This window comes from Limosilactobacillus sp., assembly GCF_051873035.1.
In the GTDB taxonomy this organism is placed as follows: Bacteria; Bacillota; Bacilli; order Lactobacillales; family Lactobacillaceae; genus Limosilactobacillus.
This window is the reverse complement of sequence record NZ_JBJEEL010000023.1, coordinates 1-56,447: the sequence shown is the minus strand read 5'-3', so window position 1 is coordinate 56,447 and position 56,447 is coordinate 1. Positions and strand designations below refer to the sequence as shown.

General features: G+C 49.4%; 47 protein-coding genes, 1 riboswitch and 1 other annotated feature. Of the genes, 23 read left to right on the top strand and 24 right to left on the bottom strand.

What is annotated here, in order from left to right; translation table 11 throughout:
* The first annotated feature begins 141 nt into the window (after positions 1–141).
* Positions 142–993: a YitT family protein gene (locus ACI31H_RS02610; RefSeq protein ID WP_439770442.1), complete on the top strand. Its 852-nt coding sequence runs from the start codon at positions 142–144 to the stop codon at positions 991–993.
* A gap of 146 nt (positions 994–1,139) precedes the next feature.
* Here ACI31H_RS02610 and ACI31H_RS02605 read toward each other — a convergent pair whose 3' ends face one another.
* From ACI31H_RS02605 to ACI31H_RS02590, 4 genes are all read right to left on the bottom strand, one after another.
* Complete coding sequence (locus tag ACI31H_RS02605; RefSeq protein ID WP_439770441.1) at positions 1,140–2,570, bottom strand: C69 family dipeptidase; 1,431 nt, start codon at positions 2,568–2,570, stop codon at positions 1,140–1,142.
* Positions 2,571–2,836: 266 nt separating this feature from the next.
* Positions 2,837–4,234, bottom strand: coding sequence for a C69 family dipeptidase (locus tag ACI31H_RS02600; RefSeq protein WP_439770440.1), 1,398 nt, complete (start codon positions 4,232–4,234; stop codon positions 2,837–2,839).
* A 330-nt stretch (positions 4,235–4,564) separates the two neighbouring features.
* Positions 4,565–6,697: an LTA synthase family protein gene (locus ACI31H_RS02595; protein WP_439770439.1), complete on the bottom strand. Its 2,133-nt coding sequence runs from the start codon at positions 6,695–6,697 to the stop codon at positions 4,565–4,567.
* A gap of 109 nt (positions 6,698–6,806) precedes the next feature.
* On the bottom strand, positions 6,807–7,076 hold the full coding sequence (locus ACI31H_RS02590; protein WP_439770438.1) for a hypothetical protein: 270 nt from the start codon (positions 7,074–7,076) through the stop codon (positions 6,807–6,809).
* A gap of 146 nt (positions 7,077–7,222) precedes the next feature.
* On the opposite strand from ACI31H_RS02590, the gene ACI31H_RS02585 reads away from it, so the two are divergent.
* Together ACI31H_RS02585 and ACI31H_RS02580 are read left to right on the top strand one after the other, a co-directional pair.
* On the top strand, positions 7,223–7,876 hold the full coding sequence (locus ACI31H_RS02585; RefSeq protein WP_439770437.1) for a histidine phosphatase family protein: 654 nt from the start codon (positions 7,223–7,225) through the stop codon (positions 7,874–7,876).
* Positions 7,877–7,964: 88 nt separating this feature from the next.
* Positions 7,965–8,990 (top strand): cation diffusion facilitator family transporter, encoded by a 1,026-nt coding sequence (locus ACI31H_RS02580; RefSeq protein WP_439770436.1) that lies wholly within the window; start codon positions 7,965–7,967, stop codon positions 8,988–8,990.
* Between the two features lie 56 nt (positions 8,991–9,046).
* Here ACI31H_RS02580 and nhaC read toward each other — a convergent pair whose 3' ends face one another.
* From nhaC to ACI31H_RS02565, 3 genes are all read right to left on the bottom strand, one after another.
* On the bottom strand, positions 9,047–10,414 hold the full coding sequence (nhaC, locus tag ACI31H_RS02575) for a Na+/H+ antiporter NhaC (RefSeq protein WP_439770435.1): 1,368 nt from the start codon (positions 10,412–10,414) through the stop codon (positions 9,047–9,049).
* 281 nt (positions 10,415–10,695) lie between these two features.
* Positions 10,696–12,021, bottom strand: coding sequence for a nucleobase:cation symporter-2 family protein (locus ACI31H_RS02570; protein ID WP_439770434.1), 1,326 nt, complete (start codon positions 12,019–12,021; stop codon positions 10,696–10,698).
* Between the two features lie 83 nt (positions 12,022–12,104).
* A riboswitch (purine riboswitch) is annotated at positions 12,105–12,202 on the bottom strand.
* Between the two features lie 39 nt (positions 12,203–12,241).
* Positions 12,242–13,159, bottom strand: coding sequence for a magnesium transporter CorA family protein (locus tag ACI31H_RS02565; RefSeq protein ID WP_439770433.1), 918 nt, complete (start codon positions 13,157–13,159; stop codon positions 12,242–12,244).
* Between the two features lie 114 nt (positions 13,160–13,273).
* Here ACI31H_RS02565 and ACI31H_RS02560 point away from each other — a divergent pair, with 114 nt between their 5' ends.
* From ACI31H_RS02560 to trxA, 3 genes are read left to right on the top strand one after another with little or no spacing between them, the layout of a single operon-like run.
* Positions 13,274–14,191 (top strand): RluA family pseudouridine synthase, encoded by a 918-nt coding sequence (locus ACI31H_RS02560; RefSeq protein WP_439770432.1) that lies wholly within the window; start codon positions 13,274–13,276, stop codon positions 14,189–14,191.
* Between the two features lie 31 nt (positions 14,192–14,222).
* Positions 14,223–15,002, top strand: a complete 780-nt coding sequence (locus ACI31H_RS02555) for a TerC family protein (protein WP_439770431.1) — start codon at positions 14,223–14,225, stop codon at positions 15,000–15,002.
* Positions 14,992–15,312, top strand: coding sequence for a thioredoxin (trxA, locus tag ACI31H_RS02550; protein ID WP_439770430.1), 321 nt, complete (start codon positions 14,992–14,994; stop codon positions 15,310–15,312). Before ACI31H_RS02555 ends, trxA begins: the two co-directional genes overlap by 11 nt.
* A gap of 60 nt (positions 15,313–15,372) precedes the next feature.
* Here trxA and ACI31H_RS02545 read toward each other — a convergent pair whose 3' ends face one another.
* The 4 genes from ACI31H_RS02545 to trpX form a co-directional block, all read right to left on the bottom strand.
* Positions 15,373–16,701, bottom strand: a complete 1,329-nt coding sequence (locus ACI31H_RS02545; RefSeq protein WP_439770429.1) for an MATE family efflux transporter — start codon at positions 16,699–16,701, stop codon at positions 15,373–15,375.
* A gap of 218 nt (positions 16,702–16,919) precedes the next feature.
* Positions 16,920–17,684: an ABC transporter ATP-binding protein gene (locus ACI31H_RS02540; RefSeq protein ID WP_439770428.1), complete on the bottom strand. Its 765-nt coding sequence runs from the start codon at positions 17,682–17,684 to the stop codon at positions 16,920–16,922.
* Positions 17,677–18,576 (bottom strand): ABC transporter permease, encoded by a 900-nt coding sequence (locus ACI31H_RS02535; RefSeq protein WP_439770427.1) that lies wholly within the window; start codon positions 18,574–18,576, stop codon positions 17,677–17,679. The genes ACI31H_RS02540 and ACI31H_RS02535 overlap by 8 nt, the downstream gene beginning before the upstream one ends.
* Positions 18,573–19,565: a tryptophan ABC transporter substrate-binding protein gene (gene trpX / locus ACI31H_RS02530; RefSeq protein WP_439770426.1), complete on the bottom strand. Its 993-nt coding sequence runs from the start codon at positions 19,563–19,565 to the stop codon at positions 18,573–18,575. Before trpX ends, ACI31H_RS02535 begins: the two co-directional genes overlap by 4 nt.
* A 364-nt stretch (positions 19,566–19,929) precedes the next feature.
* On the opposite strand from trpX, the gene ACI31H_RS02525 reads away from it, so the two are divergent.
* The 3 genes from ACI31H_RS02525 (at position 19,930) to ACI31H_RS02515 (ending at position 22,963) form a co-directional block, all read left to right on the top strand.
* Entirely contained in the window at positions 19,930–21,474 is a 1,545-nt protein-coding gene (locus tag ACI31H_RS02525) for an ABC-F family ATP-binding cassette domain-containing protein (RefSeq protein ID WP_439770425.1), read from the top strand.
* A 12-nt stretch (positions 21,475–21,486) separates the two neighbouring features.
* Positions 21,487–22,266: a putative ABC transporter permease gene (locus ACI31H_RS02520; protein WP_439770424.1), complete on the top strand. Its 780-nt coding sequence runs from the start codon at positions 21,487–21,489 to the stop codon at positions 22,264–22,266.
* 103 nt (positions 22,267–22,369) lie between these two features.
* Positions 22,370–22,963 (top strand): glycoside hydrolase family 73 protein, encoded by a 594-nt coding sequence (locus ACI31H_RS02515; protein WP_439770423.1) that lies wholly within the window; start codon positions 22,370–22,372, stop codon positions 22,961–22,963.
* A gap of 65 nt (positions 22,964–23,028) precedes the next feature.
* Here ACI31H_RS02515 and brnQ read toward each other — a convergent pair whose 3' ends face one another.
* Both brnQ and ACI31H_RS02505 read right to left on the bottom strand, forming a co-directional pair.
* Positions 23,029–24,408, bottom strand: coding sequence for a branched-chain amino acid transport system II carrier protein (gene brnQ / locus ACI31H_RS02510; protein WP_439770422.1), 1,380 nt, complete (start codon positions 24,406–24,408; stop codon positions 23,029–23,031).
* Between the two features lie 72 nt (positions 24,409–24,480).
* Positions 24,481–24,719 (bottom strand) — a binding site (T-box leader).
* A 72-nt stretch (positions 24,720–24,791) separates the two neighbouring features.
* Positions 24,792–26,030: a DUF2325 domain-containing protein gene (locus ACI31H_RS02505; RefSeq protein WP_439770421.1), complete on the bottom strand. Its 1,239-nt coding sequence runs from the start codon at positions 26,028–26,030 to the stop codon at positions 24,792–24,794.
* Positions 26,031–26,174: 144 nt separating this feature from the next.
* Between ACI31H_RS02505 and ACI31H_RS02500 the strand changes: the two genes are divergently transcribed.
* Positions 26,175–27,254, top strand: coding sequence for a DHHA1 domain-containing protein (locus tag ACI31H_RS02500; protein WP_439770420.1), 1,080 nt, complete (start codon positions 26,175–26,177; stop codon positions 27,252–27,254).
* A 149-nt stretch (positions 27,255–27,403) separates the two neighbouring features.
* Here ACI31H_RS02500 and ACI31H_RS02495 read toward each other — a convergent pair whose 3' ends face one another.
* From ACI31H_RS02495 to ACI31H_RS02480, 4 genes are all read right to left on the bottom strand, one after another.
* A complete protein-coding gene (locus ACI31H_RS02495; RefSeq protein ID WP_439770419.1) occupies positions 27,404–28,045 on the bottom strand; it encodes an HAD family hydrolase in 642 nt (213 codons plus the stop codon).
* Positions 28,032–30,707 (bottom strand): HAD-IC family P-type ATPase, encoded by a 2,676-nt coding sequence (locus ACI31H_RS02490; RefSeq protein ID WP_439770418.1) that lies wholly within the window; start codon positions 30,705–30,707, stop codon positions 28,032–28,034. The genes ACI31H_RS02495 and ACI31H_RS02490 overlap by 14 nt, the downstream gene beginning before the upstream one ends.
* Positions 30,708–31,012: 305 nt before the next feature.
* Entirely contained in the window at positions 31,013–31,924 is a 912-nt protein-coding gene (locus ACI31H_RS02485) for a proline-specific peptidase family protein (RefSeq protein ID WP_439770417.1), read from the bottom strand.
* Positions 31,925–32,015: 91 nt separating this feature from the next.
* The gene (locus ACI31H_RS02480; RefSeq protein ID WP_439770416.1) at positions 32,016–34,418 is read right to left on the bottom strand and encodes a Xaa-Pro dipeptidyl-peptidase; all 2,403 of its coding nucleotides are present in this window, start codon (positions 34,416–34,418) and stop codon (positions 32,016–32,018) included.
* 152 nt (positions 34,419–34,570) lie between these two features.
* Here ACI31H_RS02480 and ACI31H_RS02475 point away from each other — a divergent pair, with 152 nt between their 5' ends.
* From ACI31H_RS02475 to ACI31H_RS02460, 4 genes are read left to right on the top strand one after another with little or no spacing between them, the layout of a single operon-like run.
* Positions 34,571–35,662 carry an ABC transporter ATP-binding protein gene (locus tag ACI31H_RS02475; protein ID WP_439770415.1) on the top strand — a complete coding sequence of 364 codons (1,092 nt, stop codon included), beginning with the start codon at positions 34,571–34,573 and terminating at the stop codon, positions 35,660–35,662.
* Positions 35,662–36,471 carry an ABC transporter permease gene (locus ACI31H_RS02470; protein ID WP_439770414.1) on the top strand — a complete coding sequence of 270 codons (810 nt, stop codon included), beginning with the start codon at positions 35,662–35,664 and terminating at the stop codon, positions 36,469–36,471. The genes ACI31H_RS02475 and ACI31H_RS02470 overlap by 1 nt, the downstream gene beginning before the upstream one ends.
* On the top strand, positions 36,468–37,286 hold the full coding sequence (locus tag ACI31H_RS02465; protein WP_439770413.1) for an ABC transporter permease: 819 nt from the start codon (positions 36,468–36,470) through the stop codon (positions 37,284–37,286). Before ACI31H_RS02470 ends, ACI31H_RS02465 begins: the two co-directional genes overlap by 4 nt.
* The gene (locus tag ACI31H_RS02460; RefSeq protein WP_439770412.1) at positions 37,283–38,356 is read left to right on the top strand and encodes an ABC transporter substrate-binding protein; all 1,074 of its coding nucleotides are present in this window, start codon (positions 37,283–37,285) and stop codon (positions 38,354–38,356) included. Before ACI31H_RS02465 ends, ACI31H_RS02460 begins: the two co-directional genes overlap by 4 nt.
* 48 nt (positions 38,357–38,404) lie before the next feature.
* Here ACI31H_RS02460 and ACI31H_RS02455 read toward each other — a convergent pair whose 3' ends face one another.
* Positions 38,405–39,796 carry an APC family permease gene (locus ACI31H_RS02455; RefSeq protein WP_439770411.1) on the bottom strand — a complete coding sequence of 464 codons (1,392 nt, stop codon included), beginning with the start codon at positions 39,794–39,796 and terminating at the stop codon, positions 38,405–38,407.
* Positions 39,797–39,910: 114 nt separating this feature from the next.
* Between ACI31H_RS02455 and ACI31H_RS02450 the strand changes: the two genes are divergently transcribed.
* The 5 genes from ACI31H_RS02450 (at position 39,911) to ACI31H_RS02430 (ending at position 42,741) form a co-directional block, all read left to right on the top strand.
* A complete protein-coding gene (locus tag ACI31H_RS02450) occupies positions 39,911–40,327 on the top strand; it encodes a bis(5'-nucleosyl)-tetraphosphatase (RefSeq protein WP_439770410.1) in 417 nt (138 codons plus the stop codon).
* Complete coding sequence (locus ACI31H_RS02445) at positions 40,327–40,884, top strand: guanylate kinase (protein WP_439770409.1); 558 nt, start codon at positions 40,327–40,329, stop codon at positions 40,882–40,884. The genes ACI31H_RS02450 and ACI31H_RS02445 overlap by 1 nt, the downstream gene beginning before the upstream one ends.
* A gap of 43 nt (positions 40,885–40,927) precedes the next feature.
* Positions 40,928–41,365 carry a Fur family transcriptional regulator gene (locus ACI31H_RS02440; protein WP_439770408.1) on the top strand — a complete coding sequence of 146 codons (438 nt, stop codon included), beginning with the start codon at positions 40,928–40,930 and terminating at the stop codon, positions 41,363–41,365.
* A gap of 72 nt (positions 41,366–41,437) precedes the next feature.
* Positions 41,438–41,884: a hypothetical protein gene (locus ACI31H_RS02435; RefSeq protein WP_439770407.1), complete on the top strand. Its 447-nt coding sequence runs from the start codon at positions 41,438–41,440 to the stop codon at positions 41,882–41,884.
* Between the two features lie 17 nt (positions 41,885–41,901).
* Positions 41,902–42,741: a DUF6681 family protein gene (locus ACI31H_RS02430; protein ID WP_439770406.1), complete on the top strand. Its 840-nt coding sequence runs from the start codon at positions 41,902–41,904 to the stop codon at positions 42,739–42,741.
* Positions 42,742–42,899: 158 nt separating this feature from the next.
* On the opposite strand, the gene ACI31H_RS02425 is transcribed toward ACI31H_RS02430, so the two are convergent.
* Positions 42,900–43,145: a PspC domain-containing protein gene (locus tag ACI31H_RS02425; protein ID WP_439770405.1), complete on the bottom strand. Its 246-nt coding sequence runs from the start codon at positions 43,143–43,145 to the stop codon at positions 42,900–42,902.
* A gap of 24 nt (positions 43,146–43,169) precedes the next feature.
* On the bottom strand, positions 43,170–44,222 hold the full coding sequence (locus ACI31H_RS02420; protein WP_439770404.1) for an aldose epimerase family protein: 1,053 nt from the start codon (positions 44,220–44,222) through the stop codon (positions 43,170–43,172).
* 229 nt (positions 44,223–44,451) lie between these two features.
* On the opposite strand from ACI31H_RS02420, the gene ACI31H_RS02415 reads away from it, so the two are divergent.
* Together ACI31H_RS02415 and ACI31H_RS02410 are read left to right on the top strand one after the other, a co-directional pair.
* Positions 44,452–44,991 carry a TetR/AcrR family transcriptional regulator gene (locus ACI31H_RS02415; RefSeq protein WP_439770403.1) on the top strand — a complete coding sequence of 180 codons (540 nt, stop codon included), beginning with the start codon at positions 44,452–44,454 and terminating at the stop codon, positions 44,989–44,991.
* Between the two features lie 32 nt (positions 44,992–45,023).
* On the top strand, positions 45,024–47,675 hold the full coding sequence (locus ACI31H_RS02410) for a YhgE/Pip family protein (protein ID WP_439770402.1): 2,652 nt from the start codon (positions 45,024–45,026) through the stop codon (positions 47,673–47,675).
* Between the two features lie 69 nt (positions 47,676–47,744).
* On the opposite strand, the gene hflX is transcribed toward ACI31H_RS02410, so the two are convergent.
* The 3 genes from hflX to ACI31H_RS02395 all read right to left on the bottom strand — a co-directional run bounded on the left by hflX (position 47,745) and on the right by ACI31H_RS02395 (position 50,433).
* Positions 47,745–49,019: a GTPase HflX gene (gene hflX, locus ACI31H_RS02405; RefSeq protein ID WP_439770401.1), complete on the bottom strand. Its 1,275-nt coding sequence runs from the start codon at positions 49,017–49,019 to the stop codon at positions 47,745–47,747.
* 32 nt (positions 49,020–49,051) lie between these two features.
* Positions 49,052–49,705, bottom strand: a complete 654-nt coding sequence (locus ACI31H_RS02400; protein ID WP_439770400.1) for a histidine phosphatase family protein — start codon at positions 49,703–49,705, stop codon at positions 49,052–49,054.
* Positions 49,706–49,782: 77 nt separating this feature from the next.
* Positions 49,783–50,433 carry a DedA family protein gene (locus ACI31H_RS02395; RefSeq protein WP_439770399.1) on the bottom strand — a complete coding sequence of 217 codons (651 nt, stop codon included), beginning with the start codon at positions 50,431–50,433 and terminating at the stop codon, positions 49,783–49,785.
* A 186-nt stretch (positions 50,434–50,619) separates the two neighbouring features.
* Here ACI31H_RS02395 and helD point away from each other — a divergent pair, with 186 nt between their 5' ends.
* Positions 50,620–52,923, top strand: coding sequence for an RNA polymerase recycling motor HelD (gene helD / locus ACI31H_RS02390; protein WP_439770398.1), 2,304 nt, complete (start codon positions 50,620–50,622; stop codon positions 52,921–52,923).
* Between the two features lie 59 nt (positions 52,924–52,982).
* On the opposite strand, the gene ACI31H_RS02385 is transcribed toward helD, so the two are convergent.
* Complete coding sequence (locus tag ACI31H_RS02385) at positions 52,983–53,855, bottom strand: DMT family transporter (protein WP_439770443.1); 873 nt, start codon at positions 53,853–53,855, stop codon at positions 52,983–52,985.
* A 226-nt stretch (positions 53,856–54,081) separates the two neighbouring features.
* Here ACI31H_RS02385 and ACI31H_RS02380 point away from each other — a divergent pair, with 226 nt between their 5' ends.
* A complete protein-coding gene (locus tag ACI31H_RS02380; protein ID WP_439770397.1) occupies positions 54,082–56,178 on the top strand; it encodes an LTA synthase family protein in 2,097 nt (698 codons plus the stop codon).
* Positions 56,179–56,447 lie beyond the last annotated feature (269 nt).

Sequence of the window (56,447 nt, the reverse complement as noted above, 5' to 3'; positions counted from 1 at the left end):
TTATGGGTTTTTCTGTCCACTTAAATGTTCAACTTAAATTTTACAATCTACCAAAAATAAAAACCCTTCCAAAAATGGTAGTATCTCCCCACAAAGGAATGCTAGAATGAGGGTGATAATCATTATAAGGGAGGGATATCAATGGCAAAGGCAAACGTTGTGTCTTTTCGGCGAACCGGCAAAAGTATCTTTTTTGCCCTGCTATACGGATTGCTTTCGGCAATCGCCATTAATGATTTCTTAAACGTTACTAATTCATATTCAGTCGGGGTACTTGGTGCTGCCCAGCTGATTCATGCCTTAAACGGTCATTTGAGTATGAGCTTACTTATGACCCTATTTAACGTACCGCTATTTATTTTTGCCTGGCGGGTGTTTGGGTTTCGTTACATTCTATTTTCGGGATTAGCGGCCCTAGCGAATATCGTCTTCTTAGGAATTATTCCGCCCATGGTCCTCGTTAAAGACCCCCTGACCAACACCATTATTGGGTCGGCAATGATCGGGTTAAGTGTTGGTTGGTGTTTTAACAACGGTTTTACAACCGGTGGTACGGATATTATCGTAACGTATTGTCAGCGTCGTTTTCACAAGAACGTCGGTTTCTTTGCCAATACGGTTAACGGCTTAATTGCCCTCCTGACGTTAATCTTCTTCGGTCCGGGCCGGATTATTTACACCATTATCGGGATGTTAACGGTCAACGGCTTGATGGACTATGCCTTTGCTTCCCAGACTGATGTGATGGTAGTCATCTTTACTAAACGGGCGGATAAGCTGATTAAGCAGCTCCGTAAGTTTACCCATGGTGCTACTGTTCTTCGTGGTGAGGGAGCTTACACGGGAAAGCCAACGGACGTCATCATGGTGGTTACTCCCCGGGGGCAGTTCACCTTTTTACGTGATTTAGTCAAGGCGGTGGATGCCAACGCCTTCATGAGTATTCAAAAGTCAGATGTCGAGCAAGGAGAATATACGCATTATTCGCTTTAGCTTTCAGTACTTTCAATAGCAAAAGGGGAGCGGGAGCGAAGTCGTTTACGACTTCGCTCCCGCTCCCCTTTATTTATATGGATTGTGAAAGACTGATAGCCAGCCCCGTGACGTGATTGTTTACTAACGGCCCGTCTCAGTACTAATTAGAGGTTGTCACCCTTTTCGTATTGGAAGAGTGAGTTTTGTAGTGAGTCATTAATCATTTCATGGATGATTTGCTTGGACATCTCGGTAATGTGGTCAGCCGTCTTAATGTTGGAGTTGGTGAGGAATTCAGTTAATTCTTCACCGTCATAAGCATCGGCCTTGGCATCGGTAGCGGCGATACGACCGAGTCCATAGGAGAGAACCTGTCCACGGTAGGTATTAATCTTATTGATGAATTGGTGGTAACGTGGTTCCGTAATTACTTGCATTAACTTGTACATCCAGTAAGCACTGTCTGGTGAGTAGTTCTTACCGGCAACCTTGTAGTTAGCAGGAGTGTCGTTAGCGTTAGCAAAGAATGGAACGTACGGACTGAAGGCGTGGAAACCAAGGTTAACCCATTGAATGGCCGCGTACTTGGCTGGTACGTCATTTCTGATCTGAAGAACGCTGGAGTTTTGGTTCCGGTCTAATGCCAGTGGCCGGAAGAGCTTCCGTTCCCGCTCGTCACCACTAGCGTACGTACCCATTGGGTCGTACTTCGTCTCTTGATAGTGACTGCTCAAGAAGTTTTGGACATCTTGGACGCTCATCAGGTGGTCAGGACGCTGGCAGAATGGAATGTGTGCGCTCGTTGGGTCCTGCTTAACGGATGGTGTGAACATCTTTTGCCCGTACCAAGCCCGTGGGAAGTTGTAGTAGGCGTCTCCTTCGTCGTGGGTCCCGAAGATTTCCCGGTAGTTAAAGTGACCCGGGTCCGGGTTGAGGTGGTACTTGTCGACAAAGTCCCGAATGCCTGGTGCGTACATGAAGTTGTCCGGGTCATCAAAGTCAACTTCTTGGATGCAGGCAATATTTGGTGCGATGGCGTAGCAGTCATCAGGAATCCGCATGGCAACCCATTGGTGACCACCTTCCATTTCCATGTACCAGACCTCGTCCTTGTCGGCGAAGGCCATCCCGTTGGATTCACCGGTCCCGTACTTTTCAATCATCTTTCCGAGCATTTGAACCCCTTCCCGGGCATTCTTGATGAATGGCAGTACAAGGTAAACCATACATTCTTCATCGAGACCATTTGGAACGAGGGGATCGTAGGCGAGTACCCGTTCATTTGTCGTTTCGGTTTGGCAACCAGTCATTGAAACGTTGTATTCGTTAATCCCCTGTTGGTCCCAGCGACCGTAGCCTTTTACACCAACGGCACATGAGGTAAAGCGACAACCCTGGCCGTGTAAGTCACATTCAAAGCCGTTGTAGTCGGAAACATAGTGTTCGCCATCATAGTTTTTGGCAGGGAAAACGCGGTAAGTAATCGGGTTAATACCGTTGTACCAGTCTTCGTCCCGGGCTACCATTGTCGAGCCATCGACACTGGCCTTCTTACCGACTAAAATTCCTGTACATGCATTAATAAATGGCTTCATAACTAACAACCTCCTTAGCGAGTAAGTGAAAAATAATACAAACCACCACATCTCCACTGTAATAGTTATTAGCAAATTTGTAAAGCGCTTTCTTTATTGTAATTACGGCTTTTTTATAAAAATTTTATTAGGAGTGCGGGGAAACGAGGAAGGTCCTCACGAAACTTACTTTTCGGTATAAAAAGGCCGCAAGCAGTCGGGCTTACCGAATGCTTGCGGCCTTTTGGATACTGTGCTGTTAACTTTTAACCTACCTAACGATTAACTTAGTAGTTTAACCGAATTTGCAGTGAACCGGTCTCGACCATGTCACCAAGGGTCTTCATCGCTTGGTCATAAGCGGCGTTTGCCGTTTGCTCGTTAGCCTTTTGAAGTTGATCGGTTAATTCCTTACCGGATAGTTTAGCTGCTTGTTGGTCAGTCTCAATGAGGACGTGGCGGCCAGCAGCCGTGGTCTTTTGCTTGAGCGCTTCGATTAAGTAGTTGTAACGCTTGGGGTGGTCATCGGCGATCGTCGTGATCGTGTGTGTTAACCAGTACATGTTACGAATATCAAACTTAGGCTTAGTATCCCGGTATTGGGCTGGGGTATCGAGTACGTTGGTGTAGAATGGTGCGATCCCGTTAAAGGCGTTTGGCCCAAATGCTAGCCAGCAAATGCCGGCGATTTCAGCCGGAACATCATTCCGGATTTGCAAGATATGGACTTCCTGGTTCCGCTGGAAGCCAATTGGCCGGAAGGCGTGTTGTTCGGCGTCGGTGCCTCGGTCGCTGTATGGGTCATAAGGGGTGTGCTGGTAACGGGAACTTAAGGCGTACTTGACGTCTTCAATCGTTAGCCGGTGTTCAGGCTTCTTAGCAAATGGTAGTTCAGGGTTATCTGGTTGTTCCTCGTCGCTTGGGTTAAAGAGCTTTTGAACGTACCACTGCCGTGGAATATTGTAGTCGTAGTCGGAGTCGGCATGACTACCGAAAATGTGCCGCAGGTTGTAGTGGCTATCGCCGTCGATATTAAGGTGGTAAGTGTCAATCATGTCTTGAAGATCGGCAGAGGCCAGGGTATCGGCAGAAGCAAAATCAAAGTCGGTGATACTGAACCAGTTTGGCGCTACTACATAGGAATCGTCGGGAACCCGTTGAGCAGCCCAGTGGTGGCCCCCAATGGTTTCCATGTACCAGATTTCATCCTTATCGGAGAAGATTACCCCGTTGGATTCATATGTTCCGTACTTTTCAAGGTACTTACCCAGTAGTTCGACCCCTTCCTTGGCGGAGTGAATGTAAGGGAGGACGATGGTAATGAAGTCTTCTTCACCAATCCCGGCCTTTACCATTGGGTCAACCCCCAGTACCCGCGAGTTAGTCGTACTGGTTTCGGTTGCGGACACGGCAACGTTGGCCGCGTTAATTCCGGCCTCACCCCAAATGCCCATTTCCTTTTCCTTGGCTGGTAATTCGGGAACTGCGGTATAGCGCTGCGGGTCGCTTGGTAATTCGACCTGGCACTTGGAAGTAACGGAGCGGTATTCCTTTGGTTGCTTATCAGGAGTAACAACGATAAACCGCTTGGGATTGAAGGCGTGGAAGTAGTCTTCGTTCCGGGCGATCATGGTGGAACCGTCAGCAGTAGCACCTTTTCCCACTAAAATAGTTGTACATGGCATAACACAAAAACCTCCTTAAAAAAGTTACACCTTCATTCTAGTTCAAAGAAAGGGCTTTCTCAAATCGTACTTAAGCGGTGGAACATAAAAAGGCGGGGACGTGACATAAATCCCTCTATATAGATCAAAAGCGAATAACGCGGTACACAAATGGGGCCCAGAGCCCGGCAAAGCCGAACTCTGGACCCCTATTTGTGCTCGCGGGGGTGGCAGATAGCCTAGCTACGTGTCGTGAAGACGAAGTCGTAACCGACTTCTGTCACACTCCCACCAATGGTACTCGTGAAAGTTTAGTTGTAAACGGTCCACGCTTCGCTCTTATTAAAAATGTTATTTGTTATTAGCATCCGGGTTGGTGATCTTAATCCGGTTAGAATCAGTCGATGAGTGGTTTTGTTCAGGAGCATCGGTACTATAGTCATCGACGGTTGACCGGTTATTATTCTCACTGAAGATACTAGTCGACTTATTCCCCTTCTTCTTTTCGATCCGTTCGGCCCGCTTGAGCCCATTCGAATAGTTGTAGTCCGCTGGGTTAACCGGCTTAAAGCCCTTAGGATGATAGAAGCGCAAGAGGTTCTTCTCGTTTAAGGAGTCCGAAAGGCTTAGTTCTTTTTGTACAAATTCCTGTTCCTTCTTTAACCGTTTCTTTTGCTGCCGCGTTAACTTGGCCACCTTACCGGTCCGGTTGTCATAAGTTGTCCCGCTAAGGGTGGTGAAGTGTGGTGTAACAAAGTCCTGGTTACGAAAGGCGACCACCTGGTTGTGCTGCTTGGAGAAGAGGTCGGTCCCGAATTGGATGTACCGTTTCGTGCTAATCCCTAGCAAGTGGAGTAGGGTTGGCAAGACGTCGACCTCACCGCCATAGGTATGCAGAATCTTACCGTGGCCACCGGCATTCGGGATCACGAACATTAACGGCACCCGCTGTAGTTGGGCGTTATCGAAGTCCGTCCAGTTATCGGCATTTCTACCGAGGACGCTTGCCAGTGAGGTGTTTTCACTATTTGAAATACCATAGTGGTCACCGTAAATCATGATAATGGAGTGGTCATACACCCCACTCTTCTTGAGGTAGTTGAAGAATTCTTGCAACGACTGGTCAAGGTAGTGGGCGGTAACGAAGTAGTTATCGACGGTGGTATCACCAGTATTAGTAGTTTGGAAGTTTGGATCCTTATCCTCGTCGTCGAGGTCAAACGGGAAGTGGTTGGTTACCGTTATGAACTTCGCGTAGAAGGGTTGCTGAAGAGTCTGCAGGTACTTAACCGAATCCTTGAATAGTAACTTATCTTTTAGACCATAGCCCGTTGACTTATCACCGGACGTATCGTAGTAACTGGCATCAAAGAAGTACTGGTAACCGAGGTTCTTGTAAACATTGTTTCGGTTCCAGAAACTAGCGACGTTACCGTGGAAGACAGCACTGGTGTAACCAGCCCGCTGGTTAAGGATTGCCGGCGCCCCCTGGAAGGTGTTATCGCTCCCCAGGGTAGCAAATAGTGACCCTTGGGGAAGACCAAAGGTGCTAGTTTCGAGCATGTTTTCGGCGTCACTAGTTTTTCCTTGGCCAACCTGGTGGAAGAAGTTGTCAAAGGCGTAAGTATCATTGCTGTGGTACAACGAGTTAAGGAAGGGTGTTACTTCCTGGTCGTTGATCTTCTTATCGATCAGGAACTGTTGGAAACTCTCCAGGTGAATAATAATAACGTTACGGCCTTTAGCAATCCCAAACATCTGGGGATCAGGCTTGGCGTAGTGCTTGTCAGTAAACTTCTTGACCCGCGTTAATTCAGACTTAGTCGCACTTTGCCGCATTTCATGGATATGCTGGGACTTGACCAGGTCATAGCCGGTGAAGGTGTCGATTCCCAGGTACTTGACGATGTAGTTCCGGTCAAAGGTCCGCCCGAGTAGTTGGGGACGGTCCATTTCGGCAAAGGAAAGGTTGACCCCAAACAAGACGAGTGACATGGAAGTGAAGGCAAAGGCCAATCGGCTGCCGACAGCCCGTTTGTCAAAGTGGATCACCCGGCAGAGCATCAGGATGACGATGATGACGATGTCTAACCAGTAGAAGACATCGTGAACGTTTGTCAAGGCGAGCGAGCTCCCGCTGAGTCCTTGGTTAACCTTAGAGTAACCGGTCATTGTTGCAATCGTCATGAAGTCCGTAAACTCACGGAAGTAAATGACGTTTAGGTAGAGCAGGAGCGTATTGGCAATGTCTAACCCCATGATGACCGGGTAGAAGAAGCGGGCCCGCTTGAAATAAAATGCAATACTATAGATTAAAGCGGTGGTGGCTAGCGGGTTGAATACTAGGATTAAGTATTGAAAAAGGCCACTGGCACCGAGCTTAAAATCCGTGAAGTAAGCAAATAAGGTTTTAAACCAAAAAAGGACCACTAGTAGGGTAAAGAAACCGATCCTAGTGTCCACAAATTTGCTTAATTTTTTCATTAGGAATGTTCCTCGCAATCGATCATTAAGTGATTAATTTTAGTAAATCAGAATTATTTTATCACAGATTACGTTCGAACATTATTTTCGCCATAATCATTGCGAAAATTTAATTGTTTGCCTGAACCGGGATCGGCGTTGGAGCAGTCAACCAGTCATAGCGAAAGAGCCGCTTTAACTGCCGGTTAACCGGAATCCAAATGCCGGCCTTTAAAATATCCTTTAATGAGGCCAGCATTGTTTGATCCTGCTGGTAGGTCTTGGAGAGGGGAATTCGTAATGTTTGGCCGTCTTCTGTAACGACCTTCACGGTGCGACCAGAGACCGCCACGATCTTGGCCGCCACAATTTCGGGATGACTTGTATCTTTAAGTGTCATATTCATTCCTTCTATGCTTCTTAGTCTACGGTGAAAATATGAACAAAGTGTGTTTAAAAGACTAAGTCCCCCCTAAGTTAGGGAACTGGGTTTCTGGTCTTGTAAGCGGTACAATATAGGTATAGTTGAGCAGTGGAGGCTAAAACATGACAAAATTAAACTTATATTTGGTCCGGCACGGCCAGACCTACTTCAACATTTATAATAAGCTCCAGGGGTGGAGTAACTCACCGTTGACGGATAAGGGCAAGGCAAATGCCGTGGCAGCAGGTGAACGATTGAAAAATGTTCACTTTGCAGCGGCCTTTTGCTCGGATACGACCCGGGCGATGGAGACCATCCAAAAGATTCTCGACCTCAATACGGCCGACTCGGTCAAGACGCCGGTGACGTCACCGTATTTCCGGGAGGAATTCTATGGCTCTTATGAAGGAACCAATATGGATATTGCCTGGTATAATGCCGGGGCGCCCCATGGCTTTAAGAACTTCCACGACATTGTTACCGCCCATTCGATCGGTACGGCCAAGGACTGGCTCAAGGAGGCTGATCCTTTCCATGATGCTGAAAATAATCAGGAATACTGGAAACGGGTCGACCAGGGAATCGCGTTAATTCGGCAGGCAGGGTTACCGGATGATAGTAACGTTTTGTGGGTTAGCCATGGTAACACTCTCTTGAGCCTAGTCGAACGCTTTGGACATGGTAAATATGACGTGACGGTTCGCCCGGCCAACGGGAGCCTGACCCAGATGCTACTGACGGATGATGACATTAAGATTGTTTCTTATAATAAATAGTAAAAGGGGAACGAGTAGTGATGAGACCGCTACTCGTCCCCTTTTGCGTTATAATAGGAACAGTTTGCTTTAAGGAAGTAGTTTATTAATGTCAAAATTTAAGCGGCACACGAAGCACGAAATGGCTGTTTGGGAACAGACCCAGGCCAAGGAACTAGCGAAGATTCGGGCTTCACAACGGCATTTGATTTATAATGTGGCCGCCTACCTACTTATTTCCGTGTTGGAGTACTGGTTGGCGGCAATTAGTAAGTCACAAACATTACGGGCGGATGCCTTTAATAATCTTTCGGGAATTATCTCAACGGTGCTCTTGATGTTGGGACTCCATATTGCCCAGGATGTTGATGACGATGATATTATCGGTGCCCGGCTCCCCCAGGGAAACTACCAGGCACACATGGGATCTGACCAACGGGTTCAATTTGTCCGCTGGCGGTACGAAACCATCTTTTCGTTAGTTACCGCGGTGGTGATGATCGCCATTGCCCTCAGCGTTATTATCGATGGGATCAAGGCCCTATTGAATCCGGCTAGCCGGGTAGTTCCCCAACCGGTTGCCATCGTTGGTGCCGGAATTGCCTCAGTAATTATGCTGGTTGTCTGGTACATGAACCGGCGAACTGGTCGGAAGCTGCAAAATGCGGCATTGCTGGCCTCAGCCCAGGATAGTCTCAGCGATGCCTTTACCAGTATTGGAACAATGGTTGCCATTGCCGGGGCCCTCTTGTTTGACCTCGCATGGCTTGATGGGGTTACCAGTATCATCGTGGGCTTTTTCATCCTCTACTCGGGACTAAAGATCTTCTTTGAGAGTAGTTTGAACTTAACCGACTACTTTGACCCGCAGGCGGAAAAGGAATATGGGGATGCCATCCGGGAGGTGCCCAAGGTCCGGCGAGTGGTGGAACTAAAGGCCCACTATAACGGTAACGTGGTAACGCTGGATGCTACCGTAATGGTAAACAGTAAGATGACGATCCTGGAGAGCTTCCAGTTATCAGAACGGATTGAGCAAATGCTCCGGGAGCAGTTCAGTATTATTGATGCTGACATTTCCTTCATTCCCGACCCGAAGACCTTTAAAGATAAGGATGTTAAGGGCCGAATTTAGAAGATATAAAAGATGCTCTGTACATTGAGTCCTCAATGTACAGAGCATCTTTTATATTACTTGTTTACCCGCTTTAACCCGATCCCGGTAAAACCACTGAGGATGGAGAAAACAGGTGAGAAGAGGCTAAAGAAGACAAATGGTAGGAAGTGCAAGACGGGGCCCCCTAACGTAGAGGCCGCAAAGGATCCGGCCACACCCCAGGGGATCAGGTAGTTAATCACGCTTCCCCCATCTTCCAGGACCCGGCTTAGTGCCAATGGTGCTAACCCAATCCGTGTGAAGGCTGGCTTAAATGCCTTTCCGGGGAGAATTACGGAGAGGTATTGTTCACCGACAAAGAGGTTGATCCCGATTCCGGCCAGGATCGTGGTGGTGACCAGTGCACCAGGCCGACGAAGGTGTTTAACCAGTGGTGCCATGGCTGACTGAACGATGTTGAACTTCATCAGGATACCACCTAATGAAAGGGTGACGATGATTAAGGAAACCGTTGCCATCATACTGGTGATCCCCCCACGTGATAATAGGGCATTGACGGTGGTATCACTGGTGTGAGCGACAAAGCCCTCACTAATCAGGTCCGTTAATGACTTGAGTGATTCGTGTGGCTCGTTGAAAAAGATCATTACGACCGAGACAAGGATGTTAATGAAGAGGGTGGGAATGGCTGGAATGTGGCGCCAGGCACAGATGAACATCAGGGCAATTGGTAAGGCGGCCCACCAGCTAATGGCAAAGTGCTGGGTCAAAACACTAGTGGTGTGGGCGATTCGCTGTGAACTGTTAGCCGACCCGGCAGTACCGAGTAGCCAAAAGAGAATTAGGGAGACAACGAAGGACGGAATCGTGGACCACATCATGTTTTTAATGTGGGCGAAAAGGTCACTACCGGCAATCGCCGAGGCTAGGTTAGTCGAATCAGAGAGTGGCGACATCTTATCACCAAAGACGGCCCCGGAAATGATCGCCCCCGCAACCAGGGCTGGATTAATGTTCATCGCCATCCCCATTCCAAAGAGGGCAATCCCGATTGTCGAGATCGTGGTAAAACCACTACCGATGGCCACCCCCACAATTGAGCAGACAATAAAGGTCGAGGGGACAAAAAAGTGACTGGAGATTAACCGGAAACCGACGACCATGATGGTGGGAATAATTCCGGCCTGGATCCAGACCGCAATCAGGGCTCCGATCAGGATAAAGATAAAGATCGGGATGATGGCCGTCGAAATTCCTTCCGTGATCCCTTGGTGGACGTCCTCCCAGGAGGCCCCCCGTATCCGGGCCCAGAAGATTAACAGGGCAATGGTAAAGAGAACCGGTATCTGGGGAGAGAGGCCGAAATGAATCACGGCCGTCCCTAAGATTACCAGCATGACCACTAGAATCGTGACTGCTTCAGTGAAACTAACTTTTTTCATTACTAATTCCTCCCTAAACAAAAAACGTCCCGTTGAATTTAATCAACGGGACGATTATTTAAACCGCGGTACCACCCAGGTTGTGGAAGCCTCCACACTCTTATCAGGTGGTAACGGCACTGATCATGGCCGAACAACTGTGGACTCGTGATAATTCAGTCCCACCGCCTGACCGGTTCGCACATAACCACCGGCTCTCTGACGCCCAGCGAAGGGATCTACTGAAACGATAATTGTTGAAACTATGATAGCTAATTCATTTTTCTTTGTCAAACCGTCTTTTAATCCTTGCTAGCCCAGCGGTGGGTAAAGAGCAGGTTTAACAAGACGGCCGAAATACTGGTAACCACGATTCCGTTACCGAGAATGATTTGGGCTTCGGTTGGCAGGTGTTGGAAGAGTTGGGGATACATTGTGATTCCTAGGCCCAGGCCAATTGAGACCGACGCGGTCAACAGGTTGGCATTTTTCGAAAAGTCAACCTTGTGGAGGATTTGCACCCCTTGGACACCGACCATACCGAACATTACGATCATGGCACCACCCAGGACTGGTTCGGGGATGATTGTTGCGAGTGCCCCCACCTTGGGGAGCAGGCCCAGTCCGAGGAGAAGGAAGGCGGCGTAGTAAACGGGACGCCGGGTCTTAACACCCGACATTTTAAGGACCCCGACGTTTTCGGAGAAGGTTGAGTAGGGGAAGGTGTTGAAGAGACCACCAAGAATAGCGGCAATTCCTTCTGCCCGGTAACCCCGTTTTAAGTCGTTAGTCGTTAGTTGCCGGCCGGTCAGATCACTGAGGGCAAAGAAGACCCCGGTTGATTCGATCATGGTGGTGAGGGAGACCAACATCATGGTAACCATTGCGGAAAGGTTAAAGTGGGGAACCCCAAAGAAGAATAGCTGGGGCGTGTGGAACCAGGCGGCCTGGTGAACCGGGCTTAGTGAGACTTGACCGAGTCCGCCCGCGATCAAGGAGGCGACGAGGATACCGATCAGGATGGCGATGGATTTCATAAAGCCGCGGGCAAAGGCGGAAATCACCAGGATAATGGCGATAGTTAAAAAGCCGACGATAAGGTTAATGGGGGCACCGAACGAAGCGGCGGTAGCGGTCCCGCCGCCCAGGTCTTGGAAGCCCACCGGAACCAGTGTAAAACCGATAATCGTGATTAAGGAGCCGGTGACAACTGGTGGGAAGAAACGCTTGAGACGGGCAAAGAAGCCGGCAATCAGGAAGACAAAGATCCCGGCCGCGATAATGGCCCCGTACATGTAGGTAATTCCTAACTTACCACCGATAGATTCGAGTGGGGTAACGGCTTGGACAGCGCATCCTAAGACAACTGGTAACCCGATCCCGGTTAGTGGAGTTTGCTTTAACTGTAAGAGGGTTGCCACCCCGCACATGAAAATGTCAATTGAAACCAAGTAGGTCATCTGGAGACTGGAAAAGTGCAGGTAGTGGCCAATCAACAGGGGGACCAGGATATCCCCCGAGTACATGGCCAGTAGGTGTTGGAAACCTAAGATGAGGTTTTGCCATTCACCAGCAAAGCGGTGGAGGGCTAAAGAACGACGAGCAGTGGTTGAAGTTACTTGCTTCACAAATAATTCCTCCTTGAGTAACTAATGAAGTCAAATAACAGCCTAAAAAAGGGACTGCAGACAAGAGTCGCAGTCCCGGATTTACTAATAAGTCTGGTGCTTATAGTCCAAAGTTTAAGGCTCTGGGTAGAAACTGCCGACCATATCACGGCATTATATAGGCTATCGATTTGAACAATTAAAAGTATCCTAACACCACCCGGAGGTCCTTGGCAAGTCATTACTTCCACCAGCGCCGGTTGATGAGAAAGATCACGCAGGCCACCATTAAGACAATCGTAATTACAATGGTGATCAACCAGGAGTAGTCCCAGTTGGCAAGGGGAAGCTTCACGTTTTCACCGTAAAAGCCACCGACGATGGTCGGGATTGACAAAACGATCGAGTAGATGGTGAGGTACTTCATCGTTTGGTTTAGGTCACTGTCAAGGACCTTACTGTAGGCGTTAGACACCCGCTCGGAAACATCTGAAGTCATCTGGGCCATTTCTAGTCCCTGCTGGGCTTCGACAATGACATCATCCAGATCGTTGCTTTGCCGGGTGGACATCTTATTGGCAAAGCGGCGTTTAAATTCTTCTAGCAGTGAGACGTTTCCCTTCAGGGAGGTCAAAATGTAGACCAGGCCGGTTTCAATCTCCATAAATTCCGTAATCGCCTTTCGGCCGGTCCGCTTTTGCAAATTTTGCTGGATTTGCTGCCGCTGTTGGTCGACCCGCCGAAGCGGACCAAAGTAGTTGGTGGAGAGCCGGTAGAGGACCGGGAAGACCAGGTCTAATTTATCGGTAATGGGGCCCCGCCTTTGGAGAATCCGTAACTGGTTAGCGATAATCCCATTGACGAAGTTAGTCTTAGCGTTGGTGAAGGTGATGATGTTGTTAGTGGTTAGCATAATACCAATTGGGGCCGTCTGGGGGGCCGTTACGGCATGGGTCGGAACATAGACGTCAAAGATTAACAGGGTGACACCAGCGTCGGGGTCAACTTCTACCCGGGCCTTTTCGTAGGGGTCAATTGCGTAGTCTAAGAGTTCTTGTGTGACCTCATATTTTTCGATTAGGGCTGCTCGTTCACGCGGCAGGGGTTCAAAAACGCTGATCCATAAGCTGTGTTCATTGATCTTTTCGGTACTAAGCACACCATTCACCACCTAAAAAGTCTTATAATAATATTCAACGCTATAAAAGTACAAAAGTAAAGCGCCACCGCCCAATCATTTCCCGGGAAATATTAAATTAAAAGAGGAGACTAAATGGAAGCACCCGTTCGTTGGAAAATTGAAGAAGTCTTACCGGCCAAGCAACCATCGCTAAGTTTACGGGCCTTGCTACACCAGCAGTGGTTACTGCCCAACCGCTATATCCACTATTTGCGCCGGCGCCAGCACGTGCTGGTCAATGGGCAATACCGTTACGTTAATGAGTTAGTACGGGCGGGAGAACAGATTACGTTACTCTTTAACGGTGACGAGTTTCGTAATCCGGCCGCTAACCAGTATGTTCCAACTGCCGATCCCCACCTAGCAATCCTGTTTGAAAACCGCGATTTACTGGTGGTTAATAAGCCCCGCGGTCAAAAGAGCCATCCTAACTATCGCGGAGAACCGGGAACATTGATGAATGATGTTGCTGGCTACCTCGCTGGTAGCAATGCCGGGGCCTTTATGATTCACCGCCTTGACCAGGAGACGAGCGGGGCGATGATTGTTGCTAAGAACCCGGTGGTGGTGCCCGTCTTAAACCGCCTAATTAGTGATGGTGAAATCCACCGTCAATATTTAGCCGTGGTCAATGGGACGTTTACTGGCACCGGAAGTTTGGACTGGCCGATCGGTAAGGATGAAAATGACCTTCGGAAATACCGGGTTGCTGGCCAAAATGCCAAGCCCGCCCGAACCTTTTACCGGGTGCTTGCGACTAACGGTGACCGGACATTGGTACGGCTTAAGTTAGCCACGGGCCGGACCCACCAACTCCGGGTGCACCTGGCCCATAGTGGTCACCCCATTGTCGGCGACCCGCTTTATGGGAAAGGTGATGGGCAAGGGCCAATGCTACTCCACGGGATTGCGCAACAGCTGGTCCTCCCCTTTTCGTTTACCCGAATAAAAGTTCAGGCACCTTTACCACCCTATTTTCAGAATTATCTGTTAAAATACAAATTAGAATAGATAAAAAATTTCACCAAAGGGAGGACATCAATTGTCACTTTTAGAAAAGTTATATGGGCCCTTCTTTGACCCACATAACTGGGCAACGGTCATTACTTCAGGTCAGGACTGGCTGATCATTTTATCCCTAGTCTTGATTGAGTGCCTGTTGTCTGTTGATAACGCGGTGGTGTTGGCCGCCCAGACCCGGGTATTGCCAACACTGAAGGAACAAGAAGAGTCTCTTTTTTATGGTATCTGGGGTTCTTATATTTTCCGCTTTTTAATTATCGGTATTGGTACTTACCTAATTCACTTCTGGGAAATTAAGGTAATTGGGGCGGCTTACTTAGTGTACTTGGTTTACCGCTTCTTCCATAACCGCTATTCCGGTAATAAGAAAAAGCAACGGACCGTCCACACGGGTGCTAAAAGGCTGACTGGCCGGAAGCAATTCTGGGCGGTAGTGGCCCAAATTGAGTTTATGGATATTATCTTCTCGGTTGACTCCGTATTGGCCTCGCTGGCAATCTCATCTAACCCGGTGATCGTGCTGATCGGTGGGATGATTGGGATCGCCTGCATGCGGGGGGTTGCCGAGATAATCATGAAACTCATGCGGCGGATTCCTGAATTGGAACCGATGGCCTATGCGTTAATCTTTGTGATTGCCTTTAAGCTCTTCTTGACAATTCCGGCAATTGATATTAAGATCCCTTCGCAAATTTTCGGCCTCTTTATGTTACTGGCGTTTGCGATCACAATTATTGTGCATTTCATTCGGCGGAACGAGAATAAGAAAGAGAAGGAGAAAAAAACGGATGGCGATTGAAGTAACTAGTGAAAATTTTGACCAGGCGACTACTGGCCCACTAACGGTGGTGGACTTTTGGGCACCCTGGTGTGGTCCTTGTAAGATGATGGCTCCGGTAATGACTAAGCTGGAAGACCAATTTGGTGACCGGATCAAGTTTGTCAAAATGAACGTGGATGGTAACCAAGAAATTGCCCAGCGCTATAAGGTAATGAGCATCCCTTCGCTGGTCCTTTTCCGGGATGGTAAGGCGGTCGAAAAGGTAACGGGTGTGTACCCAGAAGTCAAGCTCGCCCACTATTTTAACCGGAAGTTAGCAGAAGAATAGTCGATAGTATCAAAGTAAAAGCCTGACGAAGAATCCTGTCAATTCTCGTCAGGCTTTTTATTATTGATTATCAAAATTTGGCTGGTAGTGCCGGTACAACCAAAGGGCGAGGAGGAAGGTTAAGAGGTCAGACACCGGCTGTGCCGCCAGGATCCCGGTATAGCCAAACAGGGTGTGTAACACAAAGATGACGACGACAAAGATCAGCCCCTGCCGGCAAAAGGATAGCCAGAATGCGGGAACGGCCTTACCCATTGACTGGAACATGGTGGTAAACACCAGGATAATTCCGGCGAGGGTTGCCGATGAGCTGAGCCAGCGAATCATCTTAGTCCCCTCGTGGATAACGGTTGGGTCATTCATGAAGAGACGGATCAAGACGGGCGCTAGGGCGATCAGGATAACGGTGGCAATCAGCGAGAAACCCGCAACGACCAGGAGGTCAAAGTGGATGGTTTCGCGAAAGCGTCGTTGGTCCCGCGCACCGTAGTTATAACCGATTAATGGCTGGGCCCCAAAGGCGAGTCCCGCCACGATCATGTTGGTTACCAGGCTGATTTTAAGGGCGATTCCCATGGCCGCAACGCTAGCGGCGCCATAATCGATTAGGTAACGGTTAGTCAATGCCGTAGCAAAGGTGGCCATCAGGTTGGTGATCGAGGCCGGAATCCCAATGGCATAAATTTCCCACTGGAGGTGGCGACTGATCTTAGTTTCCCGAATGGACGTCGTTAGTTTCTTACTCCGGTAACGGGTATAGTAAACCATGATCACATCACTAATCACGGTTGAGGTAACGGTTGCCAGGGCGGAACCGGCCGCTCCCCAGCCACAGGTGAAAATAAAGATGGGGTTCAAGATGATGTTGATCCCGGTCCCCGTCATACTGGCGATCATGGACTGCACCGCCAGGCCTTCTGTCCGTAAAATGTTGGTCGGAGTGAGCCCAAAAATCACGAAGGGAGCACCCCAGGCCATTACCAGATAGTATTCCCGGGCGTACTTCCAGGTACTGGCTGAAGCACCGAGTAGGTGGAGAAAGGGCGTTTGAAAAAGCAGCATGGCGATGGTAACGATGATTCCGCAGAGGATCGACACGTAGAAACAATAACCACTGACAAAGCGACCGGTCCGGTCCTGGTGCTCACCGAAAAGGCGGGAAATCACCGAACTGCCACCCAAGCCAAAAATATCACCAAGGGCGATCATCATTGTAAAGAGGGGCGCCCCTTGTGAAACCCCGGCGACCAGGTCCGGGTTCTGGGTTTTCGAAACGAAAAAGGTATCGACCATGTTATAAACGAGGGTAACGGTCATGCTTAAGACGACCGGCATGGCCAGGGTAAAATAGGCCTTTTTAATTGAGGTATTTTCAAATAAGTCGTTCATTTTCTTCACTCCAATAGTGATTATTTTACGAGCGCCCGCAAGGAAAAGCAAAGGCCATTTTTAATACTGAAGGGGGCTTCACGACGCGTCGCTAGGCTACCTGCCACCCCGCGAACACAAATAGACCTCAAGCGTTCGGTTTTCCGAATACTTGAGGTCATTTGTGTACTACGTTGTTGGCGACGGACTTTACGTCAAGGTCCCTTTAATACAAAAGGTTAATCTTCAAAGAAGCGGTATAGGTCCTTACCGGTTAACTTTTCCTTATCCGGCCCGGAAAAGTCGGCCTTGATTTGACCGTCCTTCAATACGATCAGGCGGTTACCGTACGTTAGGGCGTCCTCAAGATGGTGGGTGATCATCAAGGCCGTGAGGTGGTCTTGGGTAATCCGCTCGTTAGTGGCGTGAAGGAGGTTCAGACTGGTATGCGGATCCAGTGCCGCGGTATGTTCATCCAGTAATAAAATATCGGGCCGCTTCAGGGTCGCCATTAAAAAGCTGAGTGCCTGTCGCTGACCACCGGACAGGGCCCCAGTAGCGGTCGTCATTCGGTCTTCTAGGCCGTTATTCATTGTGGCCGCTAACTTAGTAAAACGGGCCAGATTGGGCTTGAGCCGGCGGGGAACCAGGTGGCGTCGTTCACCACGTTTGGTGGCCAACAACATGTTTTCAGCCACCGTCATCCGGGGGGCGGTCCCTAGCTTGGGGTCCTGGAATACCCGCGCAAGGAAGGTTGTTCGCTGTTCTTCCGATGTCCGGGTAATATCTGCGCCGTTATGCAAAATTGTCCCTTCATCGGCATGGAGGTTACCGGCAATGACGTTGAAAAGGGTGGACTTACCGGCACCGTTAGTCCCCACGATGGTAATAAAGTCACCGTCGTTGATTTTGAGGTTAATCCCCTTGAGGATGGTGGTTTCATTGGCCGTCCCCTTATTGACCACGGTCTTAACATCTCGTAGTTCTAAAATTGGTTTACTCATGCGGACGAACTCCTTTCAAAATGGGCCGTTTAATTTGAAGTTGCTGTTCAAGCTGTGGAATCATCATGCAGATTGCCAAAACGATCGACGAAATCAGGTTAAGGTCGTTTGCTGAGAAGCCGAGTTGGAGGACGGCAAGCAGGATGATCCGGTAGATGATACTACCGAGGGTAACGGCCACTAAACGTTGGTTTAAGGTTAGTTCACCGAAGGCCACTTCCCCAATGATAATGGAGGCCAGGGCAATAACGATGGTCCCAATCCCCATATTGATGTCGGCATAACCGTTGTTTTGAGCAATCAGGGCACCACAGAGACCAACCATCCCGTTGGAAACCATGAGGCCGACGATTACCATCTTATCGGTGTGGATTCCTAGTGATTTGGCCATCGTGGCGTTATCACCAGTGGCAATGAAGGCCTGCCCGTAGTCGGTAGCAAGGAAGAGCACCATTAGCACGGTCACGATTGCGATGACGATAATCCCCATTACCACGCTGTCAAAATATTGGGGAAGACTAGTCATGAACCGCCCACTAAAGAGGGTCGGTTTGCCGAGTAGGGAAATGTTGGACTTCCCCATGATCCGGAGGTTAACGGAGTAAATGGCGGTCATGGTTAAAATCCCGGCAAGCAAACTCGGAATTTTCCCCTTCGTGTAGAGGAGACCGGTAATTAGGCCGGCAATCATTCCGGCGAGGATCGCCAAAAGGGTTGCAACGAGTGGGTCAACACCACGCGAGATGGCAGTAACGGCCGTTGCGGCCCCTAGTGGGAATGTTCCTTCAACGGTCATGTCACAAAAATCAAGGATTCGGAAAGTAAGGTAGAGGCCGAGACCCAGGAGTGCCCATAATAGTCCCTGCCCGATTGCTGATACCATAAGATTCATTGATAAATCGCTCCTTTCGTTTTGGCTTCATGTTCAAACCTTGCCGGGACGTGTAGTCCTAATTTGCGGGCCTGTTTAAGGTTCAAGACGGGGTCACCGTGTCGAACATATTCGATTGGCATGTTGGCTGGCTTTTTACCCTTCAAAATAGCAACGGTCATCTTAGCTCCCCGGACCCCTAGTTGGTACTGGTTAACGCTGTAGGTAGCGACACCGCCCTGCTTAACCATTGTGGCTGCAGCAGGGAAGACCGGCTTTTGAGCGGCGTTGGTATTTTTGACCAGAGTTTGCATGGCCCCGGCGATTGTGTTATCAGTCGGTACCACCACGGCATCGACTTGCTGGAGCATCTGCTCAGAAACCTGGTTGAGGTCGTTGCTGTTAGCGATGGAGTACGCCTTGAGGTTGATCCCCATTCGCCGGCATTCACGTTTGATCTGGTGGTAACCCGCTACGGCTGAAGCATCACTAGATGTGTAGATGACGCCAAGTGTTCTTAAGTGGGGTAAGAATTCCTTGACCAGGGTGAGCTGTTCCTTGATCGGTGCCTGGTCGGAAATTCCACTGATGTTACCACCAGGATGACGGTTATCTTTAACCAGGCCGGCACTTTTGGGATCGGTAACGGCCCCTAAGACAATTGGTGTCTTAGTAGTCGAATTAGCGACCGCCTGGGCCGCCGGAGTCGTAATGCCAAAGATCACGTTGCAGTTATCATTGACGAGTTTCCCCGCCATTGTCTTGAGGTTACTCTGGTCACCATTGGCATTTTGGTATTCAATTTTGATATTTTTACCATTATGATAACCTTCGCGCCCTAGCTCATCGATGTAACCTCGGTAGATCTGATCCAGCGCGGGGTGGTGCATCAAGGTTAGCACCCCGACTTTCGGGGTTCGCTGCCTGATGATCTGCCCGCCACTTTCTGTAAAGAATGCTACTCCTAGGAAGGCCACTAACAAGGCGATCAGGGTATACATTCGCTTCATAATTTGTCACACCTTTCTAAAATAAAAAGGGAGTCCACATACCTGGACTCCCATCTTGGATGGCAAAATAAAAGTCCGCATGTGGATCCATGCGGACTGAATGAATGTCAAAATCAGCCGGCACAGATGCAATCTGTCTCTTCAGGTTGCATCCATGACGAATCAACCTGAACCTACCGGCTTTGCCAACGATTAATACGGTTGTTGAACTGATTTTGCTTCATTGAACTTGCTCCCTTAACATTAATTGCCTTTTAGTATAGCTAAGCACCCCGGCAGTGTCAATAGTGGAAGTGAAAATTGCTGACCACCGTGTGCGTGTGATACCATGAAATTAATACTTTAATGACACGAGGGAGAAAAAATGGCAGTTTTAGATGTTGAAGGACTGACGATGAGCTATGCTGATAAGAAGCTCTACGAAGACGCCAGCTTTCAGTTGGAAAAACATGAACACATGGGGATTGTGGGCCAAAACGGGGCCGGCAAGTCCACTTTAATTAAAATCTTAATCGGGAAGGTCCTGCCAGTGGCGGGGAAGATTAAGTGGCAAAAGGGCGTTAAGATTGGTTACCTTGACCAGTACGTTGATATCCCGAAGGGGATGACGCTAATTGAGTTCTTACATACGGCTTTTGCCGACCTGTATAAGTTAAATGACCAGATGAACCAGTTGTACCAGGACTATGCGAGTCAGATGGACGATAAGTTGTTGACGCGGGCCGGCCAAATCCAGGAAAAACTCGACGCCAATAACTTTTACGAGATTGAGACCGCAATTGACCGGGTGATGAATGGCCTGGGCCTGACGGAAATTGGTAAAGAGCACGTCGTTTCGGAAATGAGTGGGGGCCAGCGTTCTAAGATTATTCTGGCTAAGATGTTGCTAGAAAACCCGGACGTGATCCTACTGGACGAACCGACGAACTACCTCGATACCGCCCATATTGAATGGTTAATCGATTACTTAAATGACTACGATGGTGCGGCCATGATTATCTCGCACGACTATGACTTCCTAGAGCAGGTTACTAACACCATCTGTGACGTTTCTTTCAATAAAATCACCAAGTACCGTGGCAGCTTCCAACAGGCAATGCGGCAAAAGGAAGAACGTAAGGAGGCCCAGGAACGGGAATACGAAAAGCAACAGGTCGTCATTGAAAAGGCCGAGCGCTTTATCCGTAAGAATAAGGCTGGCTCTAAGTCAACAATGGCCAAGTCCCGGGAAAAGATGCTGGCCCGGATGAAACGGGTTGACCCGCCGGCCGATAACCTGAAGGCCGTTTTCCACTTCCCGTATGAAAATACGGGGTCCGCTAATGCACTTCGGGTTAATAAGTTGTCCGTCGGTTATGGCCGTCCCCTCCTGGCCCCGGTCACCTTCTCGATGACGATGGGCGAAAAGCTGCTCTTCACCGGGTTTAATGGTGTGGGTAAGTCGACGTTAATCAAGTCGATTCTGAAAAAGATCCCAGCACTGGCCGGTTCGGCGACCTTCTCACCGTCGGCCAAGATTAACTACTTTGACCAGGACCTGGAATGGGATGATCCTCAATTGACACCTCTTCAGACCATTCAAAACCTCTTCCCAACGATGCAGCCGCGGACAATTCGAACGAAGCTGGCCCGGGCGGGAATTAACGCTGCCAATACCCAAAAGCCGCTTCATTTACTGTCAGGTGGGGAACAGACTAAGGTTAAGCTGGCGATCCTGGAGTTAACACCATGTAACTTTTTGATCATGGATGAACCGACCAACCACCTTGATGATGAGACCAAGGATGGATTGAAGAAGGCCCTGCAAGAATTCCCTGGTAATTTAATTCTGGTCAGCCACGAAGAAAGTTTTTACCGGGGCTGGCTAGATAAGGTGCTTAACGTGGAGAAGCTGAGTTTGAAAAAATAGGAGGCGGGAACAATGCCGTACACGATCTCGGAGCTAGTGGTCTTCTTCTTTACCTATTCAGTGATTGGCTGGTTATGGGAAACGGTCTACTGTTCAATCAAAGACCACCACTATGCCTACCGGGGCTTTTTATTTGGGCCCTATTGTCCAGTCTATGGTTTTGCCATTACGACAATCCTGGTAACTACTTATCGGGTGCGCAATAACCTGTTTTGGTTGTTTGTGGTGGGGATGATCGTGGCTAGTCTCTTTGAGTATTTTGCCAGTCTCTTTTTGGAAAAGGTGTTTCACATGAAACTTTGGGATTATTCCCAGCTGTGGGGAAATCTCCAGGGGCGAATTGCACCGGCCATCTCACTCTTTTGGGGGATTGGCGTCGTGTTGCTGGTTCACTTTATTCAGCCCTTTGTCCAGGAAGTTATTAACTGGGAAGAGATGTGGACGCACGGCTTCTTAGCCCTCTTTATTACTGTTGGTATGGGGACCGATACGGTAATGACGGTCTTCAGCATCAGACATTTCCACATGACGACCAAGCAGTGGGATCAACGAATTAATGCCTTCCAGGAACGACTACGGCAACGGCTGCAAGCAGCGTCGGAACCGGAAGAACGAGCGTTGCGGAGACAGCAATTGGCCGATTGGCGCCAGTCCTTTATTGACCGCTTGGAGGAAGGTTCTAGTCGTCGCCTGAACTGGAACGAGCGGCGGTTAATTAAGAGTTTCCCGCGGATGAAGGTGCTCGATGCCAAACGCTTTAATCAGGTTAAGCAGGACCTGTTAAAAAAATAGTTTGAATATTTAGCAAAAAAAAGTTAAAGATCAGGTAAATTGACTGTAGTTTACCTGATCTTTTTTTATAATGGGATGCAATTGATAAGGGAGGAGGCCCAGTATGAAAACCAAGAAGCAAAATATCGTAATCATTGTGGTTGCCGTTCTCGCATTAGTAGGGATCATTACGGGCCTGGTGATTAACTACCAGCACCGGCGATCCGCCACACCAGAACAACACTCAACGGACATTACCACCACGCAGTTTATTAAACAGGTTGCTCCGGCGGCCCGTCAGGAGCAAAAGCGGTACCATGTCCCAGCTAGCATCACAATTGCGCAAGCGGGCCTTGAATCTAACTGGGGACGGAGTCGATTAGCTGCTAAATACAACAACCTCTTTGGAATTAAGGCCAATTCAAAGCAAAACCGCGTTCGGATGTACACCACGGAAAACGTGAACGGGAAAGATATTCAAGTTAAGCAATACTTCCAGACCTATGATAGCTGGGCAGACTCAATTCGGGCGCACACCCTATTAATCGTTAATGGGACAGCCGATAACCATGACCGTTTTAAGGCGGTTACCACGGCACAAAATTACCGGCAGGCGGCCCTAGCCTTACAACAGGGTGGCTATGCAACGGACCCGAACTACGCTAGCAAGTTGATCTATGCGATTAGAAAGTATAATTTGAGCCAGTATGACCACTAAAATCTTTTCACTTATGTAATAAAGGTGGACGAGGAAAATAATATTTTCCGGTCCACCCTTTATTTTTAATTCAATTCAGTTTCGTTTCCGGTGACGCGTTGCCGACGGAAGTGGTGGAATAATAGACCAACCACCAGGCCAACTAATGCGGGTACCAACCATGACAGCCCCATGCTAGCCAATGGGAGGGCACTTCGCCAGCTGGCAACAGCCTGTCCAAAGTGACTAGCACTGACAACGGCGGGGAAGGCGACTACCATATCACCAAGGGCCGGAACGACGGTAAAGAGGACTACGAAGAAGTAAACTACGCCATCGCGGTTAAACAGTGGTGAAGCAACTGACAAGAGGATAAGGACCATTGCCAGCGGGTAAAGGAACATCAGCATAGGGGTTGACCAGGCGATGATTTGGTCCAGGCCAAAGTTAGCGGTCAAAAACGAGGCCAGGCAGCTAAGTGCTAACCAGGTGTGGTAACTCACCTTTGGGAAGTGCTTATGGAAGTCCTGGGCAAAGGCGGCTACTAAACCAACGGCGGTTGTCAAGCAGGTTACGGTTAACAGGAAGGCCAGGAGAACCTGCCCAAAGGCACCAGCATAGGCGTTAACCAGTTGGTTGAAAGCGACACCACCATCGGCGGAAACCTTAAAGCGGCCGAGTGACATGGCGCCCATTAAGATCAGGAGTAGGTAGATCAGCCCGATCCCACTAACGGCGAGGACACCGGACTTAGCAACGACCTTAGAAACGTCCTTGGCCCGCCGCTGCCCCATTGAGCGAACCGCGGTGACCACGGTAACCCCAAAGGCTAGTCCGGCAAGGGCATCCATGGTGTTGTAGCCTTCTAGGAAACCATTGGTTACGGGCCCATGGACATATGCACTCGTAACGGGTGCCGTGGCCGGGTTACCCAGTGGCCGTGCAAAGGCAACTACGAAGACGAGGAAGAGAAGTGCTAAGAAAACGGGATTCAAGACCTTACCGACATTTGCCAGAATGTCGTTTTCCCGGTAAGAAAAGGCGAAGGCGGCTAAAAAGAAGAGTGCTGAAAAGAGCAATAATGCCCAACCCTGAGCGGCCTTAGGAAGAAACGGTGCTACCCCAACGGTAAAGGAAACGGTCGCGGTTCGTGGCGTACCAAACAACGGCCCGATGGTAGCGTGAATAAGGACCATGAAGACGAGGGCAAAGACGGCACCGAGTGGGCGACCGATGTCGTAAACCCCCTCAGCCCGGGTAACTGCGACTGCAAGAACGGACAGCAGTGGTAGTAAAACCCCGGTAACGAGAAAACCAAGGGCGGCGGGGGCCCAATTCGCACCGGCCAGTTGGCCTAGGTGAAGCGGGAAAATTAAGTTCCCGGCACCAAAAAAGAGGCCGAATAGTAGCGAGGCTACGACTAAGTACTGCTTGAATGAAAGCTTAGGTGATGTTAAATCACGCATAAGAAATCCCTCCTAGAATGCTAATAATTACTTTGACCCCAATAAAAAAGTCCCTTAACCAACTGACATTGGTTAAGGGACGCTTGAGCGTGGTACCACCCTATCTTTTAGCCTGCTATTTTAGCGGACTCTTCACGTACGGCTAACTAGCGATACGCTGACACGATAATGGGTGCTACCACCTAATCTTACTGGATTTTAAGATTAGGACTCGAAAGTGATTTTCACCCCGCTGTTTAACTATCTCCTTACACCTCACGAGACTCGCTGTAGTTGCTGGTGGGATTACTCTTCTTTCTCATTGCGATCGAATAATTAAATTGTTGTTTATTATTCTAATTAAAATCTCATAAAAGTCAACAGTTAATTTGGCCAATTAGGAATTAATTGATTTCTTCACTAGCACTAGCGTAGGCGGGATCACCGTTCAGTGCCCGGCCAATTGCCCGTTCAACCGCGGTATTGGAGGTTACGTTAGCAATTGCCAGTGGCTTGTCATAACGTTTAGCGTGGTGGTTGGCTAACTGGCTAATCCGGTGGTGAATTGCGTCGATGCAGACGACGACGAAGTCCGCATTTCTAATTTCCCGCTTGAGGGTACTCGAAGAAACCTTTTCTTCGGCTGAAGCATCGAGACCATGGAAGACACCGTGGTGTTTAGTAATAACCGGCTTAAGTCCCTGGACCTTATCCCGGATACCAGTGATTACAAGTACCGTCCGTTGCTTAAGGTCATAGTCGAGCTTCTTTTCGTAATCGTGCCGTGGATGGGAAACGGTCTTAACCTTCTTTGGCTTCGGGGCCTGCTTGGTGGTGTCATAGTCAGTCTTTTCATGAATCCACCGAATAGAACCATCAGCTGCGTCTTTCAGCCCGTTGCCCCGGTCGTAGTAGGCAAAGTCAATTACCATTCCGGCCTTAAGGTTGCGGCCCGGGTACTTAAAGGGATCTACGACGACCGTGTTTTCAGGGGCCTGGTCAAGAATGGAGTTCTTCTTCAGGGTGCTGCTGATTTGCAAGACGTCAGAACCGGGAACCGCCGTTAGTTGGGCGTATTCTAGGACCGCGATCTTATCCGGTTCGTAGTCCGGAAGGTGGTCACTGGTGACCCGGCGGATGGCGGGGAGACCACGTACTTTTTGATCATAGTCTAGTTCTACGACGTCGCCATCTTCAACCGGGAAGGGAAGGTGGTGGAGGATCGCCTCGGAGTAGTAATGGTGGTTAATCTCGGCACCCGAAAGCTTACGGTGGACGAGGTAGCGGTTATCGGCGGCGAGACGCTCCTCCGGGGTGATTTCCTTCGGGGCCTGACTTTCGACCGGACCGCGGGGGGATAATGCCGGCCGGGTTGGCTCCTTGCTTGTTGCCGGTCCCGTCAGGAGGGAACGAAGCTGCTTTTTAGCTTCGGTTGGTAGCTCCTGGGTACGGGCAAGCGGGCGTTGGTGGAAACGGTGCTCCTTGTTTACTGGGGTCGCTGGCTTAGTATCCGTTTCGACATAGTGGTTTAAAATATTTAGAATAGTGGTCAGACTACGTTGGGTTTGAAGCAGACTTTGGGGATCACTGCTGGTATTTTGCAGGAGGTCGATTAATTCCTGCCGGTAGTCATAAATTTTCATTTGGCATGTTCCTTTCTTAGACTCATTGCTTCAATGATACCAAGTTAAAGTGGCGCTGTCAGGTTAAACGCAACGTTGATACTTGGTGAAGGGTGAAAAAACGGTATAATAATAGATATTAAAGAGATAAGGTGGTCATTAAAGATGGTTAAACGGTTAATTAAACTTTTTTCGCACAATGATTTAGATGGGTTTGGGGCCCCGATGTTATTAACGGCAGTTCAACCCACCATGTTTGCCGACGCTGAATTTGATATGACTAATTGTGGCGCTGGTCGTATTGATGAGACCTTTGCCCGTTGGTTAAAGACACCGGAGGCTAACCGCTTCACTGATGTTTATATTATGGACATGACACCGGATAGTGAATATACTTTCCAGCAGTTAAATGCCAACTTCGCCAACCATTGGCTAGTCTTTGACCACCACGAAAGTGAAGAGGGACTGCGGCAAAAGTACGCTGCTAATTCGGTCCAGCCGGCCAACCCACAGGTTAACCCGAGTGCGGCAAGCCTGGTTTGGGACTGGTTAACTCAGCAGCCCCACTTTAATGACCTACCGGAAGAGCGGCGGCAAGAGCTGGCTTACTTGGTTGAATTGATCCGGGCCTATGATACCTGGGACTGGCAAAATGATCCTGATATGGCGGACACGGAACGAACCGCGGCCGATGACCTCGACCAGCTGTTTTGGTTCTACCCCCTCCAGGATTCGGCAACCTTCATGCTCGATGTCTTTAAAGCCGGCTGGGCAAAATACCGGGATGCTAATAAACTCCTGATTAAAACGCTGAATGAACGCAGGGCGAAGTACCTTAAGAGCCACCTTAAAGATGTCTTGAAGACCAAGCTCGACGGTCACCAGTTTGGGATCGTGTATGCCAGTGACTACAAGTCTGAAATTGCCCATGAGCTGTTGGAGCAAAATCCGGAAGTAGACGCAGCCCTGGTAATTAGCCCCGTTAGTGTCTCACTGCGGAGTAATGGTAAGCTGGACGTGGCGAAGTTTGCTGAGAAGTACTTTGGTGGCGGGGGTCACGCCGATGCCGCTGGTGGTCGCCTGGCGGTTAACCCAATCCAGGTTGGTGAACAGGCGGTGGCCGATGACCTTGCGCAAACGATTAAAAACCAGGCCAGTGAACAGCAATCGACCGAAAGTACCCTGGCCGATAACCTTGACCCGGAAGTGGCTGCCAAGATGGCCGCGCTGTTTAAAAAGAAATAATAATTAAAGGGGGGTGAGAACTCCCCGCAAGTATAAATAGGCCTCAAACGTTCGGGCTTTTCCGAATGCTTGAGGCCTATTTGTGTACCGTGCTGTTGACTTTGGATTTATATAATAGGGTTAAGTCACAGCCCGGCCGTTTACTTAAGTTAGATTTTTAGAAGGTCCATGGGACTAGTTAGTGGGTAGTCAGCATCTTTGATTTCGTCAGGATTGGCCGACCCGTACAGGGCCCCGGCAAACTTGGTGCCAGCCGCTTGGGCAGCCCGGAGGTCATTGATCGTGTCACCAACGTAAACGGACCGTTCAGGGGTACTCCCCAGCCTTTCTACGGCCGCTAAAATGGGTTCGGGAGCCGGCTTATGCTTGCTCGTGTCCGATGAGGTGATAGCCGCATCAAATAGTTTGGAAAATGAGTACCGGCTAGCAAAGTGATCATACTCGGAACGCAATTTCGAGGTGGCGACACCTAAACGATTACCCTTAACCGCTGCCAGTTCAGTCAGTGCCTCGGGGATGTGTTTGAGGATCTTCACCCGGTCTTCACGTTGGTAAGACAGGTTGAACCATTCTTTCTGGATTGGCGTAATTTCAGCGGGCCGCACACCAAAGAGCTTGAGGGCATCTGCCCCGGTAATCCCAAAGAGGCGTTTCATGGTTGCCGCCTCATCTTTGGGGGCCACGTGGTAGCCGTGCTTACGGAGTGTTTCAATCATTGCGGGCATGTACATATCGAAGGTATCGATTAGGGTACCATCAATATCGAAGATAAAAGTATTAATCTGCGACATTTTGTTTTTCCTTTCTGTGCTGAATCCATTTATCAAATTCAGCAACTAACATGATAAGCGCCGAGAAGACGATGACAGCGAGCCATTCAGTGATACTAATGCCCGTTACGTGGAAGGCCGCCTGCATAAATGGTACGTAGGTAAGCAGTAATTGGAAGGCCAGCATAACCCCGATAACTCCCCAGGCCTTCCCGGTAATATTCTTAACCTGGCCAAGAGCATAACGGTCAGACCGGATACTGAAGAAGTAGAAGAGTTTGCTGATGACGATCACGTTGATCATCATCGTTGTGGCGTTGAGCCGACTCGAACCGTGGCCGGTAAACCAATCGTAGGAAACCAGGGCAAAGATCGCCATTAGGGCGGCAACGTACCCCATTTGGATCAGGTCATGACGCTTCATCAGACGGGCGGAAACGGGACGTGGTGTTCGCTGCATCAATCCCGGTTCGGCCTTTTCAAAGACAAAGGCAAACTGGATGGTGATGGCCGCTACCAGGTTAATCCACAGCAGTTGAACCGGCTGCAGGGGAACCTGCTGGGCGGTTAAGATGGAGAAGGCGACCACGAGTCCTTCGGCAAAGGAGGTCGGTAACAAGAAGAGGATACTTTTTCTAATGTTATCGTAGATCCGGCGACCTTCTTTGATAACCGCTGCCATGGTAGCAAAGTTATCATCCCCGAGGATCATATCGGCCGCATCCTTGGCTACATCGGTTCCCTTAATCCCCATGGCGACCCCAATATCAGCCTGCTTAAGGGCCGGGGCATCGTTGACCCCGTCACCAACCATGGCGGTAACCAGCTGGTCGCGTTGCAGGGCGTTAACGATTTCCAGCTTATTTTGGGGTGTCGTCCGTGCAAAGACCTGGTTGTTCTTAGCAGCTGCGGCTTGTTCGTCCGCGGAGAGCTTATCCCACTCCGCCCCGGTAATGGCGTGAATCTCACCAGGAGCGAGTCCCAGTTGTTGGCCGATTGCCCGGGCAGTTTGGGGGTCATCCCCCGTAATCATTTTAACCGCAACACCAGCCTGGTTCATCGTCTTCAGGGCGGCGATAACTTCTTCCCGGGGGGCATCCTGGAGGGCGGCCAGACCGAGCAGGTGAATTCCCTGGTAGAGGTGTTCATGCTCTACTTCGAGGAGGTTTTCGCCTGCGACTGGTTGGTAGCCGAGGGCAATGACCCGTTTACCTTCTCGTGACCAATCATTGACCCGCTTTTGCCACTTAGCATGGTCAAAGTCCGGATCAGCCTGGGCAGCCATTTCAAAGAGTTTGTCGGGCGACCCCTTCACAAAGATCACCTGCTGGTTGTCGGCGGTGTTCTTAGTTAACTCCGCGATGTAACGGTAGTCCGAGTCAAAGGGAAGGAGGTCCAATGGTTCATAAGTGGAGTGGTAGTCCACGCCTAGTGCCTTCTGGTATAGGGTTAAGAAGGCCCCGTCGGTCGGTTCACCATTGATCACCCACTGGTCACCTTCCTGGGTAAGGACGGTATCGTTAGCCTGGAAGCCCGCCTCCAACAGGAGTTTTAACTGCTTGTCGAGGCTAGCGGGTTGATCATTGGTCAAAATTTGACCAGTTGGTGCATAACCGGTCCCAGTAACGGTGTAGTGCCGGTCACCGGACCATAGTTCGATAGCCGTCATCTCATTTTTAGTTAGGGTCCCCGTCTTATCAGTTGCAATAACATCAACTGAACCAAGGGTTTCGACGGCCGGCATGGACTTAATAATGGTTTGGTAACGCTTGGCCATCTTGGAAACCCCGAAGGCGAGGATGACCGACGTGGTAGCGGGCAGCCCTTCGGGAATGGAACCGACCAGCATGGCCACTACGGCCAGTGCCAGTGCAGGTAGTGAGTAAATTTGTAAGAAGAAACCGACGATAAAGATAATCACGGAACCGCCAATGGTAATGTAAGAAACGACGGCACCCACGTGGTCAATCTCCTTAGTCAGCCGCGTCTTCTTCGGCTTTATCTGGGCGACCTCTTGCGAGATTTTACCGATTTCCGTGTCTTCACCGGTCGCCACGACGATTCCTAGACCGCTTCCGCTGGTTACAGAGGTCGAAGAATAGGCCATGTTAACCCGGTCAGCCAACGGAACGTCATCATCGGTCAGGGCCTCATCAGTCTTGATGACTGAATTGGTTTCCCCGGTTAGGGCCGATTCTTCAATCCGCAGGTTCTCAGCGGAAACAATCCGCAGGTCGGCGGGAACGTTATCCCCGGCTTCCAAGAAGACGACGTCGCCGACAACCAGGTCGGCCGCATTAATGTCCTGGCGTTGACCGTCACGGTAGACGGTGGCATGCTGGGCCATCATTTCTTGAATCTTGGCAAGCGCATTGGCGGCGCTGGTTTCTTGAAAGTAACCGATGAGCGAATTTAGGATTACTACAGCCATGATCACGATGGCATCTGTATAGTGCCCGATCAGGACCGTCAAAAGGGCCGCAACCAGCAGTATATAGATGACGATATTATTAAATTGACGCAGGAAAATTTTCCACTTAGGAGTGGGTTTAACCTCCAAAACGTTCTTTCCGTCCGTAGCTAGTCGCTGTTGTGCGGCTTGGCTGGTGAGCCCGGTGGTCAATTCTGTTAAGTGATTATGCTGTTTTAATTCGGCAACGGTTAATTGGTAAGCTTTTTTCATTTATTAAATCCCTCAATAGTTAGTAAAGCAACATTACGGCAGCCGGTTAACGGCAGGCGGTGAGTGTGGCCTTATTGTTTATGCGGTGATTCCCTCCTGTCTAGTCGTACTTACTAATAATATCCTACCATATTAAGACCGCCCGCTTGGCCGGATTAAGATTTTTTTATAATATTCGGGGGAAAGTGTGGCAAATTATTGGCGGCTTGGTAATTTACCCCCGTGAACACAAATAGGCGTCAAGCGTTCGGAATTGTCCGAATGCTTGGCGCCATTTGGGTACTACGTTATTGCGTATAACAGGATTACTTATTAAACGTACCGTCTTCTACTGAACGAATGAAATCAGCCAGGTGCTTGTAGTAGACGTCGGGGTTATCAACCATGTGGTGGTGACCACCATTCGGCGTGGTAACTAATTGTGAATTTGGAATTAAACTATCCATCGTCTTGGCAGTAGCTAGTGGCATGGTTTCGTGTTCACCAAAGGTTAATAGGGTTGGCACTTTAATGTTCTTAAGTTGGTTACGGAAGTGCCAGTCCTTAAGCTTACCGGTGATTACGAATTCGTTATCCCCTTGGAAGACGTGATAAACGGCGTCCCCACCGAGGTTCTTAATGTGGTAGAGCTTAGAAGGCTGCTTACGATCCACGTATTGTTCGTTCATGACCTGAACGTATTCTTGGTACTTTGGATTGCTGTAGTCGTCCCGGTCCTCACAGTCCTTCATGAAGGCGACGGCATCTGCCGGAAGGGTCTTTTCACGGAGGGCGTTGACGTGTTCAACGTACTCGTCAATTTCATCAACCATGGAGGAGATGATGGCCCCCTTCAAGTGTTGACCGTATTTTACGGCGTACTCTTGGACCAGCAGGCCACCCCAGCTTTGCCCGATTAGGTAGAAATTATCCAAGCCCAGCTTTTGCCGCACTTCATCGACCTCGTTTAAAAAGTAGTCGTAAGTGAGGTACTTCTTAGCGATGGCTGGGTCATCGTAATTCGGTTGGTCAGAGTAGAGGGAGCCCAGTTGGTCGTACATCGTAACTTGGACGTTTAAGCCTTGCTTTTTCAACTGGTCAGCGGTATCTTCCCAGTATTCGTGACTGCCACCAGGGCCACCGTGGAGGGCTAACAGGTGGATATCACCTTCACCCTGGGTATTTGTCCAGAGGTGGTAGCCGTTATCAAGCGTGATAATCTTAGTACCAGTTTCCATTTCTCATTCTCTCCTTTTATGTAACTAAATAAGCGAATAAAATTCATTTTACCGCAAATCAAGCATAAAAGCGAAGAGAACGGTCCGTCAATCACAGCTGTTGGACGCCGGGAATGGTTAGCCGGGCGTTTTGAACGGGGAGCCGGTAGCTGATATTTTCGTTACCACGGAGCGTGAACTCATAGTCCGTTGCGTAAATAACCAGCTCCAGTTGGTGACCAGCCGCCAAGTGATGGAAGAGGGGCTGGAGATCAAAACTGACGGTAACCAGTTGGTCGGTGAAGAGGTCGTCAACTTGCCGGGCGTTGTGCCGGTTTTGCAGGTTGATGTGACCGTGGCTAATAACCTTGTAATCAGTTGCTTCCTTTTGCAAACGGAATTCGCGCAAGTCGTCTGCTTGCCAGTGGTAGCCCAATGGTAGGCCGCCCCGGTTCATAATAACTGGGGATGTGGTTAGCCGCTTGGCGGTGCCGCGGTCAATCAATTCGGCACTTAACAGTCCGTGGTCGGTTGAGCTAGAAACCTGGACCGTTAAGCGTGGTGTTCCCCGGAGTAACTCGTCGGTGGTCAATGGTGCACTAATAAAGTGCCGGCTGAAGCGACCGTCATCCTTGTAAAGGGCCGCCTGCCACTTAGCGGGGGCCTTACACCAGGCAGCATAATCAGCAGGGGTCTGCTGGTCGTTAAAGGTCTGGAGATCGGCAGTTGAACTGGCGGTTGTCGTCAGCTGGTTGTCCTTCAGGTAGTAGGTAGTTTCCTTACCAGCTGTCCACTGGTCGTAGCTTTCCCAGGTTTCGGGTGTCAGGTTCGATTGCACTAGGACGTCCGGTAAGATTTCGTCGGCGTGGTTATCGACTCCCCAGAGTTTGTTGGCTAGCCAGAGGTTGACCATTTCGGAAAAGTCCAGTGATTGGAAGGCGTTGATATAGATATGCTGCCCCTGGTGAAGAATCAGTTTACTAGTAACCGGTAGTTGGGCAAGCTTATCCGCGAGGGCCTTAACGTTACTTGGTTCGACGTTATTATCGTTTAAACCGTGGACCATCATTACCGCGGCCTTAATATTGGCGATTTGTGGGCGGTAGTTACGGGCGGCCCAAAAGTCGTTGTAATTTCCCGTTTGCCGGTCCATTGCTTGAGCCATTTGGTCGACATACTGGAGGTAACGGCCTTTAACCCGGTGGAAGTCGGCCGGCCGCTTGGTACGGCTAAAGGTTTCATCTGCCAAGGTGTCAGCATCCTCACCCTGGAAACCACCGGCAGCCCGGACCAATCCGTTTTCCCGGTAGTAGTCATACCAGCTCGAAATGGCGGCTTCAGAAATAATTGCCTTTAAGCCGGGCACTCCGGTAGTGGCGACGGCAGTGGCTAGGGTACCAAGGTAGGACCGTCCCGTCATTGCAACGTTGCCGTTACACCAATCAGCAGCGATGGTATAGCCACTGTGGCGGTCAGTGAAGGCCCGGCGGTCACCATGCAGCCATTCCACGACGGCCTTCATTGAGGCAGTCTGTTCTGGTGAGCCACAGGTTTGAAAACCATCGGAGTCCTTAGTACCAATTCCGGAGGCATAGACGACGGCGTAACCACGGACGGCCAGGTAGCTATTAAGGGTGTAGGCCGGGGTAGAAGAGAACGTTTCGGTAGCGTGTTGGGCAGTTCCCTTGACCTCTTGGTAGGCAAAGTCAGTGGGGAAATGTTCTTCGGCCGGAGCAACCCCTTCAGCGGTCTTGTGGGTCAGGGGACGGTTGACATCATGGGTCGCTTTGACACCCCATTCGTCGTTAGTTCCCTGGTTATAAGGACTAGCAGTGAAGAGGGCGGGGACTTTCTTGAGGTTTGATTCCCGGGGCCGCATGATTTCCACCTTGACCAGGTCGGCCTGACCATCGAAGTCCGTGTCGAGATCAGTCTCAACGTAGACAACCTCCCGAATAAAGTCATGGGGGTCATAGCAGGCTACTGGTTTGCCGTTAAAGAGGAGCGGTTTTTCTGCTGCTGGTAGTTGATAGGTCCAGCTTAAGAAACCGTGGGCCGTCAAGAGGTCAAGCCAGGACTGACCATTTTTACCCCGGGTACTAAGAAGAAGGTAAAAGGCCTTAATAACCGTTTCCGCAGTCCATTCATCCGTATCAACCATTGTTAAGTGGAACTTTCGCCAAGCTTCTAGGGGATGCTCAAGTGCGAAGTCGATTTCTGGTTCAAATTCTAGCAGCTGCAAGGCAATCCGGTAGAAGACCGCCGTGGTCAGTTTGTTGTTGGCAGCTAACCAATCATCGAGGGCCTGGTCAGGGGTGGCTAACAGGTCGTGTAACCACTCCTTGGTGGTTAGTGGGCTGTTAACACCCAAGTGGGTCCGGGTTAGTAAAGTTTCAAACAGGGCGGTCGGCGCGAGTTGGCTCTCCGTCTCGTCCTTGAGCAAACGCAGTGTCGTTAACTCGGCCCGTTGTTGGCGCGGGCTTACATTAACAATACTAAATTGGTTAATCTTCATTGGACACACCTCACTATTCTAAATTTTCGTCATCTTCATTATCGCACTCTGCCAAATGCTTTTGGGGATTTTCCCGTTTTTAGGGCCGACTTTTTTCTTAAGAAACGGTATAATTGACATGCTTTACGGAATTCAGGTTGTGAGGGATGACAATGACAAACAAAATTATGGAATTTCACCACGTTAGTAAGGAATTTGGGGATAACGTGGTGCTAAAAGACATTAACTTTGAAATTGAAGCCGGTAAGTTTTATACCTTGCTGGGGCCATCCGGTTCGGGGAAGACGACCATCTTACGCTTAGTCGCCGGTTTTGACCAGCCGACGAGTGGTGACATCCTCTTTGCTGGCCACCGGATCAACGATGTCCCGGCCAACCAACGCCAGGTCAATACGGTTTTCCAAGACTACGCCCTCTTTCCCCATATGAACGTTGCCGAAAATGTGGCTTTTGGTCTCCAGATCAAGGGACTTAAAAAGGCGGTTATTAAGAAGAAGGTTACAGAAGCATTGCAGCTAGTGCAGCTAGAGGGCTATGGTGATCGTGAAATTACCGCCATGTCTGGTGGCCAGCGGCAACGGGTAGCCATCGCCCGGGCCATTGTTAACGAGCCCAAGGTCCTCCTTTTAGATGAGGCTCTTTCCGCATTGGACCACAAGCTACGGGTGCAGATGCAGACAGAATTGCGCCAGCTGCAGCGGCAGTTAGGGATTACCTTCATCTTTGTTACCCACGACCAGGAAGAGGCCCTGGCGATGAGTGACCAGATTATGATCATTAACGACGGAACGATCCAGCAGAGTGGGACACCGGTTGACATTTATGATGAGCCCTTAAACCACTTCGTTGCCGACTTTATTGGCGAAAGCAATATCGTCCCTGGCGTCATGAAGGCCGATTACCTGGTGACAATTAATGGTCAAGACTTTGAATGTGTGGATGCCGGGATGCGGCCGAACGAAAGAGTCGAGGTCGTTATTCGTCCAGAAGACCTTGATATCACACGGGTAGAAAAGGGGCAATTAGTCGGGACGGTGGACACCCAGCTTTTCCGGGGGGTCGACTACCAAATTACGGTGCATGACGTCCGTGGTCATACCTGGAAGATCAACTCCATTCACAAAACAAGGGTTGGCGCACAGGTAGGGATCAGTTTTGACCCTGAGGATATCCACATCATGCGCTACAACGAAAGTCAGGCGGACTTTGATGCCCGCTTGGATAGCTATGAGGAGGACGATTAATGCGACAAAAGACACTTTTCATTATTCCGTACGCACTCTGGATCGTCCTCTTTGTTATTGCCCCCCTGGTCCTAATCTTTTACCAGTCCTTTTTTAACATTAATGGTCAGCTGACCCTGGGAAACTATACGAACTACCTGACATCCGGGGTTTATTTAAAAATGACCTTTAACTCAATCTGGTATGCCTTTTTAATTACCGTGGTCACGTTAATAATCTCTTACCCCACGGCCTACGTGTTAAACCACCTGCCTAACAAACAGTTCTGGTTGTTACTGGTTATCCTGCCGACGTGGATTAACCTCCTTTTAAAGACCTATGCCTTTATTGGCCTCTTTAGCCGGACGGGGTCAATTAACCAGTTCCTGCGCTTTATCGGCCTGGGTAGTCACCAGTTGCTCTTTACCGATGCCAGCTTTATGTTTGTGGCTGCCTACATTGAGATTCCCTTTATGGTCTTACCGATCTTTAACTCACTCGCCGAGATTAGCCCGTCGCTGATCAATGCCAGCAAGGACCTCGGCGCTAGCCAGTGGCAGACCTTTACCAAGGTCGTCTTGCCATTATCGATGCCGGGAGTAAAAGCCGGGATCCAGGCTGTCTTTATCCCCTCACTATCCCTCTTTATGATTACCAGGTTAATCGGTGGTAACCGGGTAATTACTCTGGGGACCGCCATCGAGGAGCACTTCTTGACGACCCAAAACTGGGGGATGGGGTCAACGATTGGGGTTATCCTGATTATTGCCATGTTTATTGTGATGTTTATTACTGGTGAAGCGAAGCAGAAAGGGGGACGGGCCCGGTGAAAAAACGACACTTGACCTGGTCAGGACTGTACCTGGGCCTGGTCTTTATCATTTTGTACGCGCCGATTGTCTACTTAGTAGTGTTCTCCTTTAGTGCGGGGACAACGATGGAAAAGTACCACGGCTTCTCCTTCCGGCACTATGCTGACCTGTTTAGCGACACCCGGATGATCACGATTGTCTTCAACACGATTATTATCGCCCTGCTGGCCTCACTAGTGGCAACGATTATCGGTACCCTGGGGGCACTGGCGATTAAGGATACCCACGGTAAGCTTCGTAACAGTCTGTTATCCTTTAACAACGTCTTGATGGTTTCACCTGACGTAATTATCGGGGCTAGTTTTTTAATCTTCTTCACCATGCTGGGGGTTCGGCTGGGCTTTGTGTCGGTTCTACTGAGCCACATTGCCTTTTGCATCCCCATTGTGGTGTTAATGGTGTTACCAAAGATTAACGAACTGTCACCCACCCTGGTTGATGCCGCCTATGACCTGGGGGCAACCCGCTGGCAGGCCCTCTCCCAGGTTGTCTTACCAGCGATTACTCCCGGAATTTGGGCTGGCTACTTTATGGCTTTAACCTATTCACTGGATGACTTTGCGGTTACCTTCTTTGTGACGGGCAATGGTTTTTCCACCCTTTCTGTCGAAATTTACTCCCGGGCTCGGCAGGGGATTAACCTGGAAATTAACGCCCTGTCCACGCTGATGTTTGTGGTCTCCCTTCTCCTGGTAGTTGGTTACTACCTCATCAGTAAGCACGGTGGCCGGCATCAACGGGTGGTTGCCGTTAAGGAGGGGGATGCGCAATGAAAAAGCTGTTAGCCGTCATCACCAGCATCCTCTTACTGTGCCTGGCCTTAGCTTTAGGCAACGTCGCCTTAAATCACCATCCGGGTCAGGGGGATAGTCGGTTGCTGACTATCTACAACTGGGGTGACTATATCGACCCAGCCCTGATCACTAAGTTTGAAAAGCAGACGGGCTACCAGGTGGACTATGAGACCTTTGATAGTAATGAATCAATGCTGACTAAGATCCGCCAGGGAGGAACCAACTATGACCTGGTGGTACCGAGTGAGTACACGGTTCAGCGGATGAAAAAGGAACACCTCCTGGCCCCCTTGGACCACCGCCGACTACCAAACCTCCACTACATTGGCCACCAGTTTCGTGACCAGCCCTTTGACCGGGGAAACCGCTATTCGGTACCCTACTTCTGGGGGACGCTGGGAATCATATATAATGACCAGAAGGTGGCTCGTCGGGATGTCCAGCACTGGAATCAGTTATGGAACCCGCGTTTGAAGAATAATGTAATGTTAATCGATAGTGCCCGGGACGTTTTTGCAATTGCCCTGATTTCCCAGGGACATTCGGTCAACACAACCAACTACCAAACCCTCAAGCGAGCACAGAATCACCTGAAGACGTTGACACCGAACGTCAAGGCGATCGTGGCTGATGAGATGAAAATGTACATGGAACAAGATGAGGCCGCGGTTGGGGTTACCTATTCTGGTGATGCCCGGGAAATGATGAGTGTCAACCATCACCTCCACTATGTGGTCCCCAGTGAGGGTAGTAATATTTGGTTTGATAACATGGTGATTCCGCGGACGGCGAAAAATAAGGCGGCCGCCTATGCCTTCATTAATTTCATGCTCAAGCCCCAAAATGCGGCCCAGAATGCCCGTTATGTGGGCTACGCTACGCCTAACCAGGAAGCCAAGAAACTCTTACCGCCAAAGGTGGTTGCTAACCAGGCCTTCTATCCACCGGCCAAGACGATGCGGCACTTACAAACCTACCGTGATCTTCCTTTAAAGACGCTGGGGGTTTATAATGACCTCTTCTTAGAATTTAAAATGTTTGCTAAGTAAAAAAAGTAGTAACCGGACATAACATTGCTATGTCCGGTTACTACTTTTTTAACGTTCTTGGTTGAGTTTACTGTGACGGTAGCCGTAGGTGAAGTAAATAATTACCCCGAGGCCGAACCAAATACCGGCACCGATCCAGGTTTCCTTGGAAAGCATTGCCATCATCCCCAGGCAGGCCAGCCCGGAAATAATTGGTAAGACTGGGTACAGTGGCACCTGGAAGCCGCCCTTGTTACCGATATCCTTCCGGCGCCGGAGGGGAATAATCCCAAAGGAGACGAAGAGGAAGGCAAGCAGGGTCCCAATGTTGACCAGGCTGGTTAGGCGATCCAGCGAAACCAGGCCCCCCATTAAGGCGATAACGATAGCGACTACCCAAAGGGCTTCTTGGGGAACATGGTGGCGGTTATCCAGCTTAGCTAACCAGGAAGGTAGTAGACCGTCCCGCCCAATGGAGTAGACCAGTCGGGAACTAGAATAAATCATGGTAACCATCATGGTGAACATCCCGATCAGGGCCCCGATTGAAAGCAGTTCGGCAATCCATTCCTGGTGGACAGCTTCCAGCGCGAAGGCGACGGGGTTAGCGACATCCAGCTTGGTGTATTTAACAATCCCGGTGAGGACAACAGAAACCGCCATGTAGAGGACGGTGGCTACGATCAGTGTACCGATAATCCCCAATGGCATGTTCTTCTTCGGGTTCTTAACTTCAGCGGCCGATGACGAAACCGCATCAAAACCGAGGTAGGCGAAGAAGACGACGGTTGCACCGTGGAAGACCCCCTTCATGTGGTAGGGAAGGAAGGGGTGGTAGTTAGCTGGCCGGATAAAGAAGAGTCCCACCACTACGAAGATGATGATGATGGCGATCTTAATTAGGACGGCGATGTTGTTGATCCGCATTGATGACTGCATCCCCTTGGATAGCATCCAGGTAATGAGGAGGACGATAATAATCGCCACCAGGTTGATGTAGGTACCGTGGGCCGGATCGAAGGGCCCCGAAATGGCCTTCGGAAGCTTTAAGCCAAAGCTGGCAATGAAGGAATCGAAGTAGGCGGCCCAGCCAGTAGAAACGGAGGCGACCGCAAGCATGTACTCTAATACCAGGGCCCACCCCAGAATCCAGCCGAAGAATTCACCAAAGACGACGTTACCGTAGGAGTAAGCACTCCCCGCTACCGGTAACGCGGATGAAAATTCAGCATAACACATTGCGGCTAGCGCACAGACGATAGCAGAAAATAGGAAGGAGAGCGTTACTCCAGGACCCGCCGAATTGGCGGCCACTGTCCCCGGTAGGATAAAAATCCCGGTTCCGATAACGGCCCCAATTCCCAGCGCCATCAGATCAACGGCTGTCATTGACTTAACAAAGTGCTTATCGACCCCGAGGTAACGATCTAGACTTTCTTTCCGCAGAATGTTAAAGCGCATCTTTAAACCACCTTTGCTATAATATAGTCAGAATTATCTTCTTCCATCATAACCAGGAATAAGATTAAAAGTCAATGAGAATATTAATCAAATTTTAAAAAGGATGGTTTGGATATGGCAATTGAAGTAACTAGTGGTGCAGTTGTTTACCGGAAAAACAACGATCGGTTAGAGTACCTACTCTTGGAAAGTCAGAATAAGGGCCACTTCTGGGGCTTTCCCAAGGGCCACGTGGAAGGCAGTGAAACGCTAAAAGAGACGGCGGAACGTGAAATCAAGGAGGAAACCCAGTTAATGGTACCAATTGATACCAGTTTTAAGGTTTATACCGAGTATGACCTACCCAATGGCAACCGTAAGCAGATGACCCTATTTACGGCCGACCTAACCAGCAATGAGGACATCCACCTTCAGGCCGAGGAAATTAAGAACTGCGGTTGGTTTGACTACCAGGCCGCACGCCAACGATTGACCTACGATAACCTCAAGCAGCTCCTGGACCAGGTTAACGACCACTTATTGGCAAAGTAATGGCTAGGCAACACGTTTACGTAATTTGTGGGGCCGCTGGTTCTGGTAAGACGACAGTTGCCCGTTACCTACGGCAGCACTTTCAAATGCACCGGGTAATTACCCATACTACCCGGGCACCGCGGCCGGGCGAACGCAATGGGGTTGATTACCATTTTGAGACGCCGACTTCAATGGCCCACCTGCACCTGCTCGAGTCGGTAACTTATGACCGGGCCCAGTATGGTTCTTCAATGGAGGGACTAGCAGAAGGCTGGCGCCAGGGGCATGACGATGTGATCGTTTTGGACACTAAGGGTGCCCTTACCTATCGGCGGGCGTTAGGTGACCGGGTAACGGTAATCTTCTTAACCGTTAGCCACCTGGCGACGCTGGCCCAGCGGATGAGTCGCCGGGGGGATGAACCGGCAGCAATTACCGGCCGGCTTAATAGTCCGGAGTATCACCGAGACTTACACCTGCCGCACCCGTTGCGGGGAGTTGCTAAGGTAATTGTTAATGATGACTGGGAGGCCACTAAAAGGACCCTTGAGCAACTAGTTAACCGCAACCAGTAGAAATATGATAGAATAGGCCTTTCAGTAATGGGGGTGGTCCGAAATGAATAAGTTGATTGAACAAGCTAAGGCAAAGCTCCGGGCCCACCACTTGCGCTGGACGAAACAACGGGAAATGATGGTAAGAGTAGTCGGTAAGGATCCCGAACACTACCAAGATATTACGGTCATTGACCAGGCGCTGCGGGTGGCCTATCCCGGCCTTAGCCACGATACAATTTACCGTAATTTAAAAGAGTTTGAACGGTTGGGACTGGTTGAACTACGTCAGCACCATGACCAGATGCAGGTGAAGTACCGCTGTGATAGTGCCCACCACCACCACTTTATTTGCGAAGTTTGTGGTCGGGTTCAGGAAATCAAGATGCCCCCATTGGAGATGTCCTATTATGAACAGCAGCTTCCGGGAGCCAAGATTACCGGCCATGTATTTGAACTACGGGGCATTTGTGCCAAGTGTCGTACCAAACATTTAAAATAAATTTCAATCTTCCTTAACATTTATAGTCGGTAAAATCGGTTATGATATAGGTTGAGAAAAGGAGAATGTATAATGGCAGCAAAAATTCCACCGCTGGTAACCCCATTTGCGTTGGTTTCTTTGGTGTTGGCTTTAGGTGCTACGAACGTCGTAGTGAACAAGGCAACCCACACGACGGAAGGGGCCAAGGTTGTATCAACTTCGCGTCGGCCTGTTGACCAAGATTCGACTGGCACCCGTAGTGTTAGTGACAAGGATAACAGCACCGATGACCAGGATGATAATTCAGTTACCAAGCGTTCGAATAGTAATAATGATAACAATGACCAGACGACGGATAATGATACCCAAACGACACCCCGGTCTGGTGATACCGATAATAATACTGGTAATCAAACAACGAGCAATAATAACGGCAATACTAGTAACCAAACGACCAGAACCGGTGGTGGCAACACTAGTACCAATACTGGTACCACCGGTCAGAGTCAAACGACGACCACGTCGGGTAATCAATAGGGAGGTGGTGGATTACCATGTTTAGTTTCCTTGATATGATTAATTCATCGCTGAGTTACTTCAACCTGGATGTTAAGTTGAAGAGTCGGATCTATATCGGGATTGCGACGGCGGGTGATATCTACCTGGTATACGTCACCTTCCGCCTCTTTGCGAACCACGTCTGGATGCGGGCCTTCTTATATTGCCTAGCGATGGTCGCAATCACTTACTTTATCTACCTGAACTTTGTCTTTTACTTCTTGGGACGGACGTCACGGTTCGACATTATCTCGCCTAAGTTTGCGAAGATGACGGGACAGCACTTTGATAGTGACGGTAAGAAGACGTCGACCCGGGCTGATCGGCGGGCAGCCGCAATTGCCAACCAGTCCAACGGCTTATTTAGTGGCAGCAATACGACCCCAGCGGTCGTGGCAATCGATGACTACGAGCAACGGAACTTGCAACGTGTCGTTGACCAACTGCTGGAAGAGGGGATCTTTGTCAACGATTTTGATGGGCAAGATGATGATCAGATTATTGCCCAGTACAATGAAACCGGCCAACCGGTCCAAGCATTGAACACGGAGTCAGTTCCACCATACTTTGAACTGGTCCACGATCGGGTGCGGCACCGTTTGGAAATTTATATTGGTCTAAACCAGATGGAACGGCGGGCCGTTGGTCACATTATTCGGATCGGTCTCACCGACGTCCGTGATGCCCACCAAAAGTACCGGATCTATCTGGCTGGCCTGGCGGTAACCGCGGGGCCAAATAAGATTCCGGGCCGGCGGGGGTCGACGATCATGACGACGGCCGATTACAAGTTAAACGCTCAGGTAGCCTACCGTAAGCGTGAGAATGAAGAATAAAAAGGGCTGTGACTTATAGGTTAAAAGTCAACAGCTTGGTACATAAATGGGCCTCAGACCTTCGGGAAACCGAACGTTTGAGGCCCATTGTGCTTGTGGGGCATGACTACGAAGCTATAAAGGACTTCTGTCATGCGCCCGCTTATTAGTTTTAAAAGTTATTTTTTCTCGGTAAATTCGCCTTCTAATGGATCGTGGTCATGGTGACCTTCCCGGTGGTTATAGTCGGGCATGATCGCAGCGGCGACTAGGTAAATAATAGTAATCGGGAAGAAACCGGTGAAGGCCAAAAGGACGACGGTAATTAGGCGGATCATTGTGGGATCAACACCCAGGTAATCCGCAATACCACCACAGACTCCCAAAAAGACCTTGTTCTTGGACTTAGTTAACTTCTTAGCCATAAAAAAGCCTCCTTAATTAATAACCTATGCAAAGTATTCATAACGGATCTGGTAGTGCTGAGGGTAGCCTGGTCGTAGTGAAATATCACCAAATTGTGGGTGGTGTGGGGCGTCAGGTAGTGTTTGCCCCTCTAAGGCCATTGCAAACCACTGACCAGCGGGGCGGTTAAAGCCCTCAGCATGCAGGCCGTTAGCGGTATAAACAACTAGACCGTTACGGTCAGAGTACATCTTGATCTTACGACCAGTGGCGGCATCCATTAATGTTGCTACCGGCTCATGGGCAAGACGGTTACTTGGCAAGACGACGAAGGCATCGTCAAAGCCCCCCTCAGCGACGCCCCGTTCTTGAAGTTCCTGAAGCGCCGTCCCCATTACTGTTGGGTGACTAAAGTCAAACGGGGTGTTGCGGTTGATCAGCTTACGACCGGTCGGGATCTTCTCGTCGTCTAGTTCGAGGTGGTAGGTGGAATTAAGGGTTAAGACATGCCCCTGAATAGTTGCCGCTTCGCCGGAAAGGTTCCAGTAGGCGTGGCTGGTCGGGTTAAAGAGCGTCTTTTCGTCACTCTCCCCGTCAAAGTCAATGGTAACGCTATTGTCACTGGCCAACGTATAGGTTACCTTCATTGTTTCGTTACCCGGTAGCTGGTCGGTTTCGGGCCCAATTGTGGCCGTTAAAATTACCTGGAGCTTATCCTGGTCCTGGTTAGTTGCGACTTGGTAGAAGTGGTTACTAAAGCCGTTAGCACCACCATGCAGTGTATTTTCACCTTCGTTAGCAGGGATTTGATAACTTTCGCCATCGATGTCGAATTGCCCTTGGGCGATCCGTCCGCCGAAGCGTCCGATGATTCGCCCAACATACATTGGAGCATTTTTAGGGTTAACATAGGCCTCAATATTATCGGCACCGAGCAAGAGGTTAACCCGGCCACCACGGGTATTCGGCACCATGTAAGATTGCCAAATTCCGGCAAAGTTCAATACGCTAATGCTGACGTTATTGTCATTAGTAAGTGTGTACTTAATTACGTCTTGGCCCGCATACGTGCCAAATTTTTCATTTTCGATTTTCACAGTAACCGCCTCCTGATAAGTGATACTAGTTAATTAAATTGTAGCATATAACAATCGGCTCGCCGGCATCCGCTTAAAATTAATTCAGTTAATTTCCAAGGAAATTAAACTAGGACATATTGGCATATTTGTCTTATTATAATACTGAAATATATGATTGATCCTGTTGTCTTGTGAGCATACGTTATACACTAATATTGTCGAATTAGTACAGTGGGGAGGTGAAAAAATGCGTGTAACGAGAACTGTTCGTGATTTTCAAAATGCCTTGTTGACTCTTTTAGAGAAGAATTCCTTTGACCACTTAACGGTTGATCAGATTTGTAATGAGGCACTCTTACACCGGAGTAGTTTTTACCGTTACTTTAACGATAAGTATGACTTGCTGGAGCAGACGATGGGGGCTCAGATTAGCCAAATTGCCGATTCAGGTGACTCAGAAGAAGACGTTATCAAGCAATTTGTTCGTTATATTGATGAACATAAGGCGATTATTCGTCACTTGGCCGCAAGTAACTCCCATACCTCATTGTACTCGGAGATACTTCAAATCTTTAGCCAAGTAATCCTAGACCGCAGTAAGCAGACCAATTCAACTGATCCGGTCATTATTGCCTTACAGCACTCCAAAAATCCCGAGATGATGGCGTATATCTTAAGCGGCTCAATCATCGGGGCCTTTTACTGGTGGCAAAAGAATAATTATAATGTTTCTACCGACGAACTAATTAGCTTTGCCAAGCAGTCAGTACTATCGCTTGCTAAATAGACTTTTAAAATAAACGAGGTGAAAAATCTAAAATGGGCAAGATGATCAAGGCAGAGTTACGGAATCTTTTTCATAACCATATTTTGCTATTATCCGTCTCCGTAATCTGCCTCCTACCATTCCTTTATAGCATCTTCTTCCTAAAGTCTGTTTGGGATCCCTATGGCAGCACGCGCGACCTACCGATTGCGGTTGTTAATAAAGATGTGCCAGTGGAATACCAGGGAAGAAAGATGGCGGTCGGACAACAGACCGTTGACCAATTGAAGAAGAACCACCAGATGAAGTGGCAAATTGTCTCCAAGAAGAAGGCTAACTATGGGTTGAGTCACCGGCAATACTACGCGGTGATTACCATCCCACAAGACTTTTCAGAAAATGCCACGACCGTAATGGATAAACATCCCCGCAAGATGCAGTTGCATTACGAGACCAATGGTTCACTAAACTACATTGGTCAGGTGATGACCCAGATTGGGACTACCCAGCTAAATAATCGTATTCGTTCCCAGGTTACTAAGGCCTACGCCACCGCAATGTTTAAAGAGCTCGGTGTCGTTGGTAAGGGGATGACCCGGGCGGCTAACGGGGCCCAACAGCTAAGCGGCGGAATTGTTACCCTGAGCGACGGTGTTAACCGTTATGTAGCCGGTGTTTACCAGGTTAATAATGGGGTCCAGCAATTACGGATGGCAGTAACGCCGTTAGCCAGTGGTGCGCAACAGTTGGCGACCGGAAGTCAAACCCTCGCCGCGGGTGTAGCCCAGTATACTGGTGGTGTCGGCCAGCTCGGTAGCGGGCTCGGCCTCTTACAGTCGAATTCAGGCCAGTTGAGTGCTGGTGCTGGTCAGCTAGCTAGTGGGCTGAATCAATTGAGTGGTAACTCGGCGGCCCTTCGTACTGGTGCTGGTCAATTAGCGGCTGGCAATAGTGAACTGAATAGCACGGTTAATAACATGCTCCCGACCCTGCAAGGGCAGATGGGACAGATGTCCGGTCAGATCGCTAACAATGCTAACGAATTAAAGGCCGCACTCGAGCCGATGTCACAAAGCGCCCAGCAGATGCAAAAACTTTCCGGTGCCCTTGGTGACATTAGCTCCGCACTGGGTAGTTTAAAGGCGGCGGCCCAGCAGGATAACCACCCGGCGGCAACGACCACCACTACGACGACTAGCTCTAGTGGTAATAATAGTGGCGAACTTAATGCAGCGCTCGCGGCATTAAATGGTATCCAAGGTAAAGAAGGTAGCGATGACCAGGCTAAAGTTGCCAGTGCCAAAGCTGCGATCCAGTCGGCAATGAGTAAAACCAACAGTGCACCGGCAACCACCACGACGCGGAATGCGGCCAGCAACCAGAGTAATGCCAACCTGGCTGCTCAGATCGGTGCGCTACAAGGTAAGGTTAACGCGTTGAAGGGGACGGTGGACCAATCCGTTGCCCAAAACGGTGCCAATGCCCAGCGGGTTGCCCAAGCGGCCGCTAACTTACAAAATAGTTTGCAGGAAATGCAATCTAGTACCGGGAAGACCCTTGGTGATGCCTCTAGTAGGTTGACCGCTGCTACTAGTCAACTTGCTAGTGGAGCCAACACCCTCAATAATGGGGTTAACCAGTATACCGGTGGTGTTGATACCGCCGCTGCTGGAGCCAATACCTTAAATAGCGGAATCGGCCAGTACACGGCCGGTGTTGCCCAGGCGGCCGCGGGTGCTAACCAGTTAATGGCTAACAGTCCGGCCCTAGTTTCCGGCGCTAACCAGCTAGCTGGTGCCTTAGCCCAGTTAAATGCACAGGTACCGAGCCTCATCAGTGGGGTTAACCTGTTAGCGGCTGGGACCCAGCAATTAGTCGATAACTCCCCGGCCCTGGTTAGTGGAATTACCCAGCTCAATAATGGTGCTGGTCAACTAGCTAGCCAGCTTGGTAAGGGGGCCAAGGCGATTAACAATATCAAGCCAACGCACCGGACAAGCGATATGTTTGCTGAACCGACGAAGGTTAAGCACACGAACTACAGTTATGTACCTAACTATGGTCACGCACTGGCACCATACGTTCTATCAGTGGCCCTGTATGTTGGTATCTTGGTCTTCAACTTTGTTTACCCAATTCGGCGGGTGGCGGCTCCTGGTCAGTCTGCCTTAGCCTGGTGGGCAAGTAAGGTCTTCATTGGTGCGGTTGCCGTTACCCTGATGGCCATTGTTGAAGATGCCGTAATGTTGGCGGTCGGCTTGACCACAGACCACATTCCGTCACTATTCATGACCAGCATTTGTTTCGGGCTGGCGTCGATGGCGATTGTGATGTTCCTGTCGATGACCTTTGATAACCCTGGCCGGTTTGTTGCCATGGTACTGTTAATGCTCCAACTTGGTGGGTCCGGTGGGACCTTCCCAATGGAAGTAACGATGAAGTTCTACAACGTAATCCACTGGTTCTTGCCAATGACCTACTCAATCTTAGGGCTGCGGCAGTCAATTAGTAGCGGGATTGGTGCCCACTACGCGCTCTTCTGTAATCTCGTATTATTAGGAATTGCCGTAGTCTTTAACCTCCTGCTGCTGGCCGGAATGTTCGGTATTCACCACCACCTCTTCAACTTTAGTCCAAAGATCGATGCTAACCAGAAGTTCTTGGATAAGGTCGAAGACGAAGGCGGTATCCAGTCCAAGGATTGATATGGTAAGTAAATAAAAAGAAGTGCGTCATCACTATCTTCAAGGATAGTGATGACGCACTTCTTAGTTTTAAACTTCGTACTTGGCGAACCGTTGGGCATCTTGTGGTGACATTTCCACCGTAAGCAGGGTACCGTCATTTCGGTATTCGGTGTCCAAAATATTAGTATGTTCGTTTAAGTAGGAAACCTGTTGACCATCGGCAAATGGTAAAAGCAACGTGGCCTTCACGTAGTCTTTAAACAGGTGCTTACGAATAACATCGACCAGTAAGTCGAGTGACTCTGGCTGCTTGGCAGAGATTACAACCTGGTCATCGCCCTCAAGAACCGGAAATTCAATATCGGTCTTATCGGCCTTATTGAAGACATTGACCATTGGGATATTATCAATTCCGATCTGCTTGAGGGTTTTAGCAGTGGTCTTCATCATCTCTTCGTAATTCGGGTCGGAGTAGTCGATCACCTGGATGAGGAGGTCAGCGTTGGCTGCTTCTGCCAGGGTCGACTTAAACGATTCGACCAGGTTGGTCGGTAACTTGCTAACGAAACCGACCGTATCGCTGAGGAGAAAGTCCTTTTTACTCGGTAGTGTTAACCGCCGAATACTAGTATCCAGGGTTGCGAAGAGCATGTCCTTGGCGAAGACGGTCTTGTCCTCGCCCATTCCGTAGCGGTCAACTAGGCCGTTCATAATGGTCGACTTACCAGCGTTGGTATAGCCTACTAGTGCCGCAGTCGGGATATTGCTCTTCTCTCGCCGCCGCCGCTTGGTCTCTTCTGAGCGGTCAATTTCGGCTAATTCGTGGCGGAGGTGGGAAATTTGCCGCTGGATAACCCGTCGGTCCATTTCCAGCTTGGTTTCACCGGAACCACGGTTGGTAAAGCCACTCCCGCCCCCGGTTTGCTGGTCAAGGCGCTGGCTAGCACTGGTCTGCAGACGGGGCAGCTGGTATTGGAGCTTGGCAATCTGGACCTGGAGCTTGGCCTCTTTAGACTGGGCCCGGGTAGCGAAAATTTCAAGGATCAGAGCCGTCCGGTCAAGAATCCGGACCTTGGTCTCATCTTCTAAGTTACGAAGCTGACTTGGGGTGAGTTCATCGTTGGTAATGATGGTGGTGGCGTGGTTAGCAGCGGCCACTTCGGCGATCTCTTCTACCTTTCCCTTCCCAAAGTAGGTTGCTGGGTTAGGGCGGTCGATAACCTGGTCGACTCGTTGAACGACATCCATGTTATTAGCCTGGGCCAGTTCTGCTAATTCTGTCATTGAGTAATCATAGTCTGCTTGGCCGGTATCGAGGCCAGTAACGATTACTTGTTCGTTTTCTTGTATATTAGTATCCATTAAAAGCAGTGTTCCCCCTTGGTGGATAATGATTATTTCGGTAATTTCAGTTGGTTGTAAAAGTCAACGTGGGTAGTTGACGGGGTTAGGGTTAACCGGGTCATGCTACCATTGCGGGGTGATTCTTCGGTATGGTAGCCGAAGTGGTCAGCGATGGAGCGGATGGTCACCCCGTGGCTGACCACCACGACGGTTGAGCCATCGGGTAGGGCCCGTAAGCGGTCGATCCCCTTACCGACCCGGTTCCAGAAACGGACGTGGTCTTCGGCGTCACCGTAAGGGTCAGCCGCCGCGACGGTGTCCTTTAATTTGTCGGGACCCCAGGCACTAAACATGTCGGCAAAGGTCCAACGTGATCCCTGTGCCCCGCTCATGAAGCTGGTGAATTCAGAAGAATTTTGGCCTTCAAAGTAGCCGAAGAATTCTTCCCGAAAGGCCGGCTCGGGGATCGGTTCCTTAATTGTCGTATTAGGGTCAGCCGCGAGCAGTAGCCGGGCCGTTGCCATGGTCCGTGCTAAGTCACTGCTGAAAAGATAGTCAAAATCAATCGCCGCCAGCTCCTTACCGGTCTGTTGGGCATCGGCTTTACCCTTCGCGGTGAGGGGGGCGTCTGACCAGCCCTGCACCCGGTTGTAACGGTTGAGGTAGGTCTGGCCGTGGCGGACGAAGTAAACGGTAATTGCCATGATTGAATAAACTCCTTTAACAAAAAATACTACTCATTATTTTACCATGAATGAGTAGTAAAGATAGTCAAGAAGGGTTAGAGCATCCGATTCTTTTTGATTTGCCGGCGTCGTAAATTCCTGATTCCCCACATAATAGCGACCAGTAGCAGTGCAGCACAAACCAGCGCCAGGATAACCAGGGAGAAGTGTTCTTTAACCAGTGGGATGGAGCCGAAGTAGTAGCCGGTTCCACAGCCCAATGCGACCCAGGAGACCACCCCGACGAAGTTACCGACCGTAAAACGGTGGAAGGGGTAGTGCATCATTCCAGAGATCGTCGGGATAAAGGAACGGATAAAGGGAACGAAGCGACCAAAGGCAACGGCCCAGAAGCCGTAGCGATTTAAGTATTCCTTGGCCGTTAACATTCGGGGCCCCGATAGTCGGCGGTCGACCCAGTGCCAACGGGAGATACTATGGCCGATAAAGTAGTTAACCGAATCCCCCAGAAAGGCGGCAAAGAAGAAGACCGGGATGACGATTTGCATTTTTAAAATCGGGTGGACGGCAATAAAGGAGCTTGTCAAAAAGACTAGGGAGCCACCCGGTAGCCAGGGAAAGACCACTAATCCCGTTTCCATAAAGACAATTACGAAGAGGATTAGGTAGCTCCACGGCCCGAGCCACTCAAACATCGGGATGAGGACTTCTGCAATGTGTGTTAATAGGTAAAAAATATGGGCCACGTGAGCACCTCCCTTTTAAATGCTTATTATTTAATTGTATGATGTCCACTAAGATTTGACTAGCAATCACCAGTAAAATTAAACCAGCCTTAAACAATCGCCGGCAAGCAGTGAATTACTACCGGTTAGTTAGACAGAATGATATAATAGTATAATAATTTTTATCCTAAGCGGGAGGAAAAAGCAGTGCCTGAACAATCGGAAAAAGCATATGAACAACAGCATTTAAACCACGTAATTGATGAAATTAAGGTGGCCAAAAAGAAGGCTGAAAAGCGGATCACGACGGCCAAAAATGATATTGAAGATATCAACAAGCAGACCAATGATATCCACCTGAACACGACGACTTATTCGGGGATGATGGACACGGCAATGTCTTTCCGGGCCCAGCAGCAGATGCTGGACGAACGAAATAACAGTTGGCAACACGCCGCTGACCACTTAGCAACCTTAAATCGACTAGAAAAGAAGCCTTATTTTGCCAGAATCGATTTTAAAGAACCAGGGGCTAGTAAGCCGGAGACGATTTACATTGGCTTAGCGTCCTTTAGTGACCGTCCCGACCACTTCTTAATTTACGATTGGCGGGCACCAATTTCGTCGGTTTACTATGAGGGTAAGCTCGGCCAGGTGAGCTACAACACCCCGGTAGGGATTCAAAAGGTGGACCTAACCCTTAAGCGGCAGTTCCAGATCAAAGACGGGACAATCGTTACCATCTTTGACACTGACGAGCAGGTTGGTGACCAGATGCTGCTAGAAGCCTTGGGTAACCACTCATCGACAAAGATGAAGAGTATCGTAACTACCATTCAGCGGACCCAAAATGAGATTATCCGGGATACTAAAGATGACCTGCTCTTTGTCCAGGGGGCGGCCGGTTCTGGTAAAACGGCGGCGGTTCTCCAACGGGTGGCCTGGCTACTGTACCGCTACCGGGGGAACCTGACCTCCTCCCAGGTAGTTTTATTCTCACCTAACCAACTATTTAATGACTACATTGACCAGGTGTTGCCAGAGCTAGGGGAGCACAACATGGTGCAGATGACCTACTTCCAGTTTGCCAACCGGCGGGTTCCTCGACTCCATGTGCAAACCCTGGCCCAACGCTTTGCGGCCAGTCAGGACACAACGAGTAAAAATGCCCAGCGCCTGTGTACCAGCCTGGCCTACTTTAAGGCCACGGAACGGTATGCTAAGCGGCTTGGTCATGCCCACATGCGCTTTCGTAACATTATGTTTAACGGTAAGGTCTTCATCAGTAAGGAAAAGATTCGGGAGATTTACTACTCGTTCAATAATAATTATAAGTTGGGCAACCGCCTCGATGGGACGAAGGAGGCATTGATTAAATACCTCAACCACCGGGTTAGTACCGAGATGCGTAGTAAGTGGGTGGAAGAACGGGTCCAGAGCTTGAGTAAAGAAGAGCTGGACGACCTCTTTGCCAACGAGCCGCGTGAATTTGAAAGTGACGATAAGGAATTCAAGTTCCTGGCCCGTAAGATTGTGATGAAGGCCTTTGAACCGATCAAACAGGCCATTAACCATAACCAGTGGTTAAACATCAATGGGCAATACCTCCACCTCCTCCGGGTCACGCCGAAGCTTATTAACCTAGCCGAATTTGATCTCACGGCCGACCAGTGGCAGGCCTTTGTTGACCAAACGAAGGAAGAACTTAAGCACCGTAACATCAGCGCGACCGGGATCACGATTTACCTCTATCTGTATGACCTAATTACTGGAAAACACGGGCAGCGTGATATCCGCTACGTTTTTGTTGACGAAGTGCAAGATTATGACTCGTATCAACTGGCCTACTTAAAGTACCGGTTCCCCCGGGCAAAGTTCACCCTGCTCGGTGACCTTAACCAGGCAATCTTTACCCATGAGAATAGTAAGAGCCTTTTGCGGCAGTTGAGTACCATGTTTGACCCCGAAAAGACAAAGGTAGTACAACTGACGAAGTCTTACCGGTCGACCAAGCAGATTACGGACTTTACAAAGCATATCCTCCTCAATGGGGAGGCAATTGAGGCCTTTGACCGTAACGGGGCGCTACCACAAGTAATCAAGGCCGCAGACTTTGACCACAACGTGGCGGCCGTCGTGGAAATGCTGAAGAAGTACCAACAGGACCACGACCAGGTCGCAATCATCGGTAAGACCCTGGAAGATAGTGAGCAGCTTTACCAGGCCCTGGAACGGCAAAACGTGAAGACCACCCTCATCCGGACGGAGAACCAACGGCTGGTTAAGGGAACGATTATTGTCCCGTCGTTCTTGGCCAAGGGCCTTGAATTTGACGCGGTTATCGTTTGGAATGCTAACGACCAGCAGTACCACGGGGATGATGAACGGCAGCTGCTTTACACCATCTGTTCGCGGGCAATGCATGCCCTAACACTAACGGCCACTGGTACCGTGACCTCCCTGTTGAATCAAGTACCGACGAGTGAATACCAGTTGATTAAGCGTGATTAATAATTATAAAACGACCCCAAACATTCGTGAAAGCCGGACGTTTGGGGTCGTTTATATATTTAAAACTGATGACGTTTAAGAAACGGGAGGGTGCGGAGGTCAACCTCCATGATGGCGTTGGCGAACAGGAGGATGATCCCACCGATGATTAGTTGGGGAGTCAGGGGATCATAACCCATGATGACCGAAAGGACACTTCCAAAGAAGGATTCGAGCATGAGAATTAGGCCGGCGGTGGTGGCGTCGGTATGGGCCTGACCAGTAATCTGCATTCCCTGGGCTAAAAAGGTAATCCCGATTGCCAAGATGGCCAGGGGGATGAGGGCTTGGATCCAGTGGACGTGGACCAGGGTTGGTCGTTCAAATAAGAAGGTGGTGATCCAGCCGAGGGTTCCTTGACAAGCGCCGATCATGAAGATCAGTACCCAGGGACTAGAGGCGTGCGGAGCGTACTTGGCAAAGAAGATAATTTGCCCGGCCCAAAAGAAGGTCGAAACTAGGGTTAGAAAGTCACCGTATTGGAGGTGGAAGTTGCCGCCAAAGACATTGGTGAGGATCGCCATCCCGATAATCGAGAGACTAATCGAGAGGTAGGCCTTACGCTGGGGCCGCTCATGCCAAAAAAGCCAGAGAAGGAAGGGGGCCACCACAATGTACATGGTGGTTAAAAAGGCGTTCTTGGCTGGGGTGGTGTAACGAAGTGCGTCGGTTTGGAGGTAGTAACCCAAGAAGTTGATCACCCCGATTGCTAGGCCAAGGCGAAAGTCGACCCAGGTCATGTGGCGGATCTTTTTAAAGAAAATAATTCCACCGGCGATGACACACATGGTTCCCCGGCAGGCGTTGATTAGACCCGAGTGCATTCCGGCCTCCACGGTTAGCTTGGCAAAGACGTAGCTGCTCCCCCAGAGAATTGCAACGATAAAGAGCATTAGATCTGCTTGACGTTTATTAATTGACATGATGAAGTATGTTCCTCTTTCACAAAAATTCCAAAAATTAATGGTATCATCTTTCTGATGGCTTGGTAAATGGCAATTCTTAGCCGCAAGCGCTTAATGTTAAATTTTTTTGAAAAATGCCGGGTGAAAGATTGCCTTTGCCTATCAAGTTGTATTATTGTTTAAGTTGATATTTTTTCTATGGAGGAACAAATAAATGAAAACAGCGTTGCAGAAGCTGCGACACGGCTTGAATACCAAGCTGGGGTTCTTTCTGCTCGTCGTGCTCTTATTCTGTATTAAGAGTTACTGGGCGTATCAAAATGAATTTAACCTTGGCCTGAAGGGGAGTATGCAACACTTCCTACTTGCCTTTAACACTATTCCGGGAGCCTTAGTCTTCCTAGGGATCGCGCTGTACTTCCGGGGACGGTTGTCATATTGGTTGATGCTGATCATCAACGCCTTACTGTCAACTTGGCTCTTTTCTAACATCTTGTACTACCGTGAGTTCTCCGACTTTATCACCTTTAACGTGATTAAGGGCTCCGGTGCGACATCGAATAACCTCGGGAAGAGTTTGTTGGGAATTATGCGTCCGGGGGACTTTTTAGTCTATGCCGACGTTATTATTTTGGCGCTAATCCTACTATTCCATGTTATCCGGGTTGATATGCGCCGCTTTAAAGTACGGTATGCGATGACGGTTACGGCACTCGGCTTTGTACTTTTTGGCGCCAACCTGGGGATGGCGGAATCTAACCGGTCACAATTGTTGACCCGGACCTTTGATAACAACTACATTGTTAAGTACTTAGGTCTGCAGGCGTATACGATTTATGACGGGATTAAGACCACCCATAACAGTGTTGTGAAGGCTCGTGCCGACCAGGATCAATTAAAGCCAGTACTGAACTTTATCCACCACAACTATGCGGGACCTAACGTTCAGTACGAAGGGGTCGCCAAGGGGAAGAACATTTTTGTTATCCACTTGGAAAGTCTGCAACAATTTATGATTGACTACAAGCAGGATGGCCAAGAGGTCATGCCAAACCTGGACAAGCTTTACCACGCAGATGATACGCTGGCCTTTGACAACTTCTTCCACGAAGTTGGTCAAGGGAAGACGGCCGATGCTGAAATGATGTTGGAAAACTCATTATTCGGTCTGCCAGAAGGTTCTGCCATGGTAACCGATGGGACGACCAATACCTTCCAATCGGCACCAGCATTACTCCACCAAAAGCTCGGCTACACTACCGCCTCCTTCCACGGGGACGTGCCGAGTTTCTGGAACCGGGACAACGCTTATAAGTCATTTGGTTATCAGTACTTCTTTAGCAAGGAATACTTCCCGAAGACGAAGGACTACGACGTGGGTTACGGGATGAAGGATAAGATCTTCATGAAGGAAAGTGCCCACTACATTGAACAACTACCACAGCCGTTCTACGCTAAGCTCATTACCGTGACGAACCACTATCCATACATCCTGGATAAGCAAAATAAGGATATCCAAGCATGGAACACGGGGGATGACACGGTTGACCCGTACGTTCAAACGGCCCGTTACCTTGACGAATCACTTGGTGAATTTCTAGACTACCTTGATAAGTCGGGCTTGCGGCAAAACAGTGTCTTGATCTTGTACGGGGACCACTACGGTATTTCGAATAACCACCAAGCCGCGATTGCTCAGATCTTACACAAGAAGAAGATCAATAACTACGACTTGGCAATGTTCCAAAAGGTACCATTTATGATTAACATGCAGGGCCTGAAGGGGGGCATCAACCATACTTATGGTGGTGAAATTGATGTCTTACCAACCCTGGAAGACCTGCTGGGAATCAGTTCGAAGAATTACGTTCAATTCGGTCAAGACCTCTTGTCACCGCAGCGAAAGCAGATCGTACCGTTTAGAAATGGTGACTGGGTAAGCGCCAAGTACACAAAGTACAATGGTGACTACTACTACACCAAGAGCGGTAAGCAGATTACCAAGGCTACGCCGGCGCAAAAGAAGCAGTTTAGTAAGATTCAGAAGTACGTTACGACCGACCTGGCATTGTCAGACCGGGTAATGAACGGTGACTTGCTACGCTTCTACAAGCTGCCGGGCTTCAAGAAGGTTGATAAGAAGGACTACACTTACAACCTGAAGAAGGGGCTTGCTAACCTCAAGAATGCTCAAAAGAAGAAAAAGACCAGTGTGAAGACGGAAAATAATAACCAAAGTACCTTTGGCGATTACAGTACCGATGCACCGGAGCTTAAAGATTATCCAAAACTAAGCTTTCCTAAGCCATAATTTAGGGAGGGAGTGTGACAGAAGTTGTTTCACGCCCCCGCGAGTACAAATAGGGGCCCAGAGTTCGGTTTTACTGAACTTTGGGCCCCATTTGTGTACTGCGCTATTAACTTTTGACCTATCTAGCAGACTTAAGTCACCGCTCCTTTTTTAATGGAAAACTTATTCTGTAAACGGCCTAAAGTTGCACTTAGCGAAAGAATTTACTTATCACCTGAAACTTGAAAGTATGAAGACAGACTGATCCCTTGGTATCACAGGGCATATTT

Bases quoted from the DNA above. Each gene is read 5' to 3' on its own strand.
- trpX (WP_439770426.1), bottom strand. From the start codon at position 19,565: ATGAAGCGAATGTATACCCTGATCGCCTTGTTAGTGGCCTTCCTAGGA.
- ACI31H_RS02545 (WP_439770429.1), bottom strand. From the start codon at position 16,701: ATGAACGACTTATTTGAAAATACCTCAATTAAAAAGGCCTATTTTACC.
- brnQ (WP_439770422.1), bottom strand. From the start codon at position 24,408: ATGCGTGATTTAACATCACCTAAGCTTTCATTCAAGCAGTACTTAGTC.
- ACI31H_RS02535 (WP_439770427.1), bottom strand. From the start codon at position 18,576: ATGAATCTTATGGTATCAGCAATCGGGCAGGGACTATTATGGGCACTC.
- ACI31H_RS02450 (WP_439770410.1), top strand. From the start codon at position 39,911: ATGGCAATTGAAGTAACTAGTGGTGCAGTTGTTTACCGGAAAAACAAC.
- ACI31H_RS02605 (WP_439770441.1), bottom strand. From the start codon at position 2,570: ATGAAGCCATTTATTAATGCATGTACAGGAATTTTAGTCGGTAAGAAG.
- ACI31H_RS02480 (WP_439770416.1), bottom strand. From the start codon at position 34,418: ATGAAGATTAACCAATTTAGTATTGTTAATGTAAGCCCGCGCCAACAA.
- nhaC (WP_439770435.1), bottom strand. From the start codon at position 10,414: ATGAAAAAAGTTAGTTTCACTGAAGCAGTCACGATTCTAGTGGTCATG.
- ACI31H_RS02380 (WP_439770397.1), top strand. From the start codon at position 54,082: ATGAAAACAGCGTTGCAGAAGCTGCGACACGGCTTGAATACCAAGCTG.
- ACI31H_RS02590 (WP_439770438.1), bottom strand. From the start codon at position 7,076: ATGACACTTAAAGATACAAGTCATCCCGAAATTGTGGCGGCCAAGATC.
- ACI31H_RS02475 (WP_439770415.1), top strand. From the start codon at position 34,571: ATGACAAACAAAATTATGGAATTTCACCACGTTAGTAAGGAATTTGGG.
- ACI31H_RS02385 (WP_439770443.1), bottom strand. From the start codon at position 53,855: ATGCTCTTTATCGTTGCAATTCTCTGGGGGAGCAGCTACGTCTTTGCC.
- ACI31H_RS02500 (WP_439770420.1), top strand. From the start codon at position 26,175: ATGGTTAAACGGTTAATTAAACTTTTTTCGCACAATGATTTAGATGGG.
- ACI31H_RS02460 (WP_439770412.1), top strand. From the start codon at position 37,283: ATGAAAAAGCTGTTAGCCGTCATCACCAGCATCCTCTTACTGTGCCTG.
- ACI31H_RS02470 (WP_439770414.1), top strand. From the start codon at position 35,662: ATGCGACAAAAGACACTTTTCATTATTCCGTACGCACTCTGGATCGTC.
- ACI31H_RS02485 (WP_439770417.1), bottom strand. From the start codon at position 31,924: ATGGAAACTGGTACTAAGATTATCACGCTTGATAACGGCTACCACCTC.
- ACI31H_RS02455 (WP_439770411.1), bottom strand. From the start codon at position 39,796: ATGCGCTTTAACATTCTGCGGAAAGAAAGTCTAGATCGTTACCTCGGG.
- ACI31H_RS02400 (WP_439770400.1), bottom strand. From the start codon at position 49,705: ATGGCAATTACCGTTTACTTCGTCCGCCACGGCCAGACCTACCTCAAC.
- ACI31H_RS02440 (WP_439770408.1), top strand. From the start codon at position 40,928: ATGAATAAGTTGATTGAACAAGCTAAGGCAAAGCTCCGGGCCCACCAC.
- ACI31H_RS02435 (WP_439770407.1), top strand. From the start codon at position 41,438: ATGGCAGCAAAAATTCCACCGCTGGTAACCCCATTTGCGTTGGTTTCT.
- ACI31H_RS02525 (WP_439770425.1), top strand. From the start codon at position 19,930: ATGGCAGTTTTAGATGTTGAAGGACTGACGATGAGCTATGCTGATAAG.
- ACI31H_RS02540 (WP_439770428.1), bottom strand. From the start codon at position 17,684: ATGAGTAAACCAATTTTAGAACTACGAGATGTTAAGACCGTGGTCAAT.
- ACI31H_RS02580 (WP_439770436.1), top strand. From the start codon at position 7,965: ATGTCAAAATTTAAGCGGCACACGAAGCACGAAATGGCTGTTTGGGAA.
- ACI31H_RS02490 (WP_439770418.1), bottom strand. From the start codon at position 30,707: ATGAAAAAAGCTTACCAATTAACCGTTGCCGAATTAAAACAGCATAAT.
- ACI31H_RS02495 (WP_439770419.1), bottom strand. From the start codon at position 28,045: ATGTCGCAGATTAATACTTTTATCTTCGATATTGATGGTACCCTAATC.
- trxA (WP_439770430.1), top strand. From the start codon at position 14,992: ATGGCGATTGAAGTAACTAGTGAAAATTTTGACCAGGCGACTACTGGC.
- ACI31H_RS02515 (WP_439770423.1), top strand. From the start codon at position 22,370: ATGAAAACCAAGAAGCAAAATATCGTAATCATTGTGGTTGCCGTTCTC.
- ACI31H_RS02505 (WP_439770421.1), bottom strand. From the start codon at position 26,030: ATGAAAATTTATGACTACCGGCAGGAATTAATCGACCTCCTGCAAAAT.
- ACI31H_RS02610 (WP_439770442.1), top strand. From the start codon at position 142: ATGGCAAAGGCAAACGTTGTGTCTTTTCGGCGAACCGGCAAAAGTATC.
- ACI31H_RS02445 (WP_439770409.1), top strand. From the start codon at position 40,327: ATGGCTAGGCAACACGTTTACGTAATTTGTGGGGCCGCTGGTTCTGGT.
- ACI31H_RS02585 (WP_439770437.1), top strand. From the start codon at position 7,223: ATGACAAAATTAAACTTATATTTGGTCCGGCACGGCCAGACCTACTTC.
- ACI31H_RS02415 (WP_439770403.1), top strand. From the start codon at position 44,452: ATGCGTGTAACGAGAACTGTTCGTGATTTTCAAAATGCCTTGTTGACT.
- ACI31H_RS02595 (WP_439770439.1), bottom strand. From the start codon at position 6,697: ATGAAAAAATTAAGCAAATTTGTGGACACTAGGATCGGTTTCTTTACC.
- ACI31H_RS02430 (WP_439770406.1), top strand. From the start codon at position 41,902: ATGTTTAGTTTCCTTGATATGATTAATTCATCGCTGAGTTACTTCAAC.
- ACI31H_RS02560 (WP_439770432.1), top strand. From the start codon at position 13,274: ATGGAAGCACCCGTTCGTTGGAAAATTGAAGAAGTCTTACCGGCCAAG.
- ACI31H_RS02425 (WP_439770405.1), bottom strand. From the start codon at position 43,145: ATGGCTAAGAAGTTAACTAAGTCCAAGAACAAGGTCTTTTTGGGAGTC.
- ACI31H_RS02410 (WP_439770402.1), top strand. From the start codon at position 45,024: ATGGGCAAGATGATCAAGGCAGAGTTACGGAATCTTTTTCATAACCAT.
- ACI31H_RS02520 (WP_439770424.1), top strand. From the start codon at position 21,487: ATGCCGTACACGATCTCGGAGCTAGTGGTCTTCTTCTTTACCTATTCA.
- hflX (WP_439770401.1), bottom strand. From the start codon at position 49,019: ATGGATACTAATATACAAGAAAACGAACAAGTAATCGTTACTGGCCTC.
- ACI31H_RS02600 (WP_439770440.1), bottom strand. From the start codon at position 4,234: ATGCCATGTACAACTATTTTAGTGGGAAAAGGTGCTACTGCTGACGGT.